The organism is Stenotrophomonas sp. Nf1, from assembly GCF_003028475.1.
Lineage (GTDB): Bacteria > Pseudomonadota > Gammaproteobacteria > Xanthomonadales > Xanthomonadaceae > Stenotrophomonas.
Genome location: NZ_PYTV01000001.1, coordinates 621,868 through 678,365 on the forward strand (window position 1 = coordinate 621,868; position 56,498 = coordinate 678,365).

At 67.6% G+C, this 56,498-nt stretch carries 51 protein-coding genes (1 of these 51 running past the window's edge); 16 read left to right on the forward strand and 35 right to left on the reverse strand.

From position 1 onward, the window contains the following. Positions 1-1,322 carry the 3' portion of a hypothetical protein gene (locus tag C9412_RS03035; RefSeq protein ID WP_107230249.1) on the forward strand. 55 nt of this gene lie to the left of the window's left edge, so the window shows 1,322 of its 1,377 coding nt (coding positions 56-1,377); the start codon falls outside the window, past its left edge; the stop codon is at positions 1,320-1,322. Positions 1,323-1,376: 54 nt separating this feature from the next. Here C9412_RS03035 and C9412_RS03040 read toward each other — a convergent pair whose 3' ends face one another. The 5 genes from C9412_RS03040 to C9412_RS03060 form a co-directional block, all read right to left on the reverse strand. Further along, positions 1,377-2,498, reverse strand: coding sequence for an ABC transporter permease (locus tag C9412_RS03040; RefSeq protein WP_181358658.1), 1,122 nt, complete (start codon positions 2,496-2,498; stop codon positions 1,377-1,379). Next, the gene (locus tag C9412_RS03045; protein WP_107230250.1) at positions 2,495-3,682 is read right to left on the reverse strand and encodes an ABC transporter permease; all 1,188 of its coding nucleotides are present in this window, start codon (positions 3,680-3,682) and stop codon (positions 2,495-2,497) included. The genes C9412_RS03040 and C9412_RS03045 overlap by 4 nt, the downstream gene beginning before the upstream one ends. Beyond that, a complete protein-coding gene (locus C9412_RS03050) occupies positions 3,667-4,680 on the reverse strand; it encodes an efflux RND transporter periplasmic adaptor subunit (protein WP_107230251.1) in 1,014 nt (337 codons plus the stop codon). The genes C9412_RS03045 and C9412_RS03050 overlap by 16 nt, the downstream gene beginning before the upstream one ends. Then, complete coding sequence (locus tag C9412_RS03055; RefSeq protein ID WP_107230252.1) at positions 4,673-6,073, reverse strand: TolC family protein; 1,401 nt, start codon at positions 6,071-6,073, stop codon at positions 4,673-4,675. Before C9412_RS03055 ends, C9412_RS03050 begins: the two co-directional genes overlap by 8 nt. Positions 6,074-6,151: 78 nt before the next feature. Beyond that, on the reverse strand, positions 6,152-7,045 hold the full coding sequence (locus C9412_RS03060) for a LysR family transcriptional regulator ArgP (RefSeq protein WP_107230253.1): 894 nt from the start codon (positions 7,043-7,045) through the stop codon (positions 6,152-6,154). Between the two features lie 105 nt (positions 7,046-7,150). Between C9412_RS03060 and C9412_RS03065 the strand changes: the two genes are divergently transcribed. Then, the gene (locus C9412_RS03065; RefSeq protein ID WP_107230254.1) at positions 7,151-7,765 is read left to right on the forward strand and encodes a LysE/ArgO family amino acid transporter; all 615 of its coding nucleotides are present in this window, start codon (positions 7,151-7,153) and stop codon (positions 7,763-7,765) included. Here the strand turns inward: C9412_RS03065 and map are convergent. The 15 genes from map to C9412_RS03140 form a co-directional block, all read right to left on the reverse strand. Beyond that, positions 7,762-8,547 carry a type I methionyl aminopeptidase gene (gene map, locus C9412_RS03070; protein ID WP_181358662.1) on the reverse strand — a complete coding sequence of 262 codons (786 nt, stop codon included), beginning with the start codon at positions 8,545-8,547 and terminating at the stop codon, positions 7,762-7,764. The genes C9412_RS03065 and map overlap by 4 nt on opposite strands. A 7-nt stretch (positions 8,548-8,554) precedes the next feature. Beyond that, positions 8,555-8,767: a ParD-like family protein gene (locus C9412_RS03075; protein WP_107164298.1), complete on the reverse strand. Its 213-nt coding sequence runs from the start codon at positions 8,765-8,767 to the stop codon at positions 8,555-8,557. Between the two features lie 68 nt (positions 8,768-8,835). Then, positions 8,836-9,195, reverse strand: a complete 360-nt coding sequence (locus C9412_RS03080) for a VOC family protein (protein WP_107230256.1) — start codon at positions 9,193-9,195, stop codon at positions 8,836-8,838. Between the two features lie 135 nt (positions 9,196-9,330). Beyond that, positions 9,331-10,215, reverse strand: a complete 885-nt coding sequence (locus C9412_RS03085) for an arginase family protein (RefSeq protein WP_107230257.1) — start codon at positions 10,213-10,215, stop codon at positions 9,331-9,333. Between the two features lie 3 nt (positions 10,216-10,218). Beyond that, positions 10,219-11,283 carry a GNAT family N-acetyltransferase gene (locus C9412_RS03090; protein ID WP_107230258.1) on the reverse strand — a complete coding sequence of 355 codons (1,065 nt, stop codon included), beginning with the start codon at positions 11,281-11,283 and terminating at the stop codon, positions 10,219-10,221. A gap of 29 nt (positions 11,284-11,312) precedes the next feature. Continuing rightward, positions 11,313-12,713 carry an aminotransferase class III-fold pyridoxal phosphate-dependent enzyme gene (locus tag C9412_RS03095; RefSeq protein WP_107230259.1) on the reverse strand — a complete coding sequence of 467 codons (1,401 nt, stop codon included), beginning with the start codon at positions 12,711-12,713 and terminating at the stop codon, positions 11,313-11,315. Between the two features lie 63 nt (positions 12,714-12,776). Then, positions 12,777-13,493: an MtnX-like HAD-IB family phosphatase gene (locus tag C9412_RS03100; protein WP_107230260.1), complete on the reverse strand. Its 717-nt coding sequence runs from the start codon at positions 13,491-13,493 to the stop codon at positions 12,777-12,779. 174 nt (positions 13,494-13,667) lie between these two features. Next, positions 13,668-14,870, reverse strand: a complete 1,203-nt coding sequence (locus tag C9412_RS03105; protein ID WP_107230261.1) for a DegT/DnrJ/EryC1/StrS family aminotransferase — start codon at positions 14,868-14,870, stop codon at positions 13,668-13,670. Positions 14,871-14,880: 10 nt separating this feature from the next. Next, positions 14,881-15,279 carry a DMT family transporter gene (locus C9412_RS03110; RefSeq protein WP_107230262.1) on the reverse strand — a complete coding sequence of 133 codons (399 nt, stop codon included), beginning with the start codon at positions 15,277-15,279 and terminating at the stop codon, positions 14,881-14,883. Continuing rightward, entirely contained in the window at positions 15,276-15,635 is a 360-nt protein-coding gene (locus C9412_RS03115) for an EamA family transporter (protein ID WP_107230263.1), read from the reverse strand. Before C9412_RS03115 ends, C9412_RS03110 begins: the two co-directional genes overlap by 4 nt. A gap of 1 nt (position 15,636) precedes the next feature. After that, positions 15,637-16,473, reverse strand: a complete 837-nt coding sequence (locus C9412_RS03120; RefSeq protein WP_107230264.1) for an alpha/beta fold hydrolase — start codon at positions 16,471-16,473, stop codon at positions 15,637-15,639. A gap of 79 nt (positions 16,474-16,552) precedes the next feature. Beyond that, positions 16,553-17,932 carry a sensor histidine kinase gene (locus tag C9412_RS03125; RefSeq protein ID WP_107230265.1) on the reverse strand — a complete coding sequence of 460 codons (1,380 nt, stop codon included), beginning with the start codon at positions 17,930-17,932 and terminating at the stop codon, positions 16,553-16,555. After that, positions 17,929-18,612 carry a response regulator gene (locus C9412_RS03130; RefSeq protein ID WP_107230266.1) on the reverse strand — a complete coding sequence of 228 codons (684 nt, stop codon included), beginning with the start codon at positions 18,610-18,612 and terminating at the stop codon, positions 17,929-17,931. Before C9412_RS03130 ends, C9412_RS03125 begins: the two co-directional genes overlap by 4 nt. 128 nt (positions 18,613-18,740) lie before the next feature. After that, on the reverse strand, positions 18,741-19,865 hold the full coding sequence (locus C9412_RS03135) for a metallophosphoesterase (RefSeq protein WP_107230267.1): 1,125 nt from the start codon (positions 19,863-19,865) through the stop codon (positions 18,741-18,743). 73 nt (positions 19,866-19,938) lie between these two features. Then, a complete protein-coding gene (locus tag C9412_RS03140) occupies positions 19,939-20,388 on the reverse strand; it encodes a helix-turn-helix domain-containing protein (RefSeq protein WP_107230268.1) in 450 nt (149 codons plus the stop codon). A gap of 75 nt (positions 20,389-20,463) precedes the next feature. Between C9412_RS03140 and C9412_RS03145 the strand changes: the two genes are divergently transcribed. Next, positions 20,464-21,684, forward strand: coding sequence for an MFS transporter (locus tag C9412_RS03145; protein WP_258189944.1), 1,221 nt, complete (start codon positions 20,464-20,466; stop codon positions 21,682-21,684). A 114-nt stretch (positions 21,685-21,798) separates the two neighbouring features. On the opposite strand, the gene C9412_RS03150 is transcribed toward C9412_RS03145, so the two are convergent. After that, positions 21,799-23,214, reverse strand: a complete 1,416-nt coding sequence (locus C9412_RS03150) for a GGDEF domain-containing protein (protein WP_107230270.1) — start codon at positions 23,212-23,214, stop codon at positions 21,799-21,801. Between the two features lie 286 nt (positions 23,215-23,500). Here C9412_RS03150 and C9412_RS03155 point away from each other — a divergent pair, with 286 nt between their 5' ends. Next, positions 23,501-25,750 (forward strand): TonB-dependent siderophore receptor, encoded by a 2,250-nt coding sequence (locus tag C9412_RS03155; protein WP_107230271.1) that lies wholly within the window; start codon positions 23,501-23,503, stop codon positions 25,748-25,750. Between the two features lie 176 nt (positions 25,751-25,926). After that, complete coding sequence (locus tag C9412_RS03160) at positions 25,927-26,907, forward strand: cation diffusion facilitator family transporter (RefSeq protein WP_107230272.1); 981 nt, start codon at positions 25,927-25,929, stop codon at positions 26,905-26,907. A 249-nt stretch (positions 26,908-27,156) separates the two neighbouring features. Here C9412_RS03160 and nfi read toward each other — a convergent pair whose 3' ends face one another. Continuing rightward, positions 27,157-27,831 carry a deoxyribonuclease V gene (gene nfi / locus C9412_RS03165; RefSeq protein WP_107230273.1) on the reverse strand — a complete coding sequence of 225 codons (675 nt, stop codon included), beginning with the start codon at positions 27,829-27,831 and terminating at the stop codon, positions 27,157-27,159. Positions 27,832-27,925: 94 nt separating this feature from the next. On the opposite strand from nfi, the gene gpmA reads away from it, so the two are divergent. Further along, on the forward strand, positions 27,926-28,675 hold the full coding sequence (gene gpmA, locus C9412_RS03170; RefSeq protein ID WP_005408679.1) for a 2,3-diphosphoglycerate-dependent phosphoglycerate mutase: 750 nt from the start codon (positions 27,926-27,928) through the stop codon (positions 28,673-28,675). A 209-nt stretch (positions 28,676-28,884) separates the two neighbouring features. Continuing rightward, positions 28,885-30,978, forward strand: coding sequence for a M13 family metallopeptidase (locus tag C9412_RS03175; RefSeq protein ID WP_107230274.1), 2,094 nt, complete (start codon positions 28,885-28,887; stop codon positions 30,976-30,978). Between the two features lie 309 nt (positions 30,979-31,287). Here the strand turns inward: C9412_RS03175 and C9412_RS03180 are convergent, their stop codons facing one another. From C9412_RS03180 to rlmJ, 4 genes are all read right to left on the reverse strand, one after another. Further along, positions 31,288-31,905 carry an HD domain-containing phosphohydrolase gene (locus C9412_RS03180; protein ID WP_107230275.1) on the reverse strand — a complete coding sequence of 206 codons (618 nt, stop codon included), beginning with the start codon at positions 31,903-31,905 and terminating at the stop codon, positions 31,288-31,290. A 44-nt stretch (positions 31,906-31,949) separates the two neighbouring features. Then, the gene (gene mfd, locus C9412_RS03185; RefSeq protein WP_107230276.1) at positions 31,950-35,414 is read right to left on the reverse strand and encodes a transcription-repair coupling factor; all 3,465 of its coding nucleotides are present in this window, start codon (positions 35,412-35,414) and stop codon (positions 31,950-31,952) included. A 126-nt stretch (positions 35,415-35,540) separates the two neighbouring features. After that, positions 35,541-36,086, reverse strand: coding sequence for a GNAT family N-acetyltransferase (locus tag C9412_RS03190; RefSeq protein ID WP_046987672.1), 546 nt, complete (start codon positions 36,084-36,086; stop codon positions 35,541-35,543). Positions 36,087-36,181: 95 nt separating this feature from the next. Continuing rightward, the gene (rlmJ, locus tag C9412_RS03195; protein WP_107230277.1) at positions 36,182-37,039 is read right to left on the reverse strand and encodes a 23S rRNA (adenine(2030)-N(6))-methyltransferase RlmJ; all 858 of its coding nucleotides are present in this window, start codon (positions 37,037-37,039) and stop codon (positions 36,182-36,184) included. 35 nt (positions 37,040-37,074) lie between these two features. Between rlmJ and creB the strand changes: the two genes are divergently transcribed. From creB to C9412_RS03220, 5 genes are all read left to right on the forward strand, one after another. After that, a complete protein-coding gene (creB, locus tag C9412_RS03200) occupies positions 37,075-37,800 on the forward strand; it encodes a two-component system response regulator CreB (protein ID WP_107230278.1) in 726 nt (241 codons plus the stop codon). Between the two features lie 3 nt (positions 37,801-37,803). Further along, a complete protein-coding gene (gene creC / locus C9412_RS03205; protein WP_107230279.1) occupies positions 37,804-39,264 on the forward strand; it encodes a two-component system sensor histidine kinase CreC in 1,461 nt (486 codons plus the stop codon). 81 nt (positions 39,265-39,345) lie between these two features. After that, positions 39,346-40,665, forward strand: coding sequence for a cell envelope integrity protein CreD (creD, locus tag C9412_RS03210; RefSeq protein WP_107230280.1), 1,320 nt, complete (start codon positions 39,346-39,348; stop codon positions 40,663-40,665). 10 nt (positions 40,666-40,675) lie between these two features. Beyond that, positions 40,676-41,086 (forward strand): hypothetical protein, encoded by a 411-nt coding sequence (locus tag C9412_RS03215; RefSeq protein WP_107230281.1) that lies wholly within the window; start codon positions 40,676-40,678, stop codon positions 41,084-41,086. A 105-nt stretch (positions 41,087-41,191) separates the two neighbouring features. Next, positions 41,192-42,769, forward strand: coding sequence for a M20/M25/M40 family metallo-hydrolase (locus tag C9412_RS03220; protein ID WP_107230282.1), 1,578 nt, complete (start codon positions 41,192-41,194; stop codon positions 42,767-42,769). Positions 42,770-42,820: 51 nt separating this feature from the next. Here C9412_RS03220 and C9412_RS20480 read toward each other — a convergent pair whose 3' ends face one another. Together C9412_RS20480 and C9412_RS20485 are read right to left on the reverse strand one after the other, a co-directional pair. Further along, positions 42,821-43,465, reverse strand: coding sequence for a hypothetical protein (locus tag C9412_RS20480; protein WP_146160114.1), 645 nt, complete (start codon positions 43,463-43,465; stop codon positions 42,821-42,823). A gap of 9 nt (positions 43,466-43,474) precedes the next feature. Then, a complete protein-coding gene (locus C9412_RS20485) occupies positions 43,475-43,813 on the reverse strand; it encodes a hypothetical protein (RefSeq protein ID WP_146160115.1) in 339 nt (112 codons plus the stop codon). Positions 43,814-43,946: 133 nt separating this feature from the next. On the opposite strand from C9412_RS20485, the gene gltX reads away from it, so the two are divergent. Both gltX and C9412_RS03240 read left to right on the forward strand, forming a co-directional pair. Next, positions 43,947-45,350 (forward strand): glutamate--tRNA ligase, encoded by a 1,404-nt coding sequence (gltX, locus tag C9412_RS03235; protein WP_107230285.1) that lies wholly within the window; start codon positions 43,947-43,949, stop codon positions 45,348-45,350. 34 nt (positions 45,351-45,384) lie between these two features. After that, positions 45,385-45,876, forward strand: coding sequence for a Fur family transcriptional regulator (locus C9412_RS03240; RefSeq protein WP_107230286.1), 492 nt, complete (start codon positions 45,385-45,387; stop codon positions 45,874-45,876). A gap of 86 nt (positions 45,877-45,962) precedes the next feature. On the opposite strand, the gene C9412_RS03245 is transcribed toward C9412_RS03240, so the two are convergent. From C9412_RS03245 to C9412_RS03260, 4 genes are all read right to left on the reverse strand, one after another. Continuing rightward, positions 45,963-47,123, reverse strand: a complete 1,161-nt coding sequence (locus tag C9412_RS03245; protein WP_107230287.1) for an HlyD family secretion protein — start codon at positions 47,121-47,123, stop codon at positions 45,963-45,965. A 10-nt stretch (positions 47,124-47,133) separates the two neighbouring features. Then, on the reverse strand, positions 47,134-48,807 hold the full coding sequence (locus C9412_RS03250; protein WP_107230288.1) for an MFS transporter: 1,674 nt from the start codon (positions 48,805-48,807) through the stop codon (positions 47,134-47,136). Further along, complete coding sequence (locus tag C9412_RS03255) at positions 48,807-49,373, reverse strand: TetR/AcrR family transcriptional regulator (RefSeq protein ID WP_107230289.1); 567 nt, start codon at positions 49,371-49,373, stop codon at positions 48,807-48,809. Before C9412_RS03255 ends, C9412_RS03250 begins: the two co-directional genes overlap by 1 nt. A gap of 365 nt (positions 49,374-49,738) precedes the next feature. Beyond that, positions 49,739-51,943 carry a TonB-dependent receptor gene (locus C9412_RS03260; RefSeq protein WP_107230290.1) on the reverse strand — a complete coding sequence of 735 codons (2,205 nt, stop codon included), beginning with the start codon at positions 51,941-51,943 and terminating at the stop codon, positions 49,739-49,741. Positions 51,944-52,078: 135 nt separating this feature from the next. Here C9412_RS03260 and C9412_RS03265 point away from each other — a divergent pair, with 135 nt between their 5' ends. Continuing rightward, complete coding sequence (locus C9412_RS03265) at positions 52,079-52,492, forward strand: MerC domain-containing protein (RefSeq protein WP_019338435.1); 414 nt, start codon at positions 52,079-52,081, stop codon at positions 52,490-52,492. 110 nt (positions 52,493-52,602) lie between these two features. Next, a complete protein-coding gene (locus C9412_RS03270) occupies positions 52,603-52,782 on the forward strand; it encodes a 30S ribosomal protein THX (protein ID WP_010483110.1) in 180 nt (59 codons plus the stop codon). A gap of 132 nt (positions 52,783-52,914) precedes the next feature. Here C9412_RS03270 and C9412_RS03275 read toward each other — a convergent pair whose 3' ends face one another. The 3 genes from C9412_RS03275 to C9412_RS03285 form a co-directional block, all read right to left on the reverse strand. After that, complete coding sequence (locus C9412_RS03275) at positions 52,915-54,165, reverse strand: ectonucleotide pyrophosphatase/phosphodiesterase (protein WP_107230291.1); 1,251 nt, start codon at positions 54,163-54,165, stop codon at positions 52,915-52,917. Between the two features lie 194 nt (positions 54,166-54,359). Then, positions 54,360-54,851, reverse strand: coding sequence for a methylated-DNA--[protein]-cysteine S-methyltransferase (locus tag C9412_RS03280; RefSeq protein WP_107230292.1), 492 nt, complete (start codon positions 54,849-54,851; stop codon positions 54,360-54,362). Further along, positions 54,848-56,326, reverse strand: coding sequence for a DNA-3-methyladenine glycosylase 2 (locus tag C9412_RS03285; protein WP_107230293.1), 1,479 nt, complete (start codon positions 56,324-56,326; stop codon positions 54,848-54,850). The genes C9412_RS03280 and C9412_RS03285 overlap by 4 nt, the downstream gene beginning before the upstream one ends. Positions 56,327-56,498: the final 172 nt, after the last annotated feature.

Consider the following 56,498-nt stretch of genomic DNA (forward strand, 5'->3'; position numbering starts at 1 on the left):
CACCGGAAGCGACAGCGCGCTTCGGCCGCCTGCGTGAGCGTACCGACGAGCTCGAATTGTTCATCTCCGGCCTGCTGGCGTTCGCACTGTTGGCGGTACCGGGTTACCTGTTCGATGCCTGGGCGCGCAGCAGCCTGCACACCGAAGGCATGTATTTCCAGGTGCTCTGGTTTGGTTTCAGCATCAGCGTAGGCATGTGCTACGTACTGGCGGTGGCGCTGATCGCGCACCTGACCGTGCGCGGCTACTGGATCGGGCTGATCGGGTTGAAATCGCACTTTCCCAAGGGCATCGACTGGGAGCGGCTGCAGCAGATGGGCCCGGTATCGCGTGCTTTCCTCAAGGCCCGCGACGGTGGCCTGGACGGCAGCATCGAGCGCGCCGACCGCCTGGCCACGCTGCTTTTCTCCACCACGCTGCTGGCGGTGCAGACGCTGGCGGGCACCCTGGTGGTCGCTGTGCTCACGCTGTGCGCGGCGATGGCGATCAGCGCACTGGCCGGGGGGGCGGAGCGCGTCGGCATGACGGTGGTGGCAACGGTGCTGAGCAGCCTGTTCGCGCTCGCGCTGGTGCCGGCGGTGCTGGAACGTGTCATTGCACGCCGGCAGCGGCGCGGCCAGTCCTCCGACCGCCAGCAGCGCTGGCTGCAACGTTTCCTGGGGGCCATGCAGCGTGTTCCCCTGCTGCGTCTGATGCAGGCGATGCAGTTGACGTTGCAGAGCAACCTGCGCTCGCGTTCGTTCATGGCGGCCTACCTGCTGGCGGTGATGGTGGCAATGGTGCTGGGCGGGGTGCAGGTGCTGGGTTCGCTGAAGTTCTCGCTGTTCAACCGTTATCAGGTGATGACCGACGAAGCGGTCGAACACGGCATGCTCAGTGCGCACTACGAGTCGCTGCGCTCCGCGCATGATCAGCTGTTGCCGTATCCGATGATTCCGTCCGACACGATCAGCGGTTCGCGACTGCGCGTGTTCATTCCGCATCGGCCGCAGCGTGACAACCCGCTGGCGCGCCAGCGCTGCACCGCGCTGCCGGGCGCCCGCAACGAAGCGACCGGCATGCAGGCGGCCAATGCGGCAGTGGAGTGCCTGTCGCGGCTATGGCAGGTGCAGCTGGACGGTACGCCGGTGGATCTGCACGACTTCATGCCGATGGAGCGTCGCGACCTCGACATGCGTGGCCTGGTGGGCTATCTGCCAACGGCAGGGCTGACGCCGGGGCGGCATGATCTGTCGCTGGTGTGGAATGCGCAGGGCGGCACGCGCGGAGGCGATCGTCGTCGCGAGTTCCGCATCCCGTTCTGGTACGCCCCAGACCCCTGAGAAAAGGGGACGGAGGGGATTAAGTCGCAATCGCCCAATCTAGCCGTTTACGACTTAATCCCCTCCGTCCCCTTTTCTGGCGAGGAGGCGGTGGGCGGCGAGGCTGCCGTAGAGCAGCAACAGGGCGGTGAGGGTGATCAGTTCGTGGCTGACCTCGGCCAGGCGGGCGTCCATCTGGTTCAGGCGCACCATCAGGTTGATGCCCGAGGTGGTCGGCAGCAGCTGCGCCAGCCAGACCAGCGGTTGCGGCGTCATCACGGCCGGCCACGACAGGTTGGCCAGGAAGAACAGCGGGATCGAGGTGGCGATGATGTACTGGAACGCGCGTTCGCGGGTGCGGAAGAAGCTGCCTACGAACAGTCCGAACGCCACCGTGGCGGCGATGAACAGGGTGCCGCCCAGCAGCTGGCCCAGCGGATTGCCGCCGCGCGGATAGTCCTGCACCCAGGCGGTGAAGCCGGCGTAGTAGAACAGACCGAACAGGCCGATCAGGCCGAAGCCCAATGCCATGCCCGCCAGCGTTGGCAGGTCGAAGCGCAGGCGGCGGCCCAGCGCGAGTCGGCGGCCACCCAGCAGTACGCCGATGCCCATCAGCAGGGTCTGGTGCACGATCAACTCGGCTACACCGGGCACGATGGCGCTGCCATAGCCTTCCTGGGTGTTGTACAGCGGGCGCTGCACCAGCGTGACCGGTGGCGCCTGCGGTGCGCCCATGAAGGTTGCCTGGCCGACCACCGCGTCACGTCCGAATGCGCCCAGTGCATCGGCCACGCTGCCCAGCACCCAGCTGGCGCGGCCCAGGTAGGCGCCATTGCCAAGCAGCACCAGCTTGGCCGGGTGCCCACGCAGGATGTCGCGCTCCAGGTTGGCCGGGATCAGCACGATGCCCTCGGCATGGCCGGCTTCCAGCTGCTGGCGCGCGCTGTCGATGTCGGCCGGTTGCCCGACCACGCGTGCGACCCGCAGCGCGTCGAGCTTGCGCAGCAGTTCGCGGCTGGTGGCGCTGTGGTCTTCGTCCACCACCAGCACCGGCAGGTTGCCGGCCACCTGGTGGCGATACGCGGCCGGGTAGAAGAACGAGTACAGGATCACCGCGCCGACCATCACCACGATCGCGTAGCGGTCGCACAGCACCGCCATCAGGGTCTGCCGCAGGCTGCGCCATAATCCACTCATGCGCCGGCCCCCGCAGGCTGTGCGGCTTCGGGCGTACGCGCGAACGCGATCAGGCGCAGGCCGCCGATGCCGCCGGCCACGACCGACATCAGCAGCAGCGTGGCCAGCGGCCACAGCGAGACCAGCGGCGGTGAACCGATGAACTGCTGCTGGGTCTGCAGCTTGATGTAGGCGCTGAGCGGCAGCAGCTGGTGCCAGACGCGGGTGAACAACGGCCCGTCCAGTACCGGGAAGGTGGCGCTGGAGAACGCCAGCGCGGTGCCGATGCTGAGGCCCACTGCGGACAGTGCGGTGCCCATGTCGCGGGTTACGCCGACGAAGAACAGCGCGTACGCGGCGGTGGCCAGATAGAACAACGGCTGCGCGAGCACCAGCAGCAGCACGCTGCCGGCCACGCCATCGCCACGCAGCCACGCCAGGTAGCCGAGGCCGAGCGCGCCATACAGCGAGAACAGCAGGATGTACGGCATGATCTTGCCGGCGATGGCCGCCCACGGCGTGCGACCCAGCCAGCCGGGCAGGGTGCCATCGCGGATCTCGCGGCCGAGGCTGCCGGCCACGGCCAGTGCCAGCACCAGCGACAGTACGGCCGGGAATATCAGCGGCAACAGGAACAACTCGTAGCTGCGCGCCGGGTTGTAGAGGATGTCCGACTGCACCGCGATCGGTGCTGCACGCAGCTTGCCCGGGCCGACCTGCAGGCCGATGCGCTCGCGCAGCAGGCGTGCATTCCAGGCCGAGACCGCGTCGCCGATATCACGCGCGGCGGACTGGCCGGTGGTCATGTAGGTGGCGTTGTAATAGGCGAACACCGTGCCCTGGCGGCCACGCAGCGCCTGCCGGGTGACATCGCGCGGCACCAGCACGATCGCGAACACGTCCAGGCGGCGCAGCTGCGAACGTGCCTCCTCCATGTCCGCTGGCTGGCTGGCGATGCGTACGCCGGGGCTGGCATCGAGCATGCGCAGCAGCAGCCGGCTGTCGCTGCTGTGGTCAAGGTCGACCACGGCAATGGGGATATCGCGCATCACCGACGGGGTGAACATCCACGCCATCAGCACCAGCATCAGCAGCGGCAGCAGCGTGACCAGCATCAGATCGGCGCGGTTGCCGCACAGCGCACGCAGCTCGCGCCGCCACGAAGCGGCGAAGCCACCGCTGCCTGGGCTCAGTGCTGGGGCCATGCGAACAGCACGCTCATGCCGGGGCGGAAGCCCTCGATGCGGCGTACCGGGCGCACCCGCACCTCGAAGCTGCGGACGTCGTAGCCGGACGACTGGCGGGTGGTACGCCAGGTCGCGTAATCGCCGGCGGGGTTGATGAAGTAGACCTCGAACTCAGCGTCCTGCCCCAGCGCGGGCACGCTGCCCTTCAGCTTGCTGCCGACCTTCAGGCCCTGCATCTGCGATTCGCGCAGGTTCATCGCCACCCACATGCGGTCGATGTCGACCAGGGTGAACACCGGGTAGCCGGCCGGCACCAGTTCGCCCGGGTCGGCCATGCGCTTGTTGATCTCGCCCGACATCGGCGCGCGCCCTTCCACTTCGGCACGCGCGGCGTTGACCTCGGCCACCGCGCCCTGCGCCTGCTGTACCTGGCCCTGCGCGGCGCGCTTGTCCTGATCGCGCGCGCCGGCCAATGCCATGTCGTACTGCGCGCGGGCGGCACGCGCCAGTTCGCGCGAACTGGTGGCCTGGGCATGCGCTTCATCGCGCTTCTGCCGGCTCATCACCCCTTCGTTGAACAGGTTCTGCACGCGCTGGTAGGTGGCTTCGGCCAGCGTCGCGCCGGCTTCGGCGCGCTTCCAGTTCGCTTCGGCGGCGCGGATGTCTTCGCTGCGCGCGCCTTCGTCGGCCTTGTCGGCCACCGCCTGCGCGGCGGCCAAAGCACCGTGGGCCTGCTGTTCCTTGGCGGCCACTTCGGGGCTGTCGAGCAGGAACAGCACCTGCCCTGGCTGCACGCGGTCGCCCTCGCGCACCTTCAGTTCGGCCACGCGCGCGGTGATCTTGGCGGCCACGTTGATCGTGTCCGCATCGGCCATGCCCTGGATCTGGTCGGCCGGGCTGCGCCAGGCCAGCCACAGGCCGAGCACCACCACGACCAGCAATACCACCACCAGGATCGGTCCCAGCCGGCGCTTGCCGGGGGGCGTCGTCGCTTCGTCGTGCAGCACATCACTCATGGTCGATCACCTCGTCCGCACGCCGCCGGAACTCTTCGAAACGGTCCATCTGTCCACTGATCTCCAGCAACTGTGCCAGCGCAATATCGTATTGGTAAGCAGCCTGCGCACGCTCGACACGGGCGCCACCGAGGCCGAGCCGCGCGTCGATCACATCCAGCGAGGTGGCCTGGCCTTCGCGGAACGCCAGTTCCTGCAGGCGCAGGTTTTCCTGGGCCTGGGCGATGCTGCTGTCGAGCAGCACGAACTGCTGGCGCGCGGTTTCCAGTTCGTTCCACGCCTTGCGCACGCCCAGTGCGACCTGGTTCTCGGCCTCGCGCAGGCCGGCCTCGGCCTGCTCCTGCTGCGCGCGCGCGGCGCTGATCTGCGCCGGCCGCGAGTTCGGCGACAGGAAGGTGTACTTCAAGCCGATGCCGAACGCCCAGTCCGGATCGGTCAGCATCTCGTCGCGGCGGCGGAAGTCGTACTGGCCGAAGGCGAAGATCTGCGGTTTCAACTTGGCCTGCTGCACGCGCACGCCCTGTTCGGCCTGTGCCACCATCGCCCGCAGGCGTGCGATCTGTGGCTGGCGCGCCTGCGCAGTGCGCTCGAAGCTGGCCACCGGTTCCAGCGGCACCCGCTGCACGAACAGTGGCGATACCGGCTGCACCTCGCCACCGCTGCGCAGCAGCGTGGACAGCGCGGCCTTCAGCGTGGCCAGGTCGTTCACCGTCTTCTGGTACTCGCGCTCGGCCTTGTCGCGGGCCACAGTGGCCTGCAGGCGCTGCGCGCGCGTGGCGAAGCCCTCGCGCTCCAGCTTTTCCGCGTCGGACAGGTGGCGGTTGAGACCATCGCGCACATCGCGGCGCACGTCCACCGCCTGTTCGGCCAGGCGCTGGCCGAAATAGGCCTGGGCCAGCTGCACGGTCAGCGATTGGCGTTGCGCTTCACGTTCGGCGCTGGCCTGTTCGTCGGCGGCGCTGGCGGCACGCTGCGCGGCCGGGATTACGCCACCGGTGTACAGCGGCAGCACCGCGGTCACCACCGGGCGCGTGCGCCAGTCGCGTTCGGTGAACGACAGCGGCGAGTCGATGCCGTAGGCCTCGGCCACCGGCGCCAGCGAGCCCAGCGGCAGGGTGAGGGTCTTCTGGAACTGCAGGCGGCGCACTTCGCCGGTGATCTCCGGCAGCCGCAGCAGGCGGGTGGCGTCCTGCAGGTCCTGCTTGTTGCGCACCGCCGCGTCGGCCGCCGCGAGCGCGTCGGAGACCTGCTCCAGGCGTTGCCGTGCCTGTTCCCAGTCCAGCGCCGGTGCATCGGCGGTGCTCTGCGCGGGCGCCGCGAACGGCAGGCAGGCTGCCAGCGCCAGCGCGGCCGCCGCGCGGTGCATCCTTGTACGTCGGCCGATCACGCCCATGCCGTCCCAATGGTGAAGAAGTGCGCAAACGGTAGTGCGCGCGGCGTGAAGCCCGGGTCTGCGGTCATCGGTTTCTCCTCAACGAAGGGTGCCGCTGGCGGCGGTGCGCAGCGCCTGGGTGATGTGCTGCAGCGTGCTAGAGCGCACGGCCGCATGCTGCCAATACAACGGCACGTCGAGCCAGCGGCGGGGTTCCAGTACCACCACGCGGCCGGCGCGCACGGCCAGTGCGACCAGCGTTTCCGGGGCCATGCCCCAGCCGAGTCCGCATGCCGCGGCTTCGACGAAACCGGTGGAGGAGGGCAGGTAGTGTAGCGGTGGCTGCAGCCGCGCGCGGGTCAGCCGTCGCACGAAGCGCCACTGCAGTTCATCCTTGCGGTTGAACACCAGCATCGGTGCGCGGGCCAGCGCCGCAGCCTGCATGCCCTGATCAAAGTACTGGCGGGCGAAGCCGGGCGAGGCGATGGCGTGGTAGCGCATGGCACCGAGCGGGTGCACGTTGCAGCCCTTCACCGGTTGGCTTTCGGCGGTGACCGCGCCGAGCACGCTGCCATCGCGCAGCAGTTGCAGGGTGTGGTCCTGGTCGTCCATGCGCAGGTCGAACAGGTAACCATGGCGCTGGTGCAGGTCGGCGATGGCCGGGACGAACCAGGTATCGAGCGAATCGTCATTGACCGCCAGCGGAATCGGTGTGCGCGCGGCGTCGTTGCCGCGCTCGGGCAGCAGCTCGGCCAGCGCCTCGGCCTCCAGTGCCTGCATCGGCCGCACCCGGCGCAGCAGTGCCTCGCCAGCGGCCGTCGGGCGGCAGGGCGCCTGCCGCACCAGCAGCACCTGGCCGAGCCGGTCCTCCAGTGCCTTGATCCGTTGCGACAGGGCCGAGGGGCTGATCGACAGGCGGCGTGCAGCGGCCTCGAAACTGCCTTCCTCCAGCACCGCCGCGAACGCAGCCAGTTGCGGATGTACCAGGTCCATGCAGGGGCCCCTTCAGTTTTTCTGCACAGGATAAAGAAAAATCAGTTTGTCTTATCCGGGCGCTGGCCGCACCCTGCGCATCCCTTCGCTGCCCGGTCCGTCCCGATGTGGATTGCCGCCACCGTCGCCGGCCTGCTTGCAGGCGCCGGCCTGATCATCGCCATTGGCGCGCAGAATGCCTTCGTGCTGCGCCAGGGGCTGCACCGTCGCCACGTGGGGACGGTGGTGCTGGCCTGCGCGGGCGCGGACATTGCGTTGATTCTGGCTGGCGTGGGCGGCATGGGCGCGCTGGTGATGCAATGGCCGCTGCTGCTGCAGGTGCTGCGCTTTGGCGGTGCCGCGTTCCTGCTCTGGTATGGCCTGCAGGCCGGCCTGCGCGCCTGGCGCGGTGGCGGTGCACTGGCCGCGGACGATGCGCACGGTGGCAGCAGACGGCAGGTGCTGCTGGCCTGCCTGGCCTTCACCCTGCTCAATCCGCACGTGTACCTGGATACGGTGGTGCTGCTGGGCAGCCTGTCCACGCGCTATCCGGGCGAGCTGCGCTGGGCGTTCGCAGCCGGTGCCTGTGTGGCCAGTGTGGCCTGGTTCTGCACGCTGGGCTATGGCGCGCGGCTGCTGCAACCGATGTTCCGCAATCCCACCGCCTGGCGGGTGCTGGACGCGGGCGTGGCGATGTTCATGTTCTGCCTGGCCACGCTGCTGTTGCTGCGTCCGCTCTAGGCGGCATCATCCAGCGCGCACAACGGCGCTTCGCCGGGGCGCAGGGTCAGTACGCGCACGCCATTGCGGGTAACTGCCACGGTGTGCTCGAACTGCGCCGACAGCTTGCCGTCGCGCGTGTACACCGGCCATTCGTCCGGCTGCTGGCGGATGGCCGGCTTGCCCTGGTTGAGCATCGGCTCGATGGTGAACACCATGCCTTCTTCCAGCACCATGCCGGTGTTGGGATGGCCGTAGTGCAGGATCTGCGGCTCCTCGTGCATCTCCTGGCCGATACCGTGGCCGCAGTATTCCTTCACCACGCTGTAGCCGTGGCTGCGCGCATGACGGGCGATGGCATGGCCGATATCGCCCAGGCGTGCGCCGGGGCGCACCGCGGCGATGCCTTTCCACATCGCCTGGTAGGTGGTCTGCACCAGCCGGCGCGCGGCGTAGTCCACGTCGCCGACAAGATAGGTGGTGCTGGAGTCGGCGATGTAGCCGTTCTTCTCCAGGGTGATGTCGAGGTTGACGATCTGGCCGCTGCGCAGCACGTCGGTGGTGCTGGGCATGCCGTGGCAGATCACGCTGTCGATCGAACTGTTGAGCACGTACGGAAAGCCGTACTGGCCCTTGCTGGCCGGGCGCGCCTGCAGTTCATCGACAATCATGCGCTCGACGAAGTCGTTGATCTCCATCGTGCTGCGGCCCTGCAGCGGCAATCGGTCGAGCGCGGCGAACACCTGCGCAAGCAGGCGCCCGGATTCGGCCATCAGCGCGATTTCGTGCGGCTGCTTGATCATCGCCATGTCAGGCCCGCCCGGGTGCCAATGACTGGGGCTGGACGCCGGCCGCGCGCAGTTCGCTGGCGACGATGTCCTGGAAGCTCAGCGTGGGGTTCAGCTCGCACAGCATGCCGACCCGGATCCAGAAGTTGGCCTGGGCGTTGATCGAGCGGCTGGAGACGGTGCAGGCACGGCGCAGCTGGTCGTGCAGGGTGTCATCGATGTTGACGATGCCCATGGGCGGTCCTGATGGGGTGGATATACGAAGCGTATATACTTCGTATATTAACCTCAAGTCCCCGCCGTTCAGCCGGCGTCGGTGGCAAAGCGCAGGCGGTTGCCGTCGGGGTCGCGCAGCAACATCTCGCGGCTGCCCCACTCGGTGTCATGTGGGGACTGCTCGATCGGCACGCCGGCCGCACTGAACGCGCGGTACAGGGCGTCGACATCCTCGACGATGAAGTACACCGCGCCGCCGACCTCGCAGTCGCCGCTGTGTTCGGTGAGGAAGATCGTCTGGCCATCGCGGGTGAGCTGGGCGAACAGCGGGAAGCCGGGCTCGAAGCGGTGTTCCCAGTCGACCACGAAGCCCAGCCCCTGCACGTAGAACGGCAGGGTGGTGTCGGCGTGGCGCATGCGCAGTTGCGGGATGACGGTCTGGGGCATGGCGGCGGCTCCGAGGTGGGAGCCCAGTGTAGTGCCGGCCGCTGGCCGGCATTCTCGTGAGCGTGGGAACAACGCGGTTGCCGGCCAGCGGCCGGCACTACCGAAGCATTGCCGGCCAGCGGCCGACAGCCGCGGTCAGCAGGCCGTCGGCACGGCCGCCATCGCCGCCAGCAGTTCGCGGTTCACCTGCTGGTGCCGGGCCTGCCAGGCAGGAAGTTGATCGGCGCGGATGTCGGGCTGGCCGTCCAGTGATGACAGCCAGCGCTTGAATCTGCTGCGATAGTTGGCCTGCGAGACTTCACCGGTGATGTCACTGCCGACCAGGCCGCCGGCACGCAGCGCCTCGATCACCACCAGGGCGTCTTCCAGTTGGAACCGGCCCTGGTCCCAGTTGCTGCGCGCCACATCTTCGGCGAACACATCCTTGTCGATCGAAAGATAGGTCGGCTGCGGCGACGCGGCCTGCTCGGCGGCGAACGCCGCCACCAGCGCCTCGGGGTGCTCGAAGCGGCGGAACGCGTGGCCCATGCCGAGCCGGCGGCCCCAGCTCACGTCCACGTCCATGCACCAGTAGGTCAGGCGACCGCCCAGCAGCGGGCGCCAGTGGTTTTCCCAGGCATGGCCGAGACCGATGTCGCTGGAGGTGATGCCCAGCACGTGAATGTGGGAGATCTGCGGCAGCTTGCTGGCGGCGTTCACCCAGGAACCGCAGTGCATGCCGAACGGAAAGCGCATGTTGTCCGGATGGTTGTCCAGCACCACCAGCTGGAACGGCGGTTGTGTGCGCATGCGCTGCAGCAGCGGCAGACTGAGATGGTGGAAGTCACCACTGCCGAGCATCACCGTGCCGAGCTGCGCTGGCAGCGGTGCCAGCACTTCTGCGCTGAAACGCGCCAGGGTGGCGGTGCGGCAGGCGAAGCGCAGCGGGTCATGCCACTGTGGCAAGGACAGGGTCTGCGCCTGCGGCAGCGGCAGCACGCCACCGTCCAGATCCAGAATCAGCGGAGAACGCAACGGCATCGCTCAACCGCCTCCATCCGGTTCGCCCTGCAGATGCGGGGCCAGCCTGCGCAATGCGGCGCGCAGCAGCGGTGAGCGGGCGTGGATCGCGTGCCGGGTGGAGGTGAAGCGCGCGCCCAGTTCGGCTTTGATCCGCGAATCGGTCCAGCCCGCCACATAGTGACTGAGGCCGTGCTGCAGGGCGTACTCAAGGTTGTGCATCCAGCTGACCGCGTACAGGTTGTGCTCGCGCGACTGCGGGTAGGCCAGGCCGATGTACTTGTCCACCAGCTTGCCGGCGTGCACGTAGCACAGGTTCCAGCCGATCAGCCGGCCCTGGTGACGGTACAGGAACATGCGTCCCTGGCCGTGGCTGTCGGCCAGCAGGTGCTGGAAGTAGGGCAGGTCGAGCTGGTCGAAGTGCAATGCACTCTGCGCGTACACGGCCAGGTACAGCGCATGCAGTTCGGCCTGCAGCTGCGGGTCGGCCAGCGCTGGATCACCGGTGGCGATGCAGTCGATCTGCAGGTCCTCGCGCGAGCGCAGCTTGCGCCGGATGTTCTTGCGGCGCGAGGACGACAGGCGACCGAGATAGCCATCGAGCGAATCGAAATCGATCGCCACCCAGGCCAGCGGCATGCCCTCCAGTTCGACGAAGCCGCGCGCCAGCAGCGCCTGCAGGAAGGCTTCGCTATGCGCATTGGCGGCGTCATCCAGCAGCGGTGAATCGATTGCCAGGTCCTTGACCACCAGCAGCCGGGAATCGCCGATCGCGTGACGCGTCACGTCCTCGGCCAGCGCCTCCGGCGCGACGTGTGCCGGCAGTGGGGTGTACTCGGTGCTGGTGGCACCGACGAAGCGGGTCTTCCAGGTGATCCACGGCCGCCACAGGCGCGACAGCGGCAGGCCGAGCAGCTTGCTGCGCAGTGCGTCGTCCATCGTGGTGGTCAGGTCCAGCGGCGCACGGAAGGTCGGCAGGCCGCTGGGCAGACGGCTCGCTTCGAAACCGAGCGGCGGGTGGGCCAGGAAGCCCTCCAGCAGCGCGGCCGGTTCCAGCGCGGTGCTGGAGGCGCGTGGTGTCATCTCCATCGGCACAGGAACCGGCAGCGCATGCGGCCTCAGCCCTTGGCCTTGGTCAGCGCCTGGTCAAGCAGGGTGATCGCCAGATCGATCTCTTCATAGCTGATGTCCAGCGACGGCGCGAAGGTGATCACGTTCTTGTACCAGCCACCCACGTCGAGCACGAGGCCCATGCGCTTGCCGTCGTGCAGCAGGTCGCCGGCCAGGCCGATGTCGACCATGCGGTCCAGCAGTTCCTTGTTCGGGGTGTAGCCATCTTCCTGGCAGATCTCGGCGCGCAGGGCCAGGCCGAGGCCGTCGACATCGCCGATTTCCTTGTGGCGCTTCTGCAGGCCACGCAGGCCGTCGAGGAAGTAGGCGCCCTTTTCCGGCACGGTGCGCTCGTAATCCATCTCCTTGCCCAGCTTCAGCACTTCCAGGCCCAGGCGGGTGCCCAGCGGATTGGAGTTGAAGGTGGAGTGGGTGGAGCCCGGCGGGAACACGGTCGGGTTGATCAGCTCTTCGCGCGCCCACAGGCCCGACAGCGGGTTCAGGCCGTTGGTCAGCGCCTTGCCGAACACCAGCACGTCCGGGGTCACGCCGAAGTGCTCGATCGACCACAGCTTGCCGGTGCGCCAGAAGCCCATCTGGATTTCATCGACGACCATCAGGATGCCGTACTTGTCCAGCACGCGCTTGAGGCCGGTGAAGAAGTTGCGCGGCGGAATGACGTAGCCGCCGGTGCCCTGGATCGGCTCGACGTAGAACGCGGCGTACTCGGCCTGGCCGACCTTGGGATCCCACACGCCGTTGTACTCGCTTTCGAACAGGCGCTCGAACTGCCACACGCAGTGGTCGGAATACTCGTCCGGGGTCATGCCCTTCGGGCGACGGAACGGATACGGGAACGGGATGAACATCGCGCGCTCGCCGAAGTGGCCGTAGCGGCGGCGATAGCGGTAGCTGGAGGTGATCGAGGACGCGCCCAGGGTACGGCCGTGGTAGCCGCCTTCAAAGGCGAACATCAGGCTCTTGCCGCCGCGCGCGTTGCGCACGATCTTCAGCGAGTCTTCGATGGCCTGCGCGCCGCCGACGTTGAAGTGCACGCGGCCGTCGAGGCCGAACTTGTCGTGCATGTCCACTGCAATGGTCTTGGCCAGCTGCACGCGGGTCGGGTGCAGGTACTGGCTGGCGACCTGCGGCAGGGTGTCGATCTGGTCCTTCAGCGCATCGTTCAGGCGCGGGTTGCTGTAGCCGAAGTTGCAGGCCGAGTACCACATCTGCAGGTCGAGATAGGGCACGCCCGCGCCGTCGAACATGTAGCTGCCTTCGCCGCGCTGGAAGATCTTCGGCGGGTCGACGTAGTGGACGGTGTCGCCGAAGGAGCTGTAGCGGGCTTCGTCGGCCAGCAGCTGCGCATCGGAGGCAGCGGCGTCGGCGTTCTTGTCAAAAATGTTCATGCAGTTCGGTTCCGTGAAGGACGTTCGAAAGGGGCAACAGGGGGGCGTGCTTGGAAGAAGTGATCAGGCGGTGGCCAGCAGCAGCGGCAGTGCGGTCGGCTGCGGGCTGGCGCCGAGGTGACGAGGCTGCAGCAGGCTGCCATCGAGCAGGCGCGGCAGCAGTGCAATGGCATCGTGGAAGGTATCGATGGCGGCATGCGCGATGCCGGCATGGGTGCAATGGGTGATCAGGCGGCGCTTGGCGAACACGAAATCGGCATCTTCGGAGACGCAGAAATCCGAGCTGCCGTCGCCGATCATCAGCACGCGCGGTGCTTCGTCGGCACGAGCCTGCGCGGCGCAGGTGCACTTGCAGGTACCGCTGCGGCAACCTTCGGCCTGGTACGGCGATTCCAGTTCCCAGTGGTCTTCGCACCAGCGCAGATGATTGGCGACCACCGGCAGCTGCGGCAGGCCGTGGTTGGCGAGGATGCGGTGGATCGCGTAATCCAGGCCGTCGCTGACGATGCGCAGCGGCAGGCCCAGCTGCGCAGCGCGAGTGACGAACGCAGCAAACCCCGGATCGATCTGCACCTGGTCCAGATGCGCATCGAGCGTGGCCGGGTCCAGCTTCAACAGCCGCACCTGGCCCTGCATGCATTCACGCGAGCCGATCTTTCCCGCTTTCCACTGGTCTTCCAGTTCCTGCCAGCCCGGCTGGCCATACTTTTCCAGCAGCGAGTCGATCACATCTTCGAGGCTGATGGTGCCGTCGAAGTCACACAGGATGCTCCAGTGCATGGGCAGGTCCGTCGATGGAAGAAACGACCGGCTCGATGCCGGGGCAGGCTCAATGTAGGCAGGCCGCCTTTCTCGTTCCTTTCCTGTTGAAAGGCTTCATTGCGAGGCAGGGAAAACGTTCAGGAAGGTGCACGGATGAATGCGTGGGGTGCTGCCGATGCAGGCAGGTGCAGGTCAGGCCCGCGTCAGCACCTGCAGGATCTGCGCGGTCTCTTCACGGCTCTGCCAGGCGCTGTTGCCGAGGGTGAGCATGCGCGCGGCGAAGTCGCGGGCATTGGGCACATCGGTGGGCGGCACGATGCCCCGCAGGTAGGCGTAGTCGGGCAGGGCATGGATGAACATGCGGCTGGCGCCGAGCCCGCGTGGCCATAGATCCGCCAACGCGGCATCGCGGGCACGCTGGCTGGGCAGCAGCAGCATCAGCATCGGCCAGGTGCCACCGGTTCCGGCCACGCCATCAACCACCTCCACCGCCGGCAGTTGCGCCAGCTGCACGCGCAGCTGCAAGGCACGCAGGCGCCCGGCCTGCAGAAACGTAGGCAGGCGTTGTGCGGCTCTGGCACCGATGCTCTGCCGCCAGCGGCTGACCCGGTGCTGAGGGATGTCCAGCGCGAACACATCACCGACTGCGGCTTCGACGTCGCCACGGCGCAGTGCGCTGCGCAGTGGATTGCCGTACACCAGCGACAGCAGCGAAGGGCGGTAGCAGGCGGCAAGGCCCATCAGCTGCACACTGCGCAGCAGCTCCCAGCGTAGGCTGGAACGAACGTGTTGAGCCGCATGTTCGGCCAGTGCCGCGCGCAGCTCATCATCGCGGCTGACCAGCAGGCCGCCTTCGTGCAGGCTCAGGCCCTTGCCGGCGGCCAGGCTGAAGAAGCCGATATCACCGCGCAGGCCGACACTGTGGCTGCCTACGCGTGCACCGAGCGCCTGTGCGGCATCTTCGATCACCCAGGCGCCGGCGCTGCGTGCAACCTCGCAGGCCAACTCGACATCGGCGATGCGGCCACCGAGATGGGTGGGCAGGATCGCCAGCGTGCGCGCGTCGGCCAGCCGCTTGAGCTGGGCGGGATCGAAGTCGAAGTGGCCATGGCGGGTATCGCACAGCTGCACGCGCAGCCCCAGGCTGTGCACGGCGATCGGTACCAGCGGACAGGTGTAGGCCGGCAGGATCACGGTGTCGCGATGCGGCGCGCGCTTGCGCAGCGTACGCAACGCGATCAGCAGCGCATGCGTGCCGGAGCAGGTCAGCTGCAACGGCGGTGTGCCGAGCTGATTGGCCAGGATCGTGCGCAGGTCGTCGCCACCGGGAACAAAATCGCTGGCCTGCAGCGGCAGGCCAGCGGTGGGCGGCAGTTCGCGCGCGAACAGGTTCATGGCTGCGCGCTCATGCGCTGCTCTCAACCGGGCTGTGCGGGTCATCCGCCTCGGCGCGGCCGAGACAGACGATGCCGGCCACGATCAGTACCGCGCCAAGCAGATGGTGAAGGGTCAGCGGCTCGCTCAACAGCCACGCCGACAGCAGCAGCACGCTGATCACTTCCAGGTGCGAGGCGGCAAACGCGGGGCCGATCGGCGCGTGGCGCAGCAGGCTCATCCAGGTGAAGAAGGCACCGATGTAGCCGAGGATGGCGCCATATACCCAGGGCTGCGACAGCACGCGCAGCAGCCAGGCGGTGTTGGCTTCGACCGGCAACGCGGCATCGCCGGCGTACTTGAAGCACAGCTGCGCCAGTGTGTCGAAGGCCATCAGCAGCGGGAAGCCGATCACATACAGGCGCCTCATGAGCCGGCCCCCACCACCGCTACGCCTGCGGTGACCAGCAGCATGCCGGTCACCCGCAACGGCGTGAGCTTCTCGCGGAACAGGATGCGGCCGGCGATCATCAGCGCGACGATGTTGATCGAGCCCAGCAGCACGCCCTTGGACAGCGGCACCAGTGACAGGAAGGCGATCCAGGCGACGAACTCGAGCACGTAACAGGCGATGCCGATCCACAGCCAGGGCCGGCTGAGCATGTGTTTCCAGCGCTGCAGGCCTTCGCCCTGCTGGGGGTCGCTGGCGGCGGCCTTGAACGCGAGCTGGCCACCGGTATCGAGCACCACGTTGGCCAGCCACAGCAGTGTGGCAAGTGCTCCCATCTCAGGCCACCGCCTTGAGCGCGCCGCTGCGTTCACCGATCTCGCTGAAGAAGCGCGCGCTGCGACGGATCACATCGCGACGTTCGCGGTCGATGGTGATCATGTGGTAGCTGTCTTCCAGCACCACCAGCTCCTTCGGGCCACTGACCCGCGACATCACCAGTTCGGCATTGCCCATGCTGGCCACGTCGTCCTCGCGCGCATGCATCACCAGGCACGGCGCGGTGACCTGGTGCAGGTGGCGGCGGGTCCAGTGGCTCAGCGCCCGCATCTCGGCCAGCGCATGCCAGGGGTTGCCGGGCAGGCCGGCGGCGGCGCTGTCGCCGGACAGCATGGCGGCACTGACCTGCGCGCGCAGGCGCTCGTCACGCAGGCCGTACGGCGGCTCTTCCATGAACATGCGATCGCGGCCGATGTTGAAGCGCTTGAACCAGGGCAGCAGGAACGAGAAGCGGGCCACCGCGGGAATGTTCCAGCCGTCGTAGCGGAAGGTGGCGCCGTACACGCCCACGCCGGAGATCCATTGCGGGCGGCGTGCGGCCAGGGCCAGCGATAGCACCGCGCCCATCGACAGGCCGCCCACGAACAACTGGTCGACCTTGCCGCGCAGGGCCGCCGCCGCGTCCTCCACACCCTGGTACCACTGCTCCCAGGTGGTCGCCAGCAGATCGTCCACGGTGCCGCAATGGCCGGGCAGCTGCACGCCATGCACGGTGAAACCGGCGTTGTTCAGGCCCTTGCCGAGCATGCGCATTTCCGCCGGGGTGCCGGTCAGGCCGTGCACCAGCAGCACGCCCTGCGGGCCACCGGGGAGGAAGAAGTCGTGCGATTCGGTCACCTGGCGGCTCCGGGACGGCAGTGGGGAGGGCAGGATCGCAAGCGCGATTTTCGCCAGCCTTTCAGCGCCCCGGGCCGGGTCAGGGGGCCTTCAGCAGCGGCAGCGTGATGGCCACCTTCAGCCCGCCGCCGGGCCGGTTGAGGAAGCTCAGGCGGCCGCCGAAGTGCTCCACCGCCTCGTGGGCGATGGCCAGGCCCAACCCGGTACCGCTGGCGGTGGTGCCGGGGGCACGGAAGAAGCGCTCGCCCAGCCGCGGCATCACGTCGTCGGCGACGCCAGGGCCGTTGTCCTCCACGTACAGCTCGACATCATTGTCATCCAGCGCGTGCACGCCCACGGTGACGGTGGCTTCTCGACCGGCATAGCGCAGGGCGTTGTCGATCAGGTTGTCCAGCGCCTCCTGCAGCATCGCGCCGTTGCCGAGCACGCGCAGCGGGTGCGGACCGCCACGATAGCCCAGATCGATGCCGTCGCGGATCGCTTCGGGCACGCGCATGCCGACCCACTGCGGCACCAGCTGGCACAGATCCAGTGCTTCCACCGTGTCCGGCACGGTCTGCGCGCGGCTCAGTGCCAGCAGCTGGGTGCTGACGCGGGCCGTGCGCTGGTTGAGCCGGCGGATGTGCTGCAGGGCCTCACGCACCGTGTCCGGGTCGCCATGCGCCAATGCCTGGTCCACATGCAGGGCCATGCCGGCCAGCGGCGAGCGCAGCTGGTGGGCGGCATCGGCGATGAAACGGTTCTGCAGGGTGATCATTTCCGCCTGGCGCGCGAACAGATCGTCGATGGTGCTGATCAGCGGCTGGATTTCTTCCGGCACGTCGGCATCGGAGATCGGCGCCAGTTCGCCCCGCCGCTGCGCCAGCCGGGTCCTCAGCGGGGTCAGGATGCGCAGGCCATAGGTCACGCCGAACCAGACCAGCGCGGCGGTGCCCAGCGCCAGCATGGTCATCAGCGGGATGATGATCATCAGGATCTCGCGTGCGCGCTGGCGGCGGTCGGCCATGCTCTCGGCCACCGTTACCGCCAGCTGGTCCTGCGCGTCGTTCAGCGCCTGCGTGCAGACCGTGGCCATGCGCACCTGCTGACCATTGAGGGTGCCGTCGTACAACGCCGGGTGCACGCCGGTGCAGTCCTGGGAAGGCGCATACGGGCTGAAATCGGCGTTGCCGCTGATCGTGCCCTTGCGGCTGCTGTCCACATTGAAATAGCGGTGGCCGTCGGGGTCGTACTCGATCAGGAAACGCGCCTGCGGCGACAGATCGCTGGTCACCGGCATGGTGCTGAGCATCTGCGCGAACGAGTGGGTGTCGTCGACCAGGTTGCGATCGTGGATGCGGTTGGAATAGTCCAACGCAACGTAGTAGGCCAGCACCGTATTGAAGATGAGCAGGCCCAGCATCGGCAACGCCAGGAAGGCGAGCAGGCGCCGGCGCAGGCTGGGCGGGCCGCTGATCACGGCGTGCTTTCGTCCTGCGTGTCTTCCAGCATGTAGCCCAGTCCACGCACGGTGCGGATGCCCATGCCGCCGGGCTGCAGCTTGCGGCGCAGGCGGTGCAGGGCGATGTCCAGGCCGTTGTCGGTCAGGTCCTGGCCCCAGTCGCACAGCGCTTCCACCAGCTGCGCGCGCGACACGATGCGCTCGGCGCGTACCGCCAGTGCCGACAGCAGGCCGAACTCGCGCGCGGTCAGTTCCAGCGACTGGTCGTCGATCCACACCCGGTGCCCGGCCAGGTCCAGGCGCAGGCGGCCGATGCGCAGGTCCGGGTTGCCGTTGCTGGTGACCCGGCGCAACTGGGCGCGCACACGCGCTTCGAATTCGTCCAGTGCGAACGGCTTGACCAGGTAATCGTCGGCGCCCAGATCGAGTACGCGCACGCGTTCGGCCAGGCCATCACGGGCGGTCACCACCAGTACGGCCAGGCCGTCGCCGCGCTGGCGCAGGCGCTGCAGCACATCGCGGCCATCCAGCTGTGGCAGGCCCAGATCCAGTACCAGCAGGGCGTACTGGGTTGAACCCAGCGCGGCGTCGGCATGCGCGCCGTTGTCGACGTGGTCGACCACATGCCCCTGCCGGCGCAGCGAGGCGCACAGGCCGGAGGCGATGTCCGGGTCGTCTTCAGCAATCAGTACGCGCATGCGCGGGGGCTCCTGTAACGGTCAGGCCCGCCGGCAGGGGCGGGCCTACAGGTTGCCGAGGGTAGCGGCAAACCGGGTGAAGAGGGAGCGTGGCGGCGCCGGCGGGCGCGGCCGTGGTATCCGGCCGTTCAGTCCTGCAGGCCGGGCTCACCCTGCGCCAGCGGCACCCGCGAGCCGTCCAGCAGGCCACGGCTGAGCGTGCCATTCTCGATGAACAGCAGTTCGCCGTTCTCGCCGTTCTTGATGCTGCTGTCGATGGCGATCACACGGTCGCCGTGGAAGCTGCTGACGTGCGGCATCGAGGTATGGCCGACCACGATGCGCTTGAGCTGCAGGCGGTCGAGCACGCTCTGTACCCCTGCGGTGTCGAGGCGGCCATCGAAGTAGCCGCGGTACCAGATCGGGCTGGTCTTGCCGTCATACAGCGGCGCGGTGGCCGGGTCGGCCTTCACCTCGGCCTTGGGCAGGCCCAGCGAGGCCTGGTAGGCCGCGTTGGTGCGTGCCGGGGCCAGTGCCAGTTCCACCGCCTCGGGCGAGATGCCGCCGTGCAGGAACAACGTGTCGCCGATCTTCAGCAGCACCGGCCGCGTGCGCAGCCACTGGCCGATCACCGAATCGGCGCCATACAGCTGCGGGTAGCTGCGGCCGAGCAGCTGGGCGCTGCGCAGGTACTTCGGATTGACGTAGCGCAGGTCGTCGTACAGCACCATGGTCTCGTGGTTGCCCAGCACGAAGTGCACTGCGCCACCGGCAGCGGCCGCCTGCTGCTGCAGGCCGTACAGCAGCCAGAACGCTTCGGTGACCTGCGGGCCGCGGTCGAACACATCGCCGGCGATGACCAGGGTGTCGGTGCCCAGCGCCCAGCGGTCCTGCGCATCGATCACCTTGTTGGCGCGCAGCAGGCGTACCAGCAGGCCGTACTGCCCGTGGATATCGGACAGGGCAACGATGCGCGGCACCGCCGGCAGCACCGAGACCGACGGGGCATTGGGTGCGGCGACATGCACGGTGTGTTCGTAGCCGCAGCGCGGCGCGATATCGGTGCCCGCCGCGTTGATCGGCAGCGCGCGCGACTCGACCTTGTCCGCGCAGATCCATTTCGCCTTCAGCTGCTTGCCGTCGCGGAACACGTACGGGCCATCGGCCTGTACATGGTCAGCGGGCGCGGCGACCTCGCGGGCCTGCGTGGCTCCAGCGGCACAGGCCAGCAGGGGCAACAGGGCGATCAACAGCGAACGGCGATAGCGCGACATCGGCGGCATCCAGCGGCGGAAAGCGCCGATGCTACCCGGCCCGGCCGTAGCACGGTGTGCGCGAACGGGCGGATCAGATATCACGCCCCTCGTCCTTGAGCTTGCGTACGCGGGTGGCCGCCGCCTGCAGAGGTTGGCCGTCGCGCCCACGCGGCTGCATGTAGGGCAACGGACGGCGCGTGCTCGATTCGATCAGCTGCGAATGAGCCTCACCGGCAGCGAAGCGATGGCGTTCGCCCCACTGGCGCAGCGCGACCAGCAGCGGGAACAGCTCCTGGCCGGCGGCGGTGAGCACGTATTGCTGGTAGGCCGAACCGTCGGAGGCCGGCTGCAGCTGCAGGATGCCCGCCTCGACCAGCCGGCGCAGGCGGTCGCTGAGGATGTTGCGCGCGGCGCCGAGGCTGCGCTGGAAGTCGCCGAAGCGGGTGATGCCATCGAAGGCATCGCGGATCACCAGCAACGCCCAGCGGTCACCGAGCAGGTCGGCGCTGCGGGCGACGGGGCAGGGGCTGTCGGCGTGCATGGCAGGTTCCGTTGAATGTGGTTGCAGTTTAAAACCAATGCCGCTAGCCTGCATCAGGTTTCAAATTGCAACCACATGATGAGCCCCGCTCCGATACCCCGTTCCCTGCTGGTCCTGCTCGCGGTCGCCGCCGGCGCCAGCGTCGCCAACGTCTACTACGCGCAGCCGTTGCTGGACCAGCTCGCGCGCGCCTTCGCGCTGGACCGGGCGGTGGCCGGTGCGGTGGTGTCTGCCACCCAGGCCGGCAGCGTGCTGGCGCTGCTGGGCCTGCTGCCGCTGGCCGACCGTGGTGACCGGCGACGCCTGCTGCGGTTGCAGCTGGTGGCACTGGTGCTGGCGTTGCTGTGGCTTGCAGCGGCAGGCACGGCGGTCTGGTTGTTGTCGGGCATGCTGCTGGCCGGTTTGCTGGGCACAGCGCTGACCCAAGGGCTGATCGCCTACACCGCCACGCTGGCACCGCCCGAGCAGCGGGGGCGCGTGGTGGGCACCGTGCAGGGTGGGGTGTTCATCGGCCTGCTGCTCGCACGTGTGCTATCGGGGGTGGTCGCGTCTGCACTGGGCTGGCGCGCGGTCTATCTGCTGTCGGCGATGGTGATGGTGGCCTTGGCGGTGCTGCTGTGGCAGCGCCTGCCCGCCGTGCCGGAGCCGGTGGTTCCCCCGCGCTGGCGGGAACTGCTGGATTCGATGCTGGGCATGCTGCGCAACGACCGGACGCTGCGCGAGCGCGGTCCGTTGGCGCTGTTGCTGTTTGCCGGGCTCAATGTGTTCTGGGCGGCGGTACCGCTGCCGCTGTCGGCTCCGCCGTTGCACAGGTCGACCGCGGCCATCGGTGCACTGGGCCTGGCGGGCGTGGTGGGTGCACTGCTGGCGGCGCGGGTCGGCCATTGGATGGACCGCGGCTTCGCGCATCGGGTCAGCATCGGCGCGCTGATGTTGATGCTGGTTGCCTGGTGGCCACTGCTGGGCTTGCCGCGTTCGCTGGCGCTGTTGTTGCTGGGCGTGGTGGTTCTGGATCTGGGCGGGCAGGCGCTGCATGTCGCCAACCAGGCCCTGTTGCTGCGTGCACCGGCCGAGCAGCACGGTCGCCTGGTGGCGCTGTACATGCTGTTCTATGCGATGGGCAGTGGTGCCGGTGCGGCGGCCGGAACCTGGATGCAGGCCCGGCATGGCTGGCCGGCGGTGTGCCTGCTGGGCGCGGGCATCGCGTTGTTGGCGCTGCTGTGGTGGGCGGCGTGGCGGGTGGCAGCGCTCAAGGTATCGGCGGGCGCACGAACCGGTAGCGCCGGCTGCCGGTAGAGTCGACTGTTAGTCGACTGCTCTTCCGTCACCGTTCGAAAACCCCCGCGCTGCGCGCGATAGTCGACTGACAGTCGACTCTACCCGCCACCGGGATACTTCATTTCCGTCGGTTCACCGTTGCAGCGCACGTCGCCCCGGCACGTCCTGCAACGCATCGCTGGCCACCACCACGCGATTGCGGCCGCTACGCTTGGCCGCGTACATCGCGGCATCGGCACGTGACATCAGGCGCTCGTAATCCGGGTGGCCATCGTGGCCGGCTACACCGATGCTGGCGGTCAGTTCCAGCACCTGGCCATTGGCCAGCACCACCGGCGACTGCGCAATCTGCCGCCGCAGGCTTTCGGCAATCACCTCGGCCTGCGATTCGCTGGCCGCGACCAGCACCACCACGAACTCTTCGCCGCCATAGCGGAACAGGTAGTCGCTGCCGCGCGTCAGCTGGCCGAGCAGGCCGGCCACATGCTGCAGCGCGCGGTCGCCAGCATCGTGGCCATGGCCGTCATTGATCGCCTTGAAGTGATCCAGGTCGAGCAGCAGCAGCGAAAACGGTGTGCGGTTGCGCGTGGCCAGCTCGATTTCCCGGCGCAGCACGGTGGGCAGGAAGCGGCGGTTGAGCAGGTTGGTCAATGCGTCGCTGCCGGCATCGAGTTCGCCGATACGCTCGAACAGCAGCGTCATCAGGGTGCGGATGCTGGCCAGGTCTTCACGGATCGACGGCAGCACCGCCAGGCGCTGCGCGGGGGCATCCGTCGCCGCGTGCTGCAGGCACGTGTCGATGCGGGCCATCAAGCGGCCGACCTGTTGGGTCTCGCTGCTTTCGCCGAAGCTGGGAATGCCCTTGTGGGTGAACCACAGGCCAAATTCGGAGGTGGCCAGGCTGGCGCTGTCGCTGCCCTGCACGTGGCCGGCCAGTGCGTAGAGCAGGGCGTTCTCCCAGTCCAGCAGCAGTGCACGCTGGCGCTCGCGTTCGGTGCTGACATTCTGCACCAGCGAGAACAGCCGGTAGGCGGCGTCGGCACGGGTGGAGCGCTCGCGCGCATGGGTGTAGGCCAGGGTCATGCCTTCCATGGCGATGTCCATGATCGCGCTGAGGCAGTCGATGGCGGCGAAGGCGGTGGCGCTGTCCGGCGCATCGTCGCGCAGGCGCACGAACAGTTCGTGCTTGAGCACGCGCGCACCGCGCGTGACCAGATCGACCGGAATGCCGACCCGTGCATGCACGTCGCCGATCACCCGCTGCGCGGCCACCGTGCTGGCGATACCGTTGGCGTCGGTGGTCAGCAACTGCACCAGCCAGCGCTGCATGGCCGGCTGCAGGCGCTGCTTGACCTGCTCGTGGGACAGGAAACGGCGCGCGCGGCCATCCTGCAGCAGCACCTCATAGAAGCGCTGGGCCAGCGCCGGTGGTGCATCGGCGGCGGCATCGCGCAGCAGCGCGGTGGCGGCCGGCCCGGCCTGCTGCAGGCAGTGCTGCCACGCCTCGGCCAGGGGCTGGCTGGCGTCGTCCAGTTGGGGTGTTTCCACGTCGATCTCTGACTGCGTACGGCAAACCACGGATATCGGCCGCGGTGGCGCGCGATTGATGGCGATGAGCCGGGCAGTTTAAGCGCGATGCAGGGATGCCCGGTGCGCAAAGCACAGCGCGGCGGCTGCTGCAATGAGTGGACGCATTTGAGAATCACTCGCATTAATGAGAGAATACGCACCGCGAACCTTGCCGCAGAGGCCTGCGGCACGGTTCCGCCTCCCCCTCGTCGTTGCCTCAAGCCCTTCGCCAGAGGCCCCGTTGCCCTGCCAGAAGGTCCAGACCATGTCCCCTGCCGTTGTCCTTTCGCCGCGCCCGCTGGCGCTCGCCGTTGCTGCGCTGCTGGCCGGCAGTGCCCTGTCCGCCCGCGCCGAGACCGATGCCACCGATATCGATACGGTGCATGTCACCGCTTCGCAGATCGCGCGTCAGGCGCTGGGTACCTCGACCATCACCGCCGAGGACATCGCCAGGCGGCCGCCGGCCAATGACATCGCCGAGCTGCTGCGCACCATGCCCGGCGTCAACCTGACCGGCAACAGCGCTTCCGGCCAGTACGGCAACAACCGCCAGATCGACCTGCGCGGCATGGGCCCGGAAAATACCCTGATCCTGGTTGACGGCAAGCGCGTTGGCGCCCGCGATGCAGTACGCATGGGCCGCAGCGGCGAGCGCAACACGCGCGGCGATACCAATTGGGTGCCGGCGGAGATGATCGAGCGCATCGAAGTGCTGCGCGGCCCGGCCGCGGCGCGCTATGGCTCCGGTGCTTCCGGCGGCGTGGTCAACATCATCACCAAGCGCCCGACCGGCGACCTGACCGGTGCGGTCGACCTGTACGGCCTGGTGCCCGAGCACAGCGCCGAAGGCGGCAGCGAGCGCGTCGGCCTGCAGCTGAGTGGCCCGATGACCGATACGCTGTCGTTCCGCCTGTACGGCAACCTCAACAAGACCGACGCCGACTCGCTGGACCTCAACCGCCAGTACGCCACCAACCCGAACGCAGTGCCGCCGGCCGGCCGCGAGGGCGTCAAGAACCGCGACGTCAACGCGCTGCTGCGCTGGGACGTGACCGCCAACCAGGTGGTCGAGTTCGAGGCCGGCACCAGCCGCCAGGGCAACATCTACGCCGGCGACCGCGCGGTCAGCACCACCGGTACCTCCACCGGCGTTGACCTGGCGGCGCTGGCCGACGGCGAGGCCGAGACCAATCGCATGTACCGCAACACCGGCGCGATCACCCATCGCGGCCGCTGGGGCGATGTCACCTCGCGGGTGACCGCTGCGGTGGAAGCGGTGAACAACTCGCGCATCAACGAAGGCCTGGCCGGTGGCCCGGAAGGCAGCTTCAACGGCAGCGACTGGTCGACCTCACGCCTGCGCAACTACCAGCTCGATGGCGAAGTGAGTTTCCCGACCACGCTGGGTGGCGCCGAGAACGTCTGGACGCTGGGCTTTGAATACCTCGACAGTCGTTTGACCGACCCGTACTCGATGAGCCAGTCCAGCAGCAGCGGTGGTGGCTTCCCCGGGCTGTCGGCCGATCGCGCGCGCGGCAAGGCCGACGCGCAGACCACCGCGGTGTTCGTGGAAGACAACATCTACCTGGGTGAGCGCTGGATCGTCACCCCGGGCCTGCGCTTCGACCATCACAGCCAGTTCGGCAACAACACCAGCCCCAGCCTCAACGCGCAGTTCCGCATCAACAGCGACTGGGTGGTAAAGGGCGGCGTCGCGCGTGCGTTCAAGGCACCGAACCTGTACCAGTCCAATCCGGACTACCTGTACTACACCCGCGGCAATGGCTGCCCGAATGCGCTGCCGAGCCTGGGCGCCGGCTGCTACATGCGTGGCAACGCCGATCTGAAGGCGGAAACCAGCCTGAACAAGGAACTGGGCATCGAGTGGGCACCGCAGAGTGGCTGGCAGGCCTCGCTGACCTACTTCCACAACGACTACAAGGACAAGATCCAGGCCGGCTACGACCAGATCGGCCTGACCGCCGATGGCCGCGGCCGCATCTTCCGCTGGGAGAACGCGCCGAAGGCGATCGTGCAGGGGCTGGAAGGAAACCTGGTGATTCCGCTGCTGGGCGAGCAGGGCAGCCGCCTGAAGTGGAGTAACAACTTCACCTACATGGTCGAGAACGAGAACAAGACCACGCGCCAGCCGCTGTCGGTGATCCCGAAGTACACGATCAACACCATGCTGGACTGGCAGGCGACGGACAAGTTGTCGCTGCTGCTGACCGGCACGTTCTATGGCAAGCAGGAACCGGCCACCACCAACATCAACAACGACCCGCGCTGCACCGGCACATGCGATCCGTCGGTGGCGCTGCAGGACCGCGGCGCCTACAACATCTGGGGCGTGAGCGCGCGCTACAAGGTGACCGAAACGGTCAGCTTCGGCTTCGGCGTGAACAACCTGGCCGACAAGCGCCTGTTCCGTGAGGCCAACAGTAGCGATGCCGGTGCGGCGACCTACAACGAACCGGGCCGCGCCTACTGGGCCAGCCTGCGCTTCGGGTTCTGAGCGCACGCAGTTCGGTTTCAGCTGCGCCCGCCAGACGTGGCCTGGCGCTACCCCGGTAGCGCCGGGCCCTGCCCGGCGGGCTCGGCAGGTTGCCGGTTCTGCAATGTTATAAACACCGTGATAGTTTCCCCACGGCCGCCGGCGTAGCCTGCCTCCATCGCAAAGGAGCTGTTGCCATGGGCCACGACCACGATCACCTGCCATCCCAGATCCGCCACGAGAAACCCTTGTGGTGGGCGCTTGGCCTGACGTCCACCTTCCTCGTCGTCGAAGTGGTGGGCGCGTTCTGGACCAACAGCCTGGCGCTGCTGTCCGACGCGGCGCACATGGCCACCGACGCGCTGGCCTTGATGATCGCGCTGGTCGCGGTGCGCTTGAGCCGGCGCCCGCCCGACGCGCGCCGCACCTACGGCTATGCGCGCCTGGAAGCACTGGGCGCGATGATCAACGGCGCGATGCTGTTCGTGGTCGCGGCCTACATCCTGTGGGAAGCGGTTGGACGTTTCCGCCAACCGCAGGAGATTGCCTCCACCGGCATGCTGGTCATTGCCGCCGCCGGCCTGGTCATCAATCTGATCTCGATGCGTCTGCTGCAGGCCGGCAGTGGCGAGAGCCTCAACGTGAAGGGCGCCTACCTGGAAGTGTGGGCCGATATGCTGGGCTCGGTGGCGGTGATCGCCGGCGCCATCCTGATCCAGTTGACCGGCTGGAAGCCGATCGACCCGATCCTGGCCGTGCTGATCGGACTGTGGGTGTTGCCGCGGACCTACGTGCTGATGCGCGAAGCGATCAACGTGCTGCTGGAAGGCGTGCCCAAGGGCATGGACGTGGCCAAGGTGCGCGACAGCCTGTCCGGCCATGCGGCGGTGATGGACGTGCATGACCTGCACGTGTGGGCGCTGGCCTCCAGCACGCCGGCGCTGACCGCGCACATCGTGATGCGAGACGGCACCGATGCCGATGCGCTGCGCCGTGAGCTGGGGGGGCGCCTGCATGATGATTTCGGCATCGAGCATGTGACTTTGCAGATCGAGGCCGACCATTGCGGCGAAGCCTGCGGTGAACCGGCACCGGTGAAGGGCGGCGAGCACGAGGGCCATGAAGATCATGATCATGGCGAAGACGCACAAGGGCATCGCGGTCACGTGCATCGTTGAAGGGGATATGCCGTCACACGGATCGGGTGAATCCGGCCGCGTGAAACCGGCCGGGCGAAACCGGCCGGGCGAAACCGCTTGGACGAAACCGACCGGGGGAAACAGCTTGGTAGAGTCGACTGTTAGTCGACTGCTCTCCCGCGAGGCTGCGACAAAGCCCACGCTGCGCGCGATAGTCGACTGACAGTCGACTCTACCCAATCGTCCCGACGCGACCGTGCAGATTGCATCCGTCCAGTGCAGCGAAGGTCATTCGTCCCGTCGCGAAGCCAGCCGGTCCGCCAACCGGGTCGGCTCCGGCAGGCGATAGCCACGCAGCGTGCGCCGCACCCAGTCCAACGCGGTATCGGCACTGACCCGATGGCCGCCGGCCACGAACAGCGGCTTGCAGCGCACCTTGCTGCGCAGCACCCAGCCCAGTTGTTCATCGCCGTCCAGCAGCGGTGCATGCGCGCCGGCCTCGGTGCCCGGCTCGACGAAGCGCCCCACCAGTTTCGACTTGGCCACGCCGATGCTGGGCAGGTCGGTGACCACGCCCAGGTGCGCGGCCACACCCAAACGGCGCGGATGGCTGATGCCGTGACCATCGACGAACACCAGGTCCGGCGCGCGCGGCAGCAGCGCCAGCGCGGCCAACAGTGCCGGCAGTTCGCGGAAGCTGAGCAGGCCGGGGATGTACGGCATCACCGTGGGAATGCGTGCGATTTCCTGCGCCACCGGCAGCAGCGACTTCGCATCCAGCAGCACCGCTGCAGCACGGGTGGTGGCACCGTTGTCCTCGAAGCCGACATCCAGCCCGGCCAGCCAGCGCACGTCGCGGGGCAGGCGGTCCTGGCGCTCCACGCGGGCAGCCAGCTGCAGTTGTTGCGCGCGGGCGGCGGTGACGCTGCCTTCCCAGCGCCCGGGGTCGATCACCGTATTCATTGGCAAGAGCATGGCATGGGCAACGCCACGGCACGGTGAGCGGCGGCCGGGGCTACAATGGCGGCCTGCCTTTCCTCGTGTTGGAGACCCTGCAGTGACCCGTAAACTCGTACTGTTGCGCCATGGCCAGAGCCAGTGGAACCTGGACAACCGCTTCACCGGCTGGGTCGATGTCGACCTGACCGAGCAGGGGCGCCGGGAAGCGGCCGCCGCCGGCCGCCTGATGCGCGAGGAAGGCCTGCAGTTCGACGTCGCCCACACCTCGGTGCTCAAGCGCGCCATCCACACCCTGCAGGGTGCGCTGGCCGAGCTGGAGCAGGACTGGCTGCCGGTGAACAAGTCCTGGCGCCTCAACGAGCGCCACTACGGCGGCCTGCAGGGCCTGGACAAGGCCGAGACCGCCGCCAAGCATGGCGAGGAGCAGGTCAAGGTGTGGCGCCGTTCGTACGACATTCCGCCGCCGCCGATGGAGCTGGAAGATCCGGGCCACCCGATCCATGACCGCCGCTACGCCGGTCTGGACCGCAACGCACTGCCGGGCACCGAATCGCTGGCCACCACCCTGGACCGCGTGCTGCCGTACTGGCACGACGCCATCGCGCCGCAGCTGAAGGACGGCAAGACCGTGCTGGTCACCGCCCACGGCAACTCGCTGCGCGCGCTGTACAAGTACCTCAACAATGTCTCGCGCGAGGAAATCCTCGAGCTGAACATTCCGACCGGCATCCCGCTGCTGTTCGAGCTGAACGACGACCTGACCGTGCAGTCGTTCCGCTACCTGGGTGACCCGGAAGCGGCGCGCAAGGCCGCCGAAGCCGTGGCCAACCAGGGCAAGGCGAAGTAAGAAGAAGGCCGGCGCAAGCCGGCCTTCTCTTCTGTAGAGTCGAGCCATGCTCGACTGCTCTCCGTTCCAGGTTCATGCCCCCTGCGGCAACAGGCCAACAGCAGTCGAGCATGGCTCGACTCTCCAAGGGGCTCGCCCCTGTGACCTTTGGCCGGTCCCCGCGCTGGGCTTCCCCGGCTACCCTGTGAAATTACCCGCAGGAGTGCCTCATGAACGTCCGCAACCTGGTCCCGTTGGGCCTGACGATCGCCATCGCCGCCTCGCTGGCCGCCTGTGGCAAGAATGAAACCGCGCCGGCCGCCACCGCCGACGCCAAACCGGCCTTCGACCTGTCGCAGATCAAGACGCCGCTGATCTCGCTCAACAGCGCCGATCTGGATCCGACCATCTCGGCCTGTACCGACCTCAATGGCTTCGTCAACAGCAAGTGGCTGAAGGCCAACCCGGTGCCGGGCGACCAGACCACCTGGGGCAGCTTCGAGATCCTGCGCGAGCGTTCGCTGGAAGTGCAGCACACGCTGGTGCAGCAGGCCGCCGCCAGCCAGGCCAAGGCCGGCTCGGTGGAAGCCAAGATCGGTGACATCTGGAAGACCGGCAACGACGAAGCCAAGATCGAAGCCGCCGGCCTGGCGCCGCTGCAGCCGCAGCTGGACAAGATCACCGCGCTGAACGATACCGCCGCCATTACCCAGTACCTGCGCGACAGCCAGGCCGAGGGCAAGGGCGTGCTGTTCTCGCTGTTCGCCAATGCCGACTACAAGGATTCGGCCAACGTCATCGCCTATGTCGGCCAGGGCGGCCTCGGCCTGCCGGAGAAGGGCTATTACTTCGACGATGCGCAGGCCAAGATCCGCGACGCCTACGTGGCCTACATCGCCCAGGTGCTGACCCTGTCCGGCGTGGATGCGGCACAGGCTGCCGAGCAGGCCAAGGCCGTGATGGCCTTCGAAACCCGCCTGGCCAAGGCCTCGATGTCGCGCATCGAAATGCGTGACCCGGCCAAGCGCTACAACCCGCTCAGCGCCGCCGACGCTGACAAGCTGACCCCGAACTTCAGCTGGACCGCGCTGTTTGACACCCTGAAGGTGCCGGCCGCACAGAAGTTCTCGCTGGCCCAGCCGGGCTTCTTCGGTGAAATGGACAAGATGCTGGCCGACGTGCCGGCCAGCACCTGGCAGGCGTACCTGCGCTTCCACACCATCGACGATGCTTCGCCGTACCTGAGCAGCCAGTTCGAGAAGGCCAACTTCGACTTCTACGGCACCACCCTGCGTGGCCAGAAGGAAATGCAGCCGCGCTGGAAGCGCGTGCTGGAATCGGTCAACGGTGGCATGGGTGAAGCCCTGGGCCAGCTGTACGTCGATGCGGTGTTCCCGGCCGAATCGAAGGTGGCCATGCAGCACCTGGTGGAAAACCTGTCGCAGGCGCTGAAGGCACGCCTGGAGCAGCTGCCGTGGATGGGCGAGGAAACCAAGAAGAAGGCGCTGGAGAAGTGGGCCAGCTTCACCCCGAAGATCGGTTACCCGGACAAGTGGCGTGACTGGGCGGGCCTGCAGACCAACGGCGACAGCTACCTGGGCAACATGCAGGCCGCGCGCGCGTTCAACTACCGCTACATGCTGGACAAGATCGGCAAGCCGGTGGACAAGACCGAGTGGGGCATGACCCCGCAGACCGTCAACGCCTACTACAACGCCACCAAGAACGAGATCGTGTTCCCGGCGGCGATCCTGCAGGCGCCGTTCTTCGACGCCAAGGCCGACCCGGCGCTGAACTACGGCGGCATCGGTGCGGTGATCGGCCACGAGATGATGCACGGCTATGACGATTCGGGCAGCCAGTTCGCCGCCAACGGCAACTTCGACAACTGGTGGACCGACGCGGACCGCAAGGCCTTCACCGAACGCACCGACCAGCTGGTGGCGCAGTTCGACGGCTACGAGTCGGTGCCGGGCGTGTTCGTGAAGGGCAAGCTGACCCTGGGCGAGAACATCGGCGACCTGGGTGGCCTGACCGTGGCCTACGACGCGCTGCAGATGGCGCTGAAGGAAGACCCGAAGGCGAACGTCGAAGTCGATGGCCACAGCCAGGACCAGCGTTTCTTCATGAACTGGGCCACCGTGTGGCGCCGCAACTTCACCGATGGTGAGCTGCGCGTACGTCTGAACACCGACCCACACGCACCGGCCAACTTCCGTGCCAACGGTGCGCCGTCGAACATGCCGTCGTACGCCGCGGCGTTCCAGTGCAAGGCCGGCGACGCGATGGTGCGTGCCGACGACAAGCGCGTGGTGATCTGGTAATTGATTGCACGTGAAGCGTGATGCAGAAGGCCCGGCGAACGCCGGGCCTTCTGTTTGTCGGCGCCGATGGCATCGGACCGGTAGAGTCGACCGCTGGTCGACTATCGCGCGCAGCGCGGGATGTTCGCGATCTGGCCGAAGAGCAGTCGACCAGCGGTCGACTCTACAGGTGCGTCGGCGGGATGTTCGCGATCTGGCCGAAGAGCAGTCGACCAGCGGTCGACTCTACAGGTGCGTCGGCGGGATGTTCGCGATCTGGCCGAAGAGCAGTCGACCAACGGTCGACTCTACAGGTGCGTCGGCCGCCGCTCAGGCCAGCACTGGTTCCTGCGCCAGCATCCGATGGAATCGCTGCAGCACATACGGATCCACCAACCCGCCGGACTGCGCATCGATGATGCCCAGCGCGGTCTCGCGCGCCATCGCCGCGCGGTAGGGACGCACGCTGGTCATCGCATCGTAGGCATCGGCGATGGTGACGATGCGCGCGCCCAGAGGGATGGATTCACCGCGCAGCCCATCGGGATAGCCACTGCCATCGAACGCCTCGTGATGGGCGCGGATCAGCTGCGCGACCGGCGCGGCATCGCTGCGGCCGGTGGCAAGGAAGATATGCTCACCCCGTACCGGATGCTCACGCATGATCGCGCGTTCCTCATCGGTGTGCCGGCGCGGTGCCAGCAGCACATCGTCGGGAATGCCGATCTTGCCGATGTCGTGGAAGCGCGCAGCCAGGCCGATCTGTTCGCACGCATCGCTGTCGAGATCGCAGTGCACGGCCAGGCGCTGCGCGAGCAGGCCGACGCGGTCGCAGTGGTGGCGGGTGTAGGCGTCGCGCATCTGCAGCGACATCGAGAGGGCATCGATCAGGCAGGCCTGCGCGTGCAGCAGGTCGGGGGCGGGTACGGCGTCAGGAAACATGGTCATCCGCCCGCACCGGGTGGGGGCCGGTGCGGGGTATTCGGGGGCGATCAACCCGGGGCGAGGGTGGTCAGAAGGGCGCGGGCCGCATTGAAGCGGTCTTCCGGCAACGGCAGCGGGTGCTTGATGCGCAGCTTGTCCGGGCCTTCCATGGCGTAGAGATTGGGTTGCTTCTGGATCAGCTGGATCACCGCCATCGGGTCGATGTCCGGCTTGGACTCGAACACGATGCGGCCACCGTTTTCGCCCAGATCCAGCTTGCGGATACCCAGCCTGCTGGCTTTGAGCTTCAGCTCGGCGATGGCGAACAGGTGCTTGGCCGCATCCGGCAGCAGGCCGAAGCGGTCGATCATCTCCACCTGCAGCTCGCGCAGCGCATCGCTGTCGCGCGCGCTGGAAATGCGCTTGTACAGGGTCAGGCGGGTGTGCACGTCCGGCAGGTAGTCTTCCGGAATCAGCGCCGGCACATGCAGCTCCACCTCGGCGCCGCGTACTTCCTCACCGGCATCCAGGTCGGGCAGCTTGCCCTGCTTGATGCTGCGCACCGCGCGTTCGAGCAGCTCGGTGTACAGGCTGAAGCCGACCTCGGCCATCTGCCCGCTCTGATCTTCGCCGAGCAGCTCACCGGCACCGCGGATCTCCAGATCGTGCGTGGCCAGGGTGAAGCCGGCACCGAGTTCGTCCATCGAGGCGATCGCCTCCAGGCGCTTTTCCGCATCCGGGGTGATCGAACGGCGGTCGGGGGCGACCAGGTAGGCGTAGGCGCGGTGGTGCGAGCGACCGACGCGGCCGCGCAGCTGGTGCAGCTGGGCCAGGCCGAAGCGGTCGGCGCGGTTGATGATGATGGTGTTGGCGTTGGGGATGTCGATGCCCGATTCGATGATCGTGGTCGACAGCAGCACGTTGAAGCGCTGCTTCTGGAAATCCAGCATCACCTTTTCCAGCTCGCGTTCCGGCATCTGGCCATGGGCGATGCCGATGCGCGCTTCGGGCACCAGCTCGGACAGCTCGCGCTGCATGCGGCCGATGCTCTCCACGTCGTTGTGCAGGAAGTACAGCTGGCCACCACGTGACAGCTCACGCTGGAAGGCTTCGCGCAGCAGCGCGTTGTCCCACTGGGTGATGAAGGTCTGCACCGCCAGCCGGTTCGGCGGCGGGGTGGCGATGATCGACAGGTCACGCAGGCCGGCCATGGCCATGTTGAGCGTGCGAGGAATCGGCGTGGCGGTCAGGGTCAGCAGGTGCACGTTGGCGCGCAACGCCTTCAGTGCCTCCTTCTGACGCACGCCGAAACGCTGCTCCTCGTCGACGATGACCATGCCCAGGTCCTTGAACTTCACGTCCGGCTGCAGCAGGCGGTGGGTACCGACGATCACATCGATGGTGCCGGCGGCGACCTTCTCCAGTTCGGCCTTGATTTCCTTGCTGGTCTTGAAGCGCGACAGCACTTCGACCTTCATAGGATAGTCGGCGAAGCGGTCGCGGAAGTTGCGGAAATGCTGTTCGGCCAGCAGCGTGGTCGGCACCAGCACCGCCACCTGCTTGCCGGCGCTGGCGGCAGCAAAGGCGGCACGCACGGCCACTTCGGTCTTGCCGAAGCCGACGTCGCCGCAGACCACGCGGTCCATCGGCTGGCTGCTGGCCAGATCGCGCAGGGTGGCCTCGATCGCGGCCAGCTGGTCGGGGGTTTCCTCGAACGGGAAGCCGGCCGCGAACGGTTCGTACATGGCGCGGTCCACCTGCAGTGCCAGGCCGGCACGCGCCTGGCGGCGCGCCTGGATCTCCAGCAGTTCGGCGGCGACGTCGCGCACCTTCTCGGCGGCCTTGCGCTTGGCCTTGCTCCATTGCTCGCCACCGAGCGAATGCAGCGGCGCGGTTTCCGCCGAGGCGCCGGAGTAGCGGCTGATCAGGTGCAGCTGCGCGACCGGCACATACAGGCGGTCGCCCTTGGCGTACTCGATTTCCAGGAACTCGCCGGGCATGCCGCCGACGTCCATCGCGATCAGGCCACGGTAGCGGCCGACGCCATGGTCCTCGTGCACGATCGGCGCGCCCTCGGTCAGTTCACCCAGATCGCGGATGATCGCTTCCGGCTCGCGGCCGGCACGGCGCGTGCGGCGGGTGCTGCCGGCGCGCTCGGGGAACAGCTGGCGCTCGGTGAGTACCGCGATGCGCGGATCGTCCAGCGCGAAGCCATCCTCCAGCGGTGCCACCGCGATCGCAAAGCGCGCGTCGCTGGCGAGGAAGGCGGGCAGGTCGGCCACCACCGGTGGCTTCAGTTCGGCGGCGTGCAGCACTTCCAGCAGGGCCTCGCGGCGACCCGGCGAATCGGCGGCGATCAGCACCCGGCCGGGGTAATGGCCAAGGAACGACTTCAGCGCATCGCCGGCGGGGGCCTCGCGGGCGGCGACCGGCAGCGGTGGCAGCGGCTGATCGCCCAGCGCGTGGGCATCGCCGATGCGGGCGTGGTCGGCGGACCAGACCTCGATGCGCGGGGCATCGTTGAGCCGTTCACGCAGCAGTTCTGGTGACAGGTACAGCGCCGACGGCGGCAGCAGCGGCCGCTCCACATCGTGGCGGCGCTGTTCGTAGCGCTCACCGGTCTGCGCCCAGAATGTTTCGGCGGCTTCGCCGGCTCCGGCGCACACCACCGGCAGGCTGCCCTCGGGCAAGTAGTCGAACAGGGTTGCGGTGCGTTCGAAGAACAGCGGCAGGTAGTACTCCACGCCGGCCGGGGCCAGCCCGGACTTCAGATCCTGGTACAGCGCACTGCGCCGGGTGTCCACGTCGAAGCGCTCGCGCAGCGTGGCCAGCACGCGGGCGATGCTGGCCTCGTCCATCGGCACTTCGCGGCCCGGCAGCATGTGCACCGCTTCGACCTTGTCCAGCGAGCGCTGGCTTTCCGGGTCGAAGGCGCGGATCGAGTCGATGTCCTCATCCAGCAGTTCCACCCGCAGCGGTGCGTCGGCACCCATCGGGAACACATCGAGCAGACCGCCGCGCACGGCGAAGTCACCCGGGTCCATCACCTGCGGCACGTTGCGGTAGCCGGCGCTTTCCAGGCGGCGCTTCTCGGCCTCCAGGTCCAGGCGCTGGCCAACCTTCAGGTCGAAGCTGCCACCGATCACGTAGCTGCGCGGGGCCAGCTGCTGCAGCAGGGTCTGCACCGGCACGATCACCAGCCCGCGCTTCAGCGCGGGCAGGCGGTGCAGGGCCGCCAGACGCTGCGAAATGATGTCCGGATGCGGGCTGAAGCGGTCGTAGGGCAGGGTTTCCCAGTCCGGGAAAGCCACTACCGGCAGGGCCGGGTCGCCGCCGAGCAGGGTATGCAGGTCGGCTTCGAGCTGGTTGGCGCCGTGGTTGTCACGGGCGATCACCAGCAGCGGGGCGTCGTGGGCGCGCGCGGCCTGGGCCAGATACCAGGCCAGTGCAGTCGGCGAGGCCGGGGCGCGCCACCAGGCGCGGAGCTGGCCGGCACGCGGCAGCGGCGGGGCGGGGTATGAAGTACGCGACATTGACCGCGGATTTTAGCAGAAGCCCCCGCCCGGCCAATGATCGCGACGTGAGCGGGGCAGCGCCGGGCCAAGCCCGGCGAGCGCAGCGGTTGAATCAACGTCGCCGGGCATGGCCCGGCGCTACGGTCAGTTGTCCAGCTCCAGCACCATCCGCACCAGGCCCTCGGCCCCGGTCGGGTGCGGTACCGGCTTGAAGCCCAGCGAGGCGGCCAGCTGCTTCATCGGCTCGTTCTCGGCGGCAACATCGCCGTACAGGCGGTCCAGATACTTGCCGCGGGCCCACTTCACCAGCTTGCGCATCAGCTGCCGGCCCAGGCCCTGGCCGATCAGGAAGCGGCTGATCAGGATCGCGTACTCGGCCTCACGGGTGCCGGGGATGATCGAGGCCCGGGCGACCGCGCCGACCACGGCTTCGCCAGCGGGCAGGGACTCGGCCGCGACCAGGGTGATCTCGGTCTTCGGATTCGGGTGGGTCAGGCGCTGGGTGGTTTCCGGTGACAGCTCGGTCACCGCCTGCAGGAAACGGTCACGGATTTCTTCCGGCCCGAACAGGCTGAACGCCGCTTGCAGCGGTGCGCCATCTTCCGGGCGGATGGGGCGGATCAGCAGCTCGTGGCCGCTGGGAGCCTTGAAGATCTCATGCCAGGGCGGCATGCGGTTGCGAGTGGCCATACCGGGTGATTCCTTGGTGGTCCATCGATTGTGGCATCACCGGGGCTGCATTCCGTGAACGAAAGGCTCACGGCGGTACAGCCTCGTGAAGGCCGTTATTCGGGCGCTTTGAGCCAATCCAGGCGGGTGCTGGCACCGGGTTCACCCAGGTGCTGGCGCAGCGCCGGCAGGGCCGGGCCGACCACCCGGTCGAACTGCCAGGGCGGGTTGAGCAGCAGCATGCCACTGCCGTTGAGGCGCAGCGGTGAGTCGTCCGGGCGCACCAGGAACTCGATCGTCATCGCCGACTTCACCGGCAGGGCGGTGGCCTTGCGCAGGAAATGCAGGATGGTGCGGCGCTGCTTGATCGGGAACCAGACCGCGCAGGTGGCCTGCGGCCAGCGTGCCAGGGTCTCGGCCAGGGCGGCCAGGACGGCCTGGTACTCGGCGTCCTGCGCCTCGTAGGGCGGGTCGATCAGCACCAGGCCGCGGCCGATCTTGCTGCCGTTGAACTTCGGTGGCAGCAGCGAACGCAGCAGCGCGTAGCCATCGCCGGGATGCACGCCGACCCGGCTGTCATGCGCGAACAGCGCCTTCAGCGAGGCGGTTTCGGCCTCCTGCAGCTCGCACACGGCCATACGGTCCTGCGCGCGCATCGCCTGTGCGCTCAGCAGCGGCGAACCGGGGTAGGTGGTCATCGCCCCCACCGGATTGCCGGCCTGAACCGCCTTCAGGTAGCGCTCGACCACCTCCGGCAGCTTGGGCTGGGCCATCAGCCGCATGATTCCGGACTCGGCCTCCAGGGTCTTGCGGCTCTCTTCGCTGGCCAGCAGATAGCGGCCGGCACCGCCGTGGGTGTCGAGCACGAAGAACGGGCTGTCCTTGCGCTTGAAGCTGTCAATCAGGGCCAGCTGCACGATGTGCTTGAGCACATCGGCGTGGTTGCCGGCATGGAAGGCGTGGCGATAGTTCATGGGCGGCAGTGTACGGGGCGGCGGCCGCAGCGGCTATGCTGCGCGCCATGACAGCGCCCGTTGCCCATGTCCTGGTGGTCGAGGACGAAACCGCCATCGCCGAAACCGTGCTCTATGCGCTGCGCAGCGAAGGCTACGCCGCCAGCCATTGCCTGCTGGGCGGTGAGGCCCTGTTGCGGCTGCAGGCCGGGGATATCGACGTGGTGGTGCTGGACGTCGGGCTGCCCGACCTGGGCGGATTCGAGGTCTGCCGCCGGCTGCGTGCCCAACCCGGGCCGGCGGCGCAGCTGCCGGTGATCTTCCTGACCGCGCGCAACGATGAAGTGGACCGCGTGCTTGGCCTGGAGCTGGGCGCCGACGATTACATGACCAAGCCGTTCTCGCCGCGCGAGCTGGTGGCGCGGGTGCGGGCACGCCTGCGCCGTGTGCTGCCGGTTGCGGCCGTGGCCAGTGTCGACGCCGGCTGGCAGGAACAGGGGGCGTTCTCCATTGATCGCGAAGGCCGGCGCATCCGCTTCAATGGCCACCCGCTGGACCTGACCCGCTACGAATACGCATTGCTGGAGGCGTTGCTGCAGCGCCCGGGCGCCATCCTCAGCCGTGCCCAGCTGATGGACCGGGGCTGGGACAGCAGTGCCGACAGCGCCGACCGCACCGTCGATACGCACGTAAAGACACTGCGCGCCAAGCTGCGCGCGGCCGGGGCCAGCAACGATCCGATCCGCACCCACCGTGGCCTCGGCTACGCGCTGGAGGTGTAGCCGATGCGCCTGGTGCTGAAGCTGTTCCTGGGCTTCTTCCTGATCACCGGCATCGCCGCGTTCTTCGTGATGCGCGTGTTCGTCAACGAAGTGAAGCCCGGTGTGCGCCAGGCGATGGAATCGACCCTGGTCGATGCCGCCAACGTGCTGGCCGAGATGGCCGCCGCCGACGTCAAGTCCGGCACCATCCGCAGCGGCAGCTTCACCCGCAACCTGGCCAAGGCACGCCAGCGCGACCTGAAAGCGATGGTCTGGCGGTTCCCGAAGCGCGCGCTGGACTACCGGGTGACCATCACCGATGCCAAGGGCATCGTCATCTATGATTCGCTCGGCCGCGACCTGGGCCGTGACAACTCGCGCTGGAATGATGTCTACCGTACCCTGCGCGGCGAATATGGCGCCCGTTCCAGCCCGGAAACGCCGGGTGAGGAGGGCAATACGGTGATGCACGTGGCCGCCCCGGTGTACGACCCGGCCGATGGACGAACGCTGATCGGCGTGCTCAGCCTGGCCCAACCCAACCGCAGCATCGATCCGTTCATCGCCGCCAGCCAGCGCGCCATCATCGAGCGTGGCGTCTGGCTGATCGGGTTGTCGGCGCTGGTCGGGGTGCTGGTGACGATGTGGCTGACCACCGGCCTGGGCCAGCTCAGCCGCTATGCACGCGCGGTCACCGCCGGCGAACCGGTGCCACCGCCACGGCGGCGCCGCGACGAGATCGGTGACCTGGGCCAGGCCCTGGAAACGATGCGCCGCAAGCTGGAAGGCAAGGCCTACGTCGAGCAGTACGTGCAGTCGTTGACGCATGAGATGAAGAGCCCGCTGGCGGCGATCCGCGGTGCCGCCGAGCTGCTGCAGGAGCCGCTGCCGGAGGCCGATCGCCTGCACTTCGCGCGCAGCATCGTCGACCAGCAGGAGCGGCTGACCGAGACCATCGACAAGCTGCTGGCGCTGGCCGAAGTGGAACAGCACGGCTGGCTGCAGACCCGCGACCCGATCGCGCTGCCGGCGTTGCTGGCCGATGCGGCCGCAGCGGCGCAGGTGCGCGCGCAGGCGGCCGGTGTGCAGGTCCGCATCGGCAGCGTGCCCGACCTGGCCGTGCAGGGCGATGCCTATCTGCTGCGGCAGGCGCTGCACAACCTGATCGACAACGCGATTGCGTTCTCACCTGCTGGTGCAGAGGTGGCACTGCAGGCCGACGCAGAGGGGCAGGGCGTGCGCCTGCAGGTGGCCGACCGTGGCGCCGGCATTCCCGACTATGCGCGCGAACGGGTGTTCGAGCGCTTCTATTCGCTGGCCCGCCCCGGCAGCGGCCGGCGCAGTTCCGGTCTGGGCCTGCCATTCGTGCAGGAAGTCGCGCGCCTGCACGACGGCCGCGCCAGTGTCGATGCCCGCGACGGTGGCGGTACCGTGGCCAGCCTGTGGCTGCCACTGGGCGCGACGGGCCAGCGCCCGCGGCGCTGACTTCACACTCGCTTCAACTTCGCCACAAACCCTGCTCACTGCAGCGGTCCATCCTGCAGCCCTCTCCAACGAGGATGGACCATGAAATCCCTGAAGATGCTGCTGCGGTTCGCCATTGTCGGCGGACTGATCCTGCTGCTGCTGATTCCGCTGACGATGATCCGCGGGGTCATCAGCGAGCGCAGCCAATACCGCGACGAAGCCTTCGCGCGGGTGGCCGACAGCCGTGCCGGTGCGCAGCAGCTGGTCGGGCCGGTGCGGGTGGTGCCGTGGGTGGAACGCCAGCAGGTTGAAGTGGTTGACGCCAAGGGCAACAAGAAGACCGAAGAGCAGGTCACCGAAGGCCATTGGCTGCAGATGCCGGCTTCGCTGGAAGTGGGGGGCGAGATGCTGCCGAGCCAGCGCGAAGTCGGCCTGTTCAAGGTGCCGGTGTACAGCTGGAATGGCCAGTTGAAGGCGACCTTCGCCGCCGACGACTATCCGCTGAAGGCCGGCCGTGTCTACGGTCAACCCTACGTGGCACTGGGTATCTCCGATGTGCGCGGGCTGGTGGGCACGCCCAACCTGCGTGTGGATGGCAAGCAGGTGCGTCTGCTGCCCGGCGTCGGCGCGGCCAGCGAAGTCGGCCGTGGCCTGCATGCGCCGGTGGCCGGTTTCGCCGCGAACCAGGGCGGCACCCTGGCCGGCAGTTCGGTGGAGCTGGAACTGCGGCTGGATGGCAGCCGCATGCTGTCGGTGGTGCCGGTCGGCGATGACACCCGCATCGCGCTGCGCTCGAGCTGGCCGCACCCGTCGTTCAGCGGCGCGTTCCTGCCCAACGAGCGTCGCGTCGATGCGCAGGGCTTCGATGCACGCTGGGCGGTGTCTTCGCTGGCGTCCGATGCCCAGCGCCAGCTGCGCAGCGAGGGGGCCATCGATTCGCAGGCGGTGACGGTGTCGCTGGTCGATCCGGTCGATACCTACACCCAGGCCGATCGCGCTTCCAAGTATGGCGTGCTGTTCGTGCTGCTTACCTTCGTCGGCTTCATCCTGTTCGAACTGATCAAGTCGCTGCGCATCCATCCACTGCAGTACCTGATGGTGGGCCTGGCACTGGCGATCTTCTTCCTGCTGCTGATCAGCCTGTCCGAGCACATCGCGTTCTGGAAGGCCTATATGGTCTCGGCCGTGGCCTGCATCGGTCTGCAGGCGGTGTACCTGGCCAACGTGCTGGGCCACTGGAAGCGCGGTCTCGGCTTTGCTGCGCTGCTGACCGTGCTGTACGGCGCGCTGTATGGGTTGCTGGTGTCGGAGAACAACGCGTTGCTGATGGGTTCGCTGCTGCTGTTTGTGATCCTGGCGCTGGCGATGTGGGTGACCCGCCGGGTCGACTGGTACGCGCTCGGCGTGGAACCGAAGTAAGGAGCGTGCGATGAGCTGGCGCCAGGGATTGCGGCAACGGGCACAGCAGGGCATCCCGGCCCTGCTGGAGGTGGATGCACTGCTGCAGGCACATGGTGTGCTGGCGGCCCTGCCGGGGGCACGGATCGCCCCCGGCCTGGTCCGCTTCCAGCTGGCCGCAGTGACCTGCGAAGGATTGCAGGGGCAGGGCCTGGGCTGGTTGCAGGACGCGCGGCACGGACGTGGCGCGGTGGCAGGCCGGGTACCGCGTTACCGGCCATGGAAGGCCGGGGCGGCGGCGCTGGCCGAGGTCGGCATGAGGGGCCTGCCGGAGGACTGGCCGGCACATGCGGCGGTGTACGGCTGCAGCAGCATCGACCGGCGGCACTGGTTGCTGCTGCTGCCGGAACGGGCGCAGTTGTGGCTGGGGTGGAATGGGTGATCGCCCCCATGACCGATGGGACGGTATCGCCGCGCCCGCGCTGGCTAGACTCGACGGGTTGATGAGCAGGCCGCAAGGCAGGGGTGGGATGTGTTGAAGTGGGGCATGCTGGCCGCAGCGCTGGCGATGGGTGGCAACGCAGGGGCGCAGCAGCGCGAGACGGTGGACCTGGACATGGTCAGCCGCATCCGCCAGGAGGCGTTCCATCGTTCGCAGGTGATGGACACCTTCAGCTATCTCACCGAACGCATCGGTCCGCGCCTGACCAATTCGCCGGCGATGGGCCGCGCCAACGCCTGGACCCGCGGCAAGTTCAACGAATGGAAGCTGGACAACGTCCACGACGAAGCCTTCGATGATTTCGGACGCGGCTGGGAATTCACCTCGGCCAGCGTGGAGATGCTGGGTGACCGCATCCAGCCGCTGCACGCGCTGCCCAAGGCCTGGACCCCGGGCACGCAGGGCCCGGTGGAAGGCGAGCTGGTGCAGGTCGAGATCAAGAAGCCCGAAGACATCGAGAAATATCGCGGCAAGCTGCGCGGCAAGATCCTGCTGCTGGGCGAGGCGCGCGAGTACAAGCGCGGCACCGAAGCTGATTCGCACCGTCACGATGCCACCTCGCTGGAAGGCCTGCAGGAATTCACCCTGCCCAAGGACAAGGACGCCACCGCTGAACGCGCCAAGCGGGTCAAGGAATACCAGGAACGGCAGACGCTGACGGCCAAGGTCAATGCGTTCTTCGTCGAAGAGGGTGCGCTGGCCTCGATCAGCATCAGCAGCTGGGACAACGGCATCATCCGTGTGGCCGGTGGCGGCTCGCGCAAGGCCGGTGAATCGGTCGGCATTCCGGAGCTGGCGATGATCAGCGAGCACTTCAATCCGCTGGTGCGCGCACTGGAGGCCAAGCAGACCGTGCGCCTGCGCGTGGATGTGGCCGCACGCTTCACCGACGAGGCCGACCAGCCCGGCTACAACACGCTGGCCGAGATCCGCGGCAGCAGCAAGCCCGATGAAGTGGTGATGATCGGCGCGCACCTGGATTCATGGCACAGCGGCACCGGCGCGGCCGACAATGCCGCCGGCGTGGCGGTGATGATGGAGGCCATGCGCATCCTCAAGGCCACCGGCGCCAAGCCCAAGCGCACCATCCGGGTGGCGTTGTGGAGTGGCGAAGAGCAGGGCCTGATCGGCTCGCAGGCCTATGTGGCCAAGCACTTCGGCCAGTTCCCCGAGCCCACCGACCCGGCGCAGAAGGCGCTGCCGGCCTCGCTGCGTGAGCCGACGGGCGCGCTGCACAAGACCCGCGATTACGGCAAGTTCCAGGTCTACTTCAACATGGACAACGGCTCGGGCCGCTTCCGTGGCATCTACGCCCAGGAGAACCTGGCGGCGATGCCGATCTTCGAAGCCTGGCTGGCGCCGTTCCATGACGTCGGCGCCACCACCGTGGCCACCCGCAACACCGGCAGCACCGACCACATCAGCTTCGACCGCATCGGCCTGCCGGGCTTCCAGTTCATCCAGGACCGGCTGGACTATTTCACCAATGTCCACCATACCCATCTGGACACCTGGGACCACGCCGAACCGGAAGACCTGAAGCAGGCCGCGGCCATCGTCGCCTCGTTCGCCTACAACGCCGCCATGCGCGAGCAGTCGTTCCCGCGCAAGCAGGAACCGTAAAAGGGGACGGAGGGGATCAAGTCGTTTTCCCCTCCGTCGCCGCAGACCTTTTCAGTCTGGTATCGAGACGATCTGGCTGATGGCCGGATCGATCGCGAACACGGCCCGGATCGATGGTTTGCCGTCGAGGGTCTTCACCTGATCGGACACAATCGCCGCCTGGAAGTAAATCGCTCCGTCATGCTGCATCAGGCGGCGGATATCCAACGGAGCCCTGGCCGGATCTGACAGCTGTGCCAGGCACAGCTGTCGGCCGCAACTGAAGTCCAGCACTGTCCGTGCGTGGCCTTCCTCCACCAGGCCGCTCTGGAGGTGGCTGGAAAACAGAGCGGTCGACTCCAGCACTTCCCTGTCTGTTGAAGCTGCCGCGTGCATGGCATGGATCATGGCAGTGAAGGCGCCGGCGTTTTCAAGCAGCTGGTCGATTCGGTTCTCATCCAGTGCATCGTCGTAAATCAGATTGGCCTCGTTGGGCGCGTCAGCCGGAAGGCGATCCGGCAGGCGGGGATTTGTGCCCGAACGAGGGGCTACGCTGGCGGGTTCCCGATCAGCGACGGTTGGCGAGGTTGTTGAAGCGCCGCTGGAGTCCTGCACAGCAGAATTGTGCGAAGGGCTGATTGTCGAAAAGTGCCAATCCAGTGCACCCACCAATACCGAAGTCACGAGCAGCCAGAGTGCTGTTGCTTTTGCCTTCATATGAAGCGCTCAGGTTGATGGCCCGGTTTCCACAAGTGCTTCGCCCTTTTCGGCCGTCTTGGTTACCCACCCGCCCCGACTATCCCGGACGGAAAAGCCTCCTCCCGGCCGCGTCGAAACGACGCACGAGTTCTGACACGTGTAGAAATGGCTGTTGATTTTGACGGTTGTAGAAGCCTTGGACTCAGCCAGGCCAAAGAGGCCCGCCGTAAACAGTCCCGCAATCACATAGACCGCCTTCACTGCGCCAGACTTCAGGGAGCCTCGATCAAGCAGGCCCTGCTCGCTCTGGGCTGCGGTGCCGCGCGATCCGGAGGCGACAACTGATGCGATGGAGGAGTGGGTCACTTTGAAACGTCCTTGCCTCGTTGAAGGATGTTCAGGTTCCGTTGGGGCGGCAAAGGGGGCTATGAGGAAAGCTGCAATTTCAGTGGCAAGGAATCCGGTAAAATCGTGCCGATTCCCGTTCCTCGAGCCCTCCATGACCTGCCGCACCCGCTTCGCCCCCAGCCCCACCGGTTACCTGCACATCGGCGGTGCCCGCACCGCACTGTACTGCTGGCTGGAGGCCCGCCACCGTGGCGGCGAGTTCGTGCTGCGCATCGAGGACACCGACCGTGAACGCAGCACCCAGGCGGCGATCGACGCCATCCTGGAGGCGATGGACTGGCTGGGCCTGGACTACGACCAGGGCCCGATCTACCAGACCGACCGCGTGGCCCGCTATCTGGAAGTGGCCGAGCAGCTGGTGGCCGACGGCAAGGCGTACTACGCCTACGAAACCAAGGAAGAGCTGGATGCCATGCGCGAAGCCGCGATGGCCAGGCAGGAGAAGCCGCGCTACAACGGCGCGGCGCGCGAGCTGGGCCTGCCGCGCAAGGACGACCCGAACCGCGTCATCCGCTTCAAGAACCCGCTGGACGGCACCGTGGTGTTCGACGACCTGATCAAGGGCCGCATCGAGATCGCCAACAGCGAGCTGGATGACATGGTCATCTTCCGCCCGGACGGCTACCCCACCTACAACTTCGCGGTGGTGGTGGACGACTGGGACATGGGCATCACCGAGGTCATCCGCGGCGACGACCACATCAACAATACCCCGCGCCAGATCAACCTCTACGAAGGCATCGGTGCACCGGTGCCGAAGTTCGGCCACATGCCGATGATCCTGGACGAGCAGGGCGCCAAGCTGTCCAAGCGCACCGGCGCGGCTGACGTGATGCAGTACAAGGACGCCGGCTACCTGCCCGACGCGCTGCTGAGCTACCTGGCCCGTTTGGGCTGGTCGCACGGTGACCAGGAGCTGTTCAGTCGCCAGCAGCTGATCGAGCTGTTCGACGTGAAGGACTGCAATTCCAAGGCCTCGCGCCTGGACATGGCCAAGCTGGGCTGGGTCAACCAGCAGTTCCTGAAGAGCGAGACGCCGGCCAGCATCGCCCCGCACCTGGTCTACCAGCTGCAGAAGCTGGGCCTGGACGTGGCCGCCGGCCCGGCGCCGGAGGACGTGGTGGTGGCCCTGCGTGACCGCGTGCAGACCCTGAAGGACATGGCCGAGAGCGCCGTGGTCTGGTACCAGCCGCTGACCACCTACGACGAGGCCGCGGTGGCCAAGCATTTCAAGGCCGGTGCCGAGGTGGCGCTGGGCAAGGCCCGCGAGCTGCTGGCGGCGCTGCCGGAATGGACCGCCGAAGCGGTCGGCGTGGCCCTGCACGACACGGCCGCGGCACTGGAGATCGGCATGGGCAAGGTCGCCCAGCCGCTGCGCGTGGCCATCACCGGCACCCAGGTCAGCCCTGACATTTCCCAGACCGTGTACCTGGCCGGCCGCGAGCAGGCCTTGAAACGCATCGATGTGGCCATCACCAAGGTAGCAACGGCCTGAGGCATCCTTGCCAGGCCCGAACCGGAGAACGCGCATGCCCGCCAAGACCGCCACTGCTTGTACCGCCCCGCACCACCACGTCCATGACGCAACGGATTTCGTGGCGGTGGTCGAGCGTGTCTCGCGCGAACGCGGGCTGCGCCTGACCCCGATCCGCGCCAATGTGCTGAAGCTGATCGCCGAGGCCGGCAAGCCGGTCAAGGCCTACGAGCTGCTGGAGTGGGTGCGCAACGGCAAGGGCGTGGGCGCCGATGCCCCGCCCACCGTGTACCGTGCGCTGGACTTCCTGATGGCCAATGGCTTCGTGCACAAGCTGGAATCGGTCAACGCCTTCGTGGCCTGCCATCACCCCAGCAGCGCGGCGCACTCGGTGCCGTTCCTGATCTGCAACAGCTGCCACAGCGCGGTGGAGCTGGAAGACCGCGAGATCGTCAGCCAGCTGGAAAAGCGCGCCAAGGAACTGGGCTTCCAGCCGCAGGCGCAGACCCTGGAAGTGCACGGGCTCTGCGCGCGCTGCGCAGGGTAAGCGGGCGGCGGGAGTGGGGTCAGATCCCTTTGCCAAAGGCAAAGGGATCTGACCCCATTTCATGAGGTAGTCGAGCAAGCTCGACTCTACCGGGCCGGTACAGGCTCGGCCGCGGTGTCCACCCGCGCGATCACCGACATGCCCGGGCGCAGCCGCGCCGCCAGGTCCTGTCCCGGATCGATCGAGATCCGGATCGGCAGCCGCTGCACTACCTTGGTGAAGTTGCCGCTGGCATTGTCCGGCCGCAGCACGCTGAACTCCGAGCCGGTGGCCGGCGCGATCTGCTCCACATGGCCGCGCAGCACCTGGCCCTGGAACGCATCCACCGCGAAGGTGGCCGGTTGGCCGATGCGCATCTGCCAGGTCTGGCCTTCCTTGTAGTTGGCCACCACCCACAACGCATCCGGCACCAGGAACAGCAGCTGCGAGCCGGCGGCCACGTACTGGCCCACGCGCACACTGGCCTCGCTGATCTGGCCGTCGCGCGGCGCATGGATCACCGTGTTGGCCAGGTCGATGCGGGCCAGCTCCAGCTGCGCCTGGGCACTCTCCACCTGCGCTTCCAGGCTCTTGCGCGCCACCTGGGTCGAGACCAGGGTTTCCTCGGCGATGCGGATCTGCGCCTGCGCCTGCTGCACACTGGCCTGCGCCGAGGCCTGGCTGGTGCGGAACTTGTCGCGGTCGTTGATCGATACCAGCTGCTGCGCGGCCAGTTCCTCGTAGCGTTTCAGCTCGTTGCGCGAGCGCTGCAGTTCGGCCTGCCCGGCCGACAGCGTGGCGTGCACCGAAGCAATCTGTGCGCGGTTCTGCGCCTGCAACTGGTCCGAATTGGCCAGCGCCGCACGCGCGCTGTCCAGCGTGGCCTGCGCCTGCGCAACGCGCTGTGCGTAGATCCGGTCATCGATGCGCAGCAACGGCTCACCCTGCTTCACATGCTGGAAATCCTTCACCAGCACCTCGGTGACGTAGCCGTTCACCTGCGGCGCCATCACCGTGATCTGCCCGCGCACATAGGCGTTGTCGGTGACCATCACGGCGCTGGTGAACGGCCACAGGTGCCAGGCACGCAGGATCAGCGCGATGCCCAGCAGCGCCACCACCACCATCACCACCACGCTGCGTGCGCTGGGCTTGAGGTACTTCGGCGGCAGGGCCGGTTCGACCGGCGTCGGCGCGGGGGCGGCGTCGGTCGGTGGCGGTGGGGTGACGTCGTCGGCGTCGTCAGGACGGGGCGGAACCGGAGGCATGGCAGTGGACTCAGCGGGTTGCGGCCGGCGTGGCCACGGCAGGGGAAGAGGGATGACGCTTGCGCCATTGCCTGAGCACGGCGGTGCGCAGCGACAGCAGCAGCAACCAGCACAGGAAGCCGATGGCCAGCCAGCCGCTCAGGGTGAACACATCGTTGAAACCGCGCACGTTGGCTTCGCGGCGCGTGGTCTGCGCCAGCTGCGCGCTGCCCTGTGCGCTGCGCAGCACCGGGTCGGTGATCTGCGCGCCGTACAGCTGCTGCTGGATGCGCAGGCGCTGCGCCACCACCGGATCGGCGGGATCGAGCTGGCTGGTCAGCGCGCTGGAATACAGTTGTTCGCGATGCAGCTGGAAGGTGCCCAGCGCCGCCGAACCGGCCAGGCCGCCCAGCGTCTGGGTGATCGACAGCGTCACCAGGAAGGTGATCATGTGGTCCACGCCCTGTTTCAGCGCGGCGGAGATGCCGAGCATGATCAGCGGCCCCATGAACATGCCGGCACCGACCGAGGCCAGGAACTGGCTGACGAAGAAGTCCTGCGGGCGGTCCTGGCTGGTGCGGTGCTGGTCGAAGAATGCCGCCGCACCCAGCAGCAGGATCGCCATCAGCAGCTGCGGAATCAGTCGCTTCGGGCCGAAGGTCAGCGCGGTGCCCACGATGCCGGTGACCACACCAGCCAGTATCACCACGAACAGCGGCCGCATCTGATCAGGCCCCATGCCCAGCGTGCGCATCAGGTTGACCACGCCGTAGGACTGCTCGGTGGTCAGGAAACGGATCAGGAACGCGCCCATGATGAAATGCAGCACCGGCAGGCTGGCCAGCCAACGCGTCTGCAGCAGCGGGTTGCGCCGGTAATGTTCGATGATGAAGGCGGTGGTGGACAACGCGATCGAGGCGATCAGCGCCCAGCCCAGCCAGGGCGTGTTGAGCCACCAGCGCGTGTAGCCCTGCGCGAGCACGATCACCAGCAGCGCCACCGCCGGCGCGAGCAGCGCGAAGGTGAGGAAATCCAGCGGCTCGAACGCCTTCACCTGGATGCCCGGCGGCAGCTTCAGCACCACCACCGCGGCGAACGCGCACAGCGCCAGGCCGGCTTCGAACGAGTACAGCTGGTGCCACTGGCCGGTATCGACCAGGCCCGGCGATACGATCCAGGCGATCGGCACCGCCAGCTGTGAGAGGCCAACGCCGACCACCAGCAGGTTGCCGGTGAAGCGCCGTGGCAGCGCCTGCAGCATGTACAGCGTGCCCAGCGTCGAACAGGCCGCGCCGGCGAAACCGCTGGCGGCCCGGGTCAGCATCGTGGTCTCGAAGCTGCCGACGAACAGATGCAGTACCGCCAACGCCGCGTACAGGCCCAGTCCGATCTCGGCGAACAGGCGGATGCCGTACTGCTGGCGGAACTTGAAGGCCAGCAGGTTGGCGGTGACATTGACCATCGCGTAGGCCGCCACCAGCCAGCTGCCCTGGGTCGGGGTCAGCGCCAGCTGGCCCTGAAGGAACGGCAGGTTGGCGGTGACCAGTGCGTTGCCGAGGCCGCCGGTGATCGCCACCAGCAGCGACACCAGCGCATAGGCGACGCGTCGATGCGGCGGATGCCAGGGCATCGACGCCGAACCGGGCATGGTCGGCTTCTCGTGCTCTTCCCAATCCGGAACCGGCTTCAGATACGGCTGGACCATCAACGGGCCTCGCTGGCAGCTCCCTGGAGACCCCCGCGCAGCAGTTGCAGGGCACGCCCGGCCAGATGGGCGCGCTCGTCGCGGGTCTTGCCGCGCAGGGCTGCGCCCAGCATGCCCGAGATCAGTGAAATATCCGTCTTGTCCAGGTCGGCGCGGCACAGGCCGGCGGCCTTGGCGCGGTTGATAGGGCCTTCCAGCAGATCACGCACGGTTTCGCGTGCGGTGCGCATGGCCGGCACGTCCGAATCGACCGCGCGCCAGTAATCGGCCAGTGCCGGCGAATCGATGATGCGCTGGGCCATGCCTTCGAACACCTCGAACAGGGCGTCGTCGCGGTCGCCGAGCTGTTCGACCTGGCGCCGGATGCGATCAACCGTGCGCTGCAGCAGTGCCTGGATCAGCGCAGTGCGGTCGGGAAAGTTGCGGTACAGGGTGGCCCGGCCCACCTGGGCGCGCTCGACCACCAGGTCCAGCGGGGCGGTGACGCCATGCTGGCCGAAGACATGGTCGGCGGCATCGAGGATGAGGGCACGGCGGGCGGCAGCATCGGCACGTTGGGCAGTCATGGAATTATTTTCGGACAAAAGTGTCCGTGTGGCGAGACAGTGAGTGACGGGATTGTCCGGTTGTTGTCGTACGCACATCTTTGTGACGCCTGCGTGATGGGGTGCGGCTGAAACGAAAGCGGGGGCCCGAAGGCCCCCGTTTTGATGGTGTGGGGTCAGAGCCCTTTCCTGTGGAAAGGGATCCGACCCCGCAGTGCCGGTAGATCCACGCCATGCGTGGATGCCGTTGCTCCGGGGTCAGAGCCCCTTCCTGTGGAAAGGGATCCGACCCCGCAGTGCCGGTAGATCCACGCCATGCGTGGATGCCGTTGCTCCGGGGTCAGAGCCCCTTCCTGTGGAAAGGGATCCGACCCCGGCGTGTGCGATCAGAAGAACGCGCGGATGCCAAAAGCGACACCGCGACCCGGCAGCGGCGAGTAGTCGCGCAGCAGCGAGGTATGCGGGCGCACTTCGCGGTTGGTCAGGTTGCTGCCATCCAGGAACACCTCGTAGCTGTTGCTGGCGTTGCGGTCCCAGCGGTAGGCCAGGTGTGCATCGACCAGGGTGTAGCCATTGCTCGGCTCCTCGTTCTGCGCCACGTCCTTCTGGCGGCTGTAGCGCACCGCACCGACCGAGGCACGCCAGCCGTCCTTCGACCAGCGCAGGTCGGCGCCGACGCGGGCCGGTGCGATGCGCGGCAGGTAGCCGGTGTTGGCCAGCTCCACCGAGTAATTGTGGTTGTGGTCGCCGTGCGGCACCGCGATGTCGAGCGTGCGGCTGCCGCTGCCATCCAGCTTGGCCTTCACGTAGTCACCGAACAGGCGCAGGTCCCAGTCACCGGCACCGCCTTCGAACAGATGCACCAGCGCCTCGGCTTCGGCGCCGCGGAACACCGCGTCCTGCTGGGTCCAGGCGCGGACCGGCAGGCTCTCGGTCACCCCGGTGTCGGCCAGGTAGATGAAGTCCTTGAACCTGGTCTGGTAGACCGATGCGGAGAAGTCCAGGCGCTCGCTGTGGGTGTGGATGCCCAGCTCGACGCGCTGGCCGCGCTCGGTCTTCAGGTTGGCGTCGCCGATTTCCAGCGAGCGGGTGGCGATGTGCGCGCCGGCGGCATACAGCTCTTCATTGGTCGGCGCACGTTCGGAGCTGTCCACGCCGATACGCAGGTCGACCGCGTCGTTGAGCTTCCAGATGCCGGCTGCGGACAGGTTGGTGGCACCGAAGGTACGGCGGCGGTAGTCACCGGTCGGCTCCAGCTTGACCTGATCGTGGCGGCCACCCAGTTCCAGCTTGAACGGGCCGAACTGCTTTTCCTGCAGCACGAACAGGCCGATGTTCTTCGTGCCGGTATCCGGGACGAAGGCTTCTTCACCCTTGGCACCGAAATCACTGTTGCCGAACTGCAGGCCGAAGGCGCCGTCCCAGCCACCGATCTGCTGCTGCACCGCCTCCAGGCGGGCCTCGATGCCGCGGTTGGTGAAGCGGGTCGACGGCGTGCCGGCCTCCAGCTCCACGTGCTCATAGTCGGTGTAGGCCACGCGCGCGTTGATGTTCTTCAGGAACGAAACCGGGTTGTAGATGCCGGCCTTGGTCTCGAAGCGGTTCTGCACCATGTCGATGCGCACGTCATGCTCGTCGCCTTCTTCCTCGTCGCCATGATCGTGATCGTGGTCATGCCCGTGATCGTCGCCGTCGGCGTGCACGTGGGCGCCGTTGGGAATGCCATAGTTGGTGCGGTAGGTGCTGGCCGACACGCCGAAGTAGCCACCTTCGCCCAGCCAGGTGGCGCCGACGCCACCGGCGCGGGTGCGGATGGAACTGTTGTCCAGGCGGCCGCGGCGCGGCTCTTCGCCTTCCTCGCCCGCGTGGTCGTGGTCATGGTCGTCGTGATGATCTTCCAGGCTGTCGATCACCGCATAGCCGGGAATGCGGTAGTCGTCGCCATTGCGCACCAGGCCATCGACGTGCAGCACGACATTGCCGCTGACGCCATCGAGGCGGAACATGCCGCTGCGCTCGTTGTTCACTGAATTGCCGCGCAGTTCGGCGCGGCCGCTGAGCGGGTGCTCCGGCAGTTCGCGCGCGATGCGGCCATCAACCACGTTGACCGCACCACCGATGGCGCCGCTGCCGAACAGCAGCGTGGCCGGGCCCTTCAGCACTTCGATCTGGTCGGCCAGGAACGGCTCGATGCTGGTGGCGTGGTCGGCGCTGACGGTGGAGGCATCCATGTTGCCCATGCCGTTGGACAGCACCGCCACGCGCGGGCCTTCCTGGCCACGGATGATCGGGCGGCCGACGCCGGGGCCGAAGAACGTGCTCTGCACGCCGGGCAGCTTGGCCACGGTATCGCCGAGGGTGCCAGCCTTCTGCTCGTCCAGGCGTTCGCCGGCAAGCACGTCGACCGGGCGTGCCAGCGATTCGGCATCGCCCTGCAGCGGCGAGGCCGTCACCTGCACCGACGACAGCTCGGTCAGGTGGCGGTCACGATGAGCGGTGTCCTGGCCGGCGGCAAAGGCCGTGGATGGCAGCAGGGCGGCCAGGGCCAGGGCGAGGGAATGCGGCTTGAAGCGCAGGGTTTGGGCGGGCATGGGCAGGTCCTTTGTTACAATGTATCAATCGCGGGGCGCACGTATCCCGTCGGCGGGACAGGGGGAGGGAAACCGTGCGGGTCGGGAACGGATGTTATATTATTCCATAACGATTCGCCGACCCTGCTGGAAGTCATGTCCCTGTCCTCACGCCTGCGCCACCTGCTCGACCGTTTTGGCGCCACTGGTTCGATGCTGTGCGCGGTGCACTGCGCGGTGATTCCCGTGCTGCTGGCGGCGGCGCCTTCGCTGGGCCTGTCGTTCTGGCTGAGCGATGGCGTGGAGCAGGCCCTGGTGGTGTTCGTCACCCTGCTGGGGCTGTTCAGTCTGGTCTGGGGCTACCGCCGCCATGGCGCGCTGCGTGCGCTGGGCTTCCTGATTCCCGGTCTGGTCGCGCTGTGGGCCGGCGTGCTGTACGACCCGCTGCACCACAACGCGGTGCCGCATGCGGTGGTGATGACCGTCGGTGGCCTGCTGGTGGGGGTTGCCCATCTGGTCAATCTGCGCCTGAACCACGGCCACGTGCACGACGCAAGCTGCGCGCACTAGGCGCTCCGTGATAGGATTTTCGATCGTGCGCGGGGGCGCCCAGCAAGGCGGCCCCGCCGAACCCGTGTCAGTACGGGGTAACCAGATTTCACACTTGAGGAGTTGAAGACATGGGTAAGGGTGACCGCAAGACCGCCAAGGGCAAGCGCTACAACGCCAGCTACGGCAACGCCCGTTCGCACACCGCGAGCAAGGTCGCCGTAGGCGCCGCCGCCCCGGTTGCCAAGAAGACCGTGGCCAAGGCTCCGGCGAAGAAGGCTGTGGCGAAGAAGACCGTCGCCAAGGCCTGATCCGGCCGACCGACCGGTCCAAAGAAGAACGCGGCGCCTGGCGCCGCGTTTTTTTATGCGCGTTTCCGTAGAGCCGAGCCCGTGCTCGGCTGGCGCAATGCAGCCGAGCACGGGCTCGGCTCTACAGGGAAGTCAGCGCAGCGTCTGCTTCAGCGTTTCCGGGTTGCCATCATTCGGCGCGGCCGGTACCTGCAGCAGGTGGGCCAGCAGCGGGTAGACATCCACGTTGTCGAACCCGTCGATCACCAGGCCCTGGCGGAACGACGGGCCGCTGGCCACGAACACCGCGCGCATGGACGGCAGTGCGTTGTCGTAGCCGTGCGAGCCGCGGTCCTGGTGGACGCGCTTGGCGAGCTTCTGCTGGTGCAGCGCGTCCCAGCCTTCGTCCATGTTGCAGACGATGGCCGGAATGCGCGGATGCGTGCCGTAGTGCCAGCGCGCCGGCAGGTTCTCCTTCTTCCAGCACTCATAGTGTGCGTGACGGCCGAGCAGGGCGCGTTCGGCTTCTGCCTCACGGCCGGCCACCGGCGAAAAGCCGATCGACTGGCCCTGGCTGACATTGCGCGCGATGGCGGGGTCGACCATCGATTCGGTGGAAATCACCTGGCCTTCGGGCACCGACGCCATGCCGTGGTCGGACACCACGATCACGTTGGTGGTGGCGGCCAGGCCACGTTGCTGCAGGCCATCGAGCACCTGGCCGACAATCAGGTCGGCACGGGCGATGGCCTCGGTATACTGCGTCGATTCGGGGCCGTAGTTGTGGCCGGCCTTGTCCACATGTTCCATGTACAACGTGGTCAGGCGCGGTGCATCGGCGTCGGGCTGTGCCAGCCAGTCCAGCACGATGCCGGCGCGCTGCTCCAGCGGCTCCTTGCTGTCGTACACGCGCCACTGGCTGGGGCGCACACCGCTGATTGCCGATTCGCTGCCCGGCCAGGAGGTGGTGGCGGTACGCACGCCGACCTTCTCGGCGCCGACCCAGATCGGTTCACCGCCCCACCAGCCGCTGGTGGTGACCGCCTCGCGGTTGCTCAGTTCGAAACGGCCCAGCGCTGCATCGTCCATGCTGTTGTTGACGATGCCGTGGTGGTCCGGGCGCAGGCCGGTGACGATGGTGTAGTGGTTGGGGAAGGTCAGTGAGGGGTACGAAGGCGTCATCCAGCGTGCGCGGACGCCGCCGTCGATCAGACGCTGCAGGTTCGGGGTCAGGCCGCGATCGAGTGCGTCGGCGCGCAGGCCGTCGATGGAGATCAGCAGCAGCTTCGGCGGCGCGGCCGCAGCGACAGCGGTGGGAGCGGAGGCGGAAGGGGTGGGCGCGGTGGTGCAGGCAGCCAATGGCAGCAGCAGCGCCAGCGAACAGGTCAGGCGTACGGAAGTCATCCATGCATGATAAGCGGCTGCAATGACGTGCCCAAGACACGGCGCCGGAAAGCGCGCCGTGTCCACGCATTTTTCCTTATCCCCGCGCCTTCGGCGCGCCCCTTCAACAAGAAGGGGGCTCCTTACCAGAGGCACTCCGCAAACCTATCCAGCGTGTCGACCAAGGTTGACACCTACCAACAGCCACTCAACCTTCAGGCAAACAGCGGGGCCTGGCGTTGTTCCAGGCGCAGCAGGGCGGCCTTGGTTTCCAGGCCGCCGCCGAATCCGGTGAGGGCGCCATTGCTGCCGATCACCCGATGGCAGGGCAGGATGATCGGCAGGGGATTGCGGCCATTGGCCGCGCCCACCGCGCGGGTCGCACTGGGTTGGCCCAGGTGCTGCGCCAGCTGCAGGTAGCTCCAGGTCTGGCCAAACGGGATCAGTGCCAGCGCCTGCCATACGCGCAGCTGGAACGGCGTGCCACGCGGTGCCAGCTCAAGATCGAAGCGGATGCGCTCGCCATGCAGGAACTGCAGCAGCTGCTCGCGTGCTTCCGGCAGTGCATCCGGTGCGTAGTGCCAATCGTCGCGGCCGCGCGCCGGATGGCGGTTCTCCGGGAACAGCACATGCGAAAGGCCACGCTCGTCACCGGCGATGGTCAACACGCCGATCGGGCTGTCGAAACGGTCGAACAACAGGGTCATGTCGGTTCTCCAACGAAAGTGCCGGACAGGTGCCACAGGTGCAGCACGGCGTAGGCGCGCCAGGGGCGCCATGGTTGCGAGCGTGCTTCGGTGGCACGTTCGCTCAGGCGCTGGCCCTGCGCATGGCCCAGGACCTGCTGCAACACCAGGTCGCCGGCGGGGAAGGCATCGGGTTGGCCGAGGCCGCGCAGGGCGATGTACTGTGCGGTCCACGGTCCGATGCCGGGCAGCGCCACGCAGCGGGCCACGAACTCTTCCAGCGCCTGGCCGGGCCCGAAGTCGAGCTGGCCGCTGGCGCAGGCGGCCGCCAGCGCACGCACGGTGGCGGCTCGGCTGCGCGGCAGGCCGATCGATTCCAGCGGCGCTTCGGCCAGCACCTCGGGCGCCGGGAACTGGCGGTCGAATTCCGAGGGCATGCCGGGCAGGTGCGCGCCGTAGGCATCCACCAGCCGCCGCGCGAATGTCGTGGCCGCCGCGACGCTGACCTGTTGGCCCAGCACCGCGCGCACGCCCACTTCGAAACCATCCCAGCCGCCGGGCACGCGCAGGCCCGGCCGTTCGGCGATGCCGCGTGCCAGCAGCGGCTCCTCGCTCAGCGCGGCGTGCACTTGTTGCAGATCGGCATCCAGATCGAACACGCGGCGCACGCGGCGCACGATGTCCGGAATCAGGCGCGGATCGACTGCGCCCAGCTGCAGATGCAGTTCCGGCCGCTTCGGGTCGGCGGTGACGCGCAGCAGGGTGGGGCGTTCGGGCGTGCCGAGCACGCGCTGGTAGCTGTCCTCGCCGATCAGCTCGATGCCGGGCAGGCTGCGCTTGCGCAGGAAGGCCAGCATGCGCGGGAAATCCAGCGGTGGGCGATACACCAGCCGCAGCACCAGGCTGCCGTCGTCGGCGGCCAGCGGGTGATGCTGGCGTCGCAGCGCGGTTGGCGCCATGCCGCAGCCCTGCAGGAAGGCCGTATTGAAGCGGCGCAGGCTGTTGTAACCGGCAGCCAGTGCCACGTCGGTCACCGGCAGCGTGGTTTCGGTCAGCAGCTGCTTGGCCAGCAGCAGGCGATGGGTGGCGTGGATCTGTCCCGGGGTGGCGCCCAGGTGTTCGACGAACAGGCGCTGCAGCTGGCGCGCGCTCAGGCCGAGCTTCGCGGCCAGATCGCCCACCGGTTGATCCTGCAGGAAACCGCCATGAATCAGCGCGAGTGCACGCTGTACGGTCTGTCCGGCCAGGGCCTGCTGCGCCTGGGGCGCCAGTTCGGGACGGCAGCGCAGGCATGGCCGGTAGCCGGCGGCGGCTGCGGCGGCCGCCGTCGGGAAGTAGCTGATGTTGCGCGGCTTCGGCGGTGGCGCCGGGCACACCGGGCGGCAGTAGATGCCGGTGCTGCGCACGGCGGTGAAGAACACGCCGTCGAAGCGCGCATCGCGGGCCAGACGGGCGCGGTCGCAGGCGGCGGTGTCGAGGGCGAGGGCGGTGTCCATGGCGCCAGTCTAGGCCGGTGCAGGCAGCGATACTCGCCATTTTCGGACATGGATGCTGAAGGGGGTTCAGCAGGGCTGCGCCCTGCACCCGCAGAGGCAACAGCAACAGCAGGCTTCCTGCGGGAGGGCGGGGTGGGTCCGGTGGCAGGGGACGCTGCAAGTACGTCCCTGT

Bases quoted from the DNA above. Each gene is read 5' to 3' on its own strand.
- C9412_RS03090 (WP_107230258.1), bottom strand. From the start codon at position 11,283: ATGGAGATGACACCACGCGCCTCCAGCACCGCGCTGGAACCGGCCGCG.
- C9412_RS03060 (WP_107230253.1), bottom strand. From the start codon at position 7,045: ATGGACCTGGTACATCCGCAACTGGCTGCGTTCGCGGCGGTGCTGGAG.
- C9412_RS03155 (WP_107230271.1), top strand. From the start codon at position 23,501: ATGTCCCCTGCCGTTGTCCTTTCGCCGCGCCCGCTGGCGCTCGCCGTT.
- C9412_RS03285 (WP_107230293.1), bottom strand. From the start codon at position 56,326: ATGGACACCGCCCTCGCCCTCGACACCGCCGCCTGCGACCGCGCCCGT.
- C9412_RS03135 (WP_107230267.1), bottom strand. From the start codon at position 19,865: ATGTCGCGCTATCGCCGTTCGCTGTTGATCGCCCTGTTGCCCCTGCTG.
- C9412_RS20480 (WP_146160114.1), bottom strand. From the start codon at position 43,465: ATGAAGGCAAAAGCAACAGCACTCTGGCTGCTCGTGACTTCGGTATTG.
- C9412_RS03270 (WP_010483110.1), top strand. From the start codon at position 52,603: ATGGGTAAGGGTGACCGCAAGACCGCCAAGGGCAAGCGCTACAACGCC.
- C9412_RS03145 (WP_258189944.1), top strand. From the start codon at position 20,464: ATGATGAGCCCCGCTCCGATACCCCGTTCCCTGCTGGTCCTGCTCGCG.
- C9412_RS03265 (WP_019338435.1), top strand. From the start codon at position 52,079: ATGTCCCTGTCCTCACGCCTGCGCCACCTGCTCGACCGTTTTGGCGCC.
- nfi (WP_107230273.1), bottom strand. From the start codon at position 27,831: ATGAATACGGTGATCGACCCCGGGCGCTGGGAAGGCAGCGTCACCGCC.
- gltX (WP_107230285.1), top strand. From the start codon at position 43,947: ATGACCTGCCGCACCCGCTTCGCCCCCAGCCCCACCGGTTACCTGCAC.
- C9412_RS03220 (WP_107230282.1), top strand. From the start codon at position 41,192: ATGCTGGCCGCAGCGCTGGCGATGGGTGGCAACGCAGGGGCGCAGCAG.
- creC (WP_107230279.1), top strand. From the start codon at position 37,804: ATGCGCCTGGTGCTGAAGCTGTTCCTGGGCTTCTTCCTGATCACCGGC.
- C9412_RS03115 (WP_107230263.1), bottom strand. From the start codon at position 15,635: ATGGGAGCACTTGCCACACTGCTGTGGCTGGCCAACGTGGTGCTCGAT.
- C9412_RS03130 (WP_107230266.1), bottom strand. From the start codon at position 18,612: ATGCGCGTACTGATTGCTGAAGACGACCCGGACATCGCCTCCGGCCTG.
- C9412_RS03160 (WP_107230272.1), top strand. From the start codon at position 25,927: ATGGGCCACGACCACGATCACCTGCCATCCCAGATCCGCCACGAGAAA.
- C9412_RS03215 (WP_107230281.1), top strand. From the start codon at position 40,676: ATGAGCTGGCGCCAGGGATTGCGGCAACGGGCACAGCAGGGCATCCCG.
- map (WP_181358662.1), bottom strand. From the start codon at position 8,547: ATGATCAAGCAGCCGCACGAAATCGCGCTGATGGCCGAATCCGGGCGC.
- C9412_RS03190 (WP_046987672.1), bottom strand. From the start codon at position 36,086: ATGGCCACTCGCAACCGCATGCCGCCCTGGCATGAGATCTTCAAGGCT.
- C9412_RS03055 (WP_107230252.1), bottom strand. From the start codon at position 6,073: ATGGGCGTGATCGGCCGACGTACAAGGATGCACCGCGCGGCGGCCGCG.
- creD (WP_107230280.1), top strand. From the start codon at position 39,346: ATGAAATCCCTGAAGATGCTGCTGCGGTTCGCCATTGTCGGCGGACTG.
- C9412_RS03085 (WP_107230257.1), bottom strand. From the start codon at position 10,215: ATGCCGTTGCGTTCTCCGCTGATTCTGGATCTGGACGGTGGCGTGCTG.
- C9412_RS03105 (WP_107230261.1), bottom strand. From the start codon at position 14,870: ATGAACCTGTTCGCGCGCGAACTGCCGCCCACCGCTGGCCTGCCGCTG.
- C9412_RS03050 (WP_107230251.1), bottom strand. From the start codon at position 4,680: ATGAGTGATGTGCTGCACGACGAAGCGACGACGCCCCCCGGCAAGCGC.
- C9412_RS03095 (WP_107230259.1), bottom strand. From the start codon at position 12,713: ATGAACATTTTTGACAAGAACGCCGACGCCGCTGCCTCCGATGCGCAG.
- C9412_RS03275 (WP_107230291.1), bottom strand. From the start codon at position 54,165: ATGACTTCCGTACGCCTGACCTGTTCGCTGGCGCTGCTGCTGCCATTG.
- mfd (WP_107230276.1), bottom strand. From the start codon at position 35,414: ATGTCGCGTACTTCATACCCCGCCCCGCCGCTGCCGCGTGCCGGCCAG.
- C9412_RS03080 (WP_107230256.1), bottom strand. From the start codon at position 9,195: ATGCCCCAGACCGTCATCCCGCAACTGCGCATGCGCCACGCCGACACC.
- C9412_RS03240 (WP_107230286.1), top strand. From the start codon at position 45,385: ATGCCCGCCAAGACCGCCACTGCTTGTACCGCCCCGCACCACCACGTC.
- C9412_RS03065 (WP_107230254.1), top strand. From the start codon at position 7,151: ATGTGGATTGCCGCCACCGTCGCCGGCCTGCTTGCAGGCGCCGGCCTG.
- C9412_RS03255 (WP_107230289.1), bottom strand. From the start codon at position 49,373: ATGACTGCCCAACGTGCCGATGCTGCCGCCCGCCGTGCCCTCATCCTC.
- C9412_RS03100 (WP_107230260.1), bottom strand. From the start codon at position 13,493: ATGCACTGGAGCATCCTGTGTGACTTCGACGGCACCATCAGCCTCGAA.
- C9412_RS03040 (WP_181358658.1), bottom strand. From the start codon at position 2,498: ATGAGTGGATTATGGCGCAGCCTGCGGCAGACCCTGATGGCGGTGCTG.
- C9412_RS03250 (WP_107230288.1), bottom strand. From the start codon at position 48,807: ATGGTCCAGCCGTATCTGAAGCCGGTTCCGGATTGGGAAGAGCACGAG.
- rlmJ (WP_107230277.1), bottom strand. From the start codon at position 37,039: ATGAACTATCGCCACGCCTTCCATGCCGGCAACCACGCCGATGTGCTC.
- C9412_RS03075 (WP_107164298.1), bottom strand. From the start codon at position 8,767: ATGGGCATCGTCAACATCGATGACACCCTGCACGACCAGCTGCGCCGT.
- C9412_RS03260 (WP_107230290.1), bottom strand. From the start codon at position 51,943: ATGCCCGCCCAAACCCTGCGCTTCAAGCCGCATTCCCTCGCCCTGGCC.
- C9412_RS03110 (WP_107230262.1), bottom strand. From the start codon at position 15,279: ATGAGGCGCCTGTATGTGATCGGCTTCCCGCTGCTGATGGCCTTCGAC.
- C9412_RS03245 (WP_107230287.1), bottom strand. From the start codon at position 47,123: ATGCCTCCGGTTCCGCCCCGTCCTGACGACGCCGACGACGTCACCCCA.
- creB (WP_107230278.1), top strand. From the start codon at position 37,075: ATGCTGCGCGCCATGACAGCGCCCGTTGCCCATGTCCTGGTGGTCGAG.
- C9412_RS03280 (WP_107230292.1), bottom strand. From the start codon at position 54,851: ATGACCCTGTTGTTCGACCGTTTCGACAGCCCGATCGGCGTGTTGACC.
- C9412_RS03140 (WP_107230268.1), bottom strand. From the start codon at position 20,388: ATGCACGCCGACAGCCCCTGCCCCGTCGCCCGCAGCGCCGACCTGCTC.
- C9412_RS03175 (WP_107230274.1), top strand. From the start codon at position 28,885: ATGAACGTCCGCAACCTGGTCCCGTTGGGCCTGACGATCGCCATCGCC.
- C9412_RS03180 (WP_107230275.1), bottom strand. From the start codon at position 31,905: ATGACCATGTTTCCTGACGCCGTACCCGCCCCCGACCTGCTGCACGCG.
- C9412_RS03045 (WP_107230250.1), bottom strand. From the start codon at position 3,682: ATGGCCCCAGCACTGAGCCCAGGCAGCGGTGGCTTCGCCGCTTCGTGG.